Annotated in this window: 53 protein-coding genes, 1 tRNA gene and 2 pseudogenes (2 of these 56 cut by a window edge); 37 read left to right on the top strand and 19 right to left on the bottom strand. The window is 45.1% G+C overall.

Annotated elements, in window-relative coordinates; all coding sequences use genetic code 11:
• The 4 genes in view from NE536_RS08225 to murA are tightly spaced (at most 19 nt apart) and all read left to right on the top strand, a layout consistent with a single transcriptional unit that may run on beyond the window.
• Positions 1-29: the final stretch of an MlaC/ttg2D family ABC transporter substrate-binding protein gene (locus NE536_RS08225; protein ID WP_106649421.1), read on the top strand. 634 nt of this gene lie to the left of the window's left edge; the window shows 29 of its 663 coding nt (coding positions 635-663); its start codon lies off the left edge, out of view; its stop codon occupies positions 27-29.
• Positions 26-310 (top strand): STAS domain-containing protein, encoded by a 285-nt coding sequence (locus tag NE536_RS08230; protein WP_106649422.1) that lies wholly within the window; start codon positions 26-28, stop codon positions 308-310. The genes NE536_RS08225 and NE536_RS08230 overlap by 4 nt, the downstream gene beginning before the upstream one ends.
• Before the next feature lie 19 nt (positions 311-329).
• On the top strand, positions 330-587 hold the full coding sequence (locus NE536_RS08235) for a BolA family protein (protein WP_006086065.1): 258 nt from the start codon (positions 330-332) through the stop codon (positions 585-587).
• A gap of 9 nt (positions 588-596) precedes the next feature.
• On the top strand, positions 597-1,856 hold the full coding sequence (gene murA, locus NE536_RS08240; protein ID WP_261272393.1) for a UDP-N-acetylglucosamine 1-carboxyvinyltransferase: 1,260 nt from the start codon (positions 597-599) through the stop codon (positions 1,854-1,856).
• A 103-nt stretch (positions 1,857-1,959) separates the two neighbouring features.
• Here murA and degS read toward each other — a convergent pair whose 3' ends face one another.
• Positions 1,960-3,042: an outer membrane-stress sensor serine endopeptidase DegS gene (gene degS / locus NE536_RS08245; protein WP_106649425.1), complete on the bottom strand. Its 1,083-nt coding sequence runs from the start codon at positions 3,040-3,042 to the stop codon at positions 1,960-1,962.
• A gap of 115 nt (positions 3,043-3,157) precedes the next feature.
• A complete protein-coding gene (degQ, locus tag NE536_RS08250) occupies positions 3,158-4,510 on the bottom strand; it encodes a Do family serine endopeptidase DegQ (protein WP_261272394.1) in 1,353 nt (450 codons plus the stop codon).
• Positions 4,511-4,923: 413 nt separating this feature from the next.
• On the opposite strand from degQ, the gene zapE reads away from it, so the two are divergent.
• The 8 genes from zapE (at position 4,924) to rlmB (ending at position 12,854) form a co-directional block, all read left to right on the top strand.
• Positions 4,924-6,036 (top strand): cell division protein ZapE, encoded by a 1,113-nt coding sequence (gene zapE / locus NE536_RS08255; RefSeq protein WP_220591975.1) that lies wholly within the window; start codon positions 4,924-4,926, stop codon positions 6,034-6,036.
• A 290-nt stretch (positions 6,037-6,326) separates the two neighbouring features.
• A complete protein-coding gene (rplM, locus tag NE536_RS08260) occupies positions 6,327-6,755 on the top strand; it encodes a 50S ribosomal protein L13 (RefSeq protein WP_012088240.1) in 429 nt (142 codons plus the stop codon).
• A 14-nt stretch (positions 6,756-6,769) separates the two neighbouring features.
• Positions 6,770-7,162, top strand: a complete 393-nt coding sequence (gene rpsI, locus NE536_RS08265) for a 30S ribosomal protein S9 (protein WP_006083052.1) — start codon at positions 6,770-6,772, stop codon at positions 7,160-7,162.
• A gap of 153 nt (positions 7,163-7,315) precedes the next feature.
• Entirely contained in the window at positions 7,316-7,504 is a 189-nt protein-coding gene (locus tag NE536_RS08270; protein ID WP_261272395.1) for a DUF2065 domain-containing protein, read from the top strand.
• A 72-nt stretch (positions 7,505-7,576) separates the two neighbouring features.
• Positions 7,577-8,872 carry an adenylosuccinate synthase gene (locus tag NE536_RS08275; RefSeq protein WP_106649428.1) on the top strand — a complete coding sequence of 432 codons (1,296 nt, stop codon included), beginning with the start codon at positions 7,577-7,579 and terminating at the stop codon, positions 8,870-8,872.
• 124 nt (positions 8,873-8,996) lie between these two features.
• The gene (gene motX / locus NE536_RS08280; RefSeq protein WP_261272396.1) at positions 8,997-9,653 is read left to right on the top strand and encodes a flagellar protein MotX; all 657 of its coding nucleotides are present in this window, start codon (positions 8,997-8,999) and stop codon (positions 9,651-9,653) included.
• A gap of 36 nt (positions 9,654-9,689) precedes the next feature.
• Positions 9,690-12,113 (top strand): ribonuclease R, encoded by a 2,424-nt coding sequence (gene rnr, locus NE536_RS08285; protein WP_261272397.1) that lies wholly within the window; start codon positions 9,690-9,692, stop codon positions 12,111-12,113.
• The gene (gene rlmB / locus NE536_RS08290; RefSeq protein ID WP_106649431.1) at positions 12,114-12,854 is read left to right on the top strand and encodes a 23S rRNA (guanosine(2251)-2'-O)-methyltransferase RlmB; all 741 of its coding nucleotides are present in this window, start codon (positions 12,114-12,116) and stop codon (positions 12,852-12,854) included. It begins immediately after the preceding gene.
• 148 nt (positions 12,855-13,002) lie between these two features.
• Here the strand turns inward: rlmB and NE536_RS08295 are convergent, their stop codons facing one another.
• Together NE536_RS08295 and NE536_RS08300 are read right to left on the bottom strand one after the other, a co-directional pair.
• Positions 13,003-14,445, bottom strand: coding sequence for an MFS transporter (locus NE536_RS08295; protein WP_261272398.1), 1,443 nt, complete (start codon positions 14,443-14,445; stop codon positions 13,003-13,005).
• A gap of 237 nt (positions 14,446-14,682) precedes the next feature.
• Entirely contained in the window at positions 14,683-15,426 is a 744-nt protein-coding gene (locus NE536_RS08300; RefSeq protein WP_107402640.1) for a DUF481 domain-containing protein, read from the bottom strand.
• A gap of 213 nt (positions 15,427-15,639) precedes the next feature.
• Here NE536_RS08300 and rpsF point away from each other — a divergent pair, with 213 nt between their 5' ends.
• Genes rpsF through rplI form a run of 4 tightly spaced genes read left to right on the top strand, consistent with a single transcriptional unit; the run spans position 15,640 to position 17,078 of the window.
• Entirely contained in the window at positions 15,640-16,035 is a 396-nt protein-coding gene (gene rpsF / locus NE536_RS08305) for a 30S ribosomal protein S6 (RefSeq protein ID WP_006083044.1), read from the top strand.
• An 8-nt stretch (positions 16,036-16,043) separates the two neighbouring features.
• The gene (gene priB / locus NE536_RS08310) at positions 16,044-16,349 is read left to right on the top strand and encodes a primosomal replication protein N (protein ID WP_261272399.1); all 306 of its coding nucleotides are present in this window, start codon (positions 16,044-16,046) and stop codon (positions 16,347-16,349) included.
• Between the two features lie 12 nt (positions 16,350-16,361).
• On the top strand, positions 16,362-16,589 hold the full coding sequence (rpsR, locus tag NE536_RS08315; RefSeq protein ID WP_006083042.1) for a 30S ribosomal protein S18: 228 nt from the start codon (positions 16,362-16,364) through the stop codon (positions 16,587-16,589).
• A gap of 36 nt (positions 16,590-16,625) precedes the next feature.
• Entirely contained in the window at positions 16,626-17,078 is a 453-nt protein-coding gene (gene rplI / locus NE536_RS08320) for a 50S ribosomal protein L9 (RefSeq protein WP_106649434.1), read from the top strand.
• Between the two features lie 61 nt (positions 17,079-17,139).
• Here the strand turns inward: rplI and NE536_RS08325 are convergent.
• The 3 genes and pseudogenes from NE536_RS08325 to NE536_RS08335 all read right to left on the bottom strand — a co-directional run bounded on the left by NE536_RS08325 (position 17,140) and on the right by NE536_RS08335 (position 23,582).
• Positions 17,140-17,325, bottom strand: a pseudogene (locus tag NE536_RS08325) (hypothetical protein).
• Between the two features lie 481 nt (positions 17,326-17,806).
• A complete protein-coding gene (locus NE536_RS08330; RefSeq protein WP_261272400.1) occupies positions 17,807-20,806 on the bottom strand; it encodes a TonB-dependent receptor in 3,000 nt (999 codons plus the stop codon).
• Positions 20,807-21,383: 577 nt separating this feature from the next.
• Complete coding sequence (locus NE536_RS08335; protein ID WP_261272401.1) at positions 21,384-23,582, bottom strand: S46 family peptidase; 2,199 nt, start codon at positions 23,580-23,582, stop codon at positions 21,384-21,386.
• Positions 23,583-23,707: 125 nt separating this feature from the next.
• On the opposite strand from NE536_RS08335, the gene dnaB reads away from it, so the two are divergent.
• Positions 23,708-25,114, top strand: coding sequence for a replicative DNA helicase (gene dnaB, locus NE536_RS08340; RefSeq protein WP_106649436.1), 1,407 nt, complete (start codon positions 23,708-23,710; stop codon positions 25,112-25,114).
• A 102-nt stretch (positions 25,115-25,216) separates the two neighbouring features.
• Positions 25,217-26,293, top strand: coding sequence for an alanine racemase (gene alr, locus NE536_RS08345; protein WP_261272402.1), 1,077 nt, complete (start codon positions 25,217-25,219; stop codon positions 26,291-26,293).
• A 564-nt stretch (positions 26,294-26,857) separates the two neighbouring features.
• On the opposite strand, the gene NE536_RS08350 is transcribed toward alr, so the two are convergent.
• Positions 26,858-27,322: a chemotaxis protein CheX gene (locus NE536_RS08350; protein WP_006083037.1), complete on the bottom strand. Its 465-nt coding sequence runs from the start codon at positions 27,320-27,322 to the stop codon at positions 26,858-26,860.
• Positions 27,323-27,877: 555 nt separating this feature from the next.
• Here NE536_RS08350 and NE536_RS08355 point away from each other — a divergent pair.
• The 5 genes from NE536_RS08355 to NE536_RS08375 all read left to right on the top strand — a co-directional run bounded on the left by NE536_RS08355 (position 27,878) and on the right by NE536_RS08375 (position 32,923).
• Positions 27,878-30,070 (top strand): TonB-dependent receptor, encoded by a 2,193-nt coding sequence (locus NE536_RS08355; RefSeq protein ID WP_261272403.1) that lies wholly within the window; start codon positions 27,878-27,880, stop codon positions 30,068-30,070.
• Positions 30,071-30,169: 99 nt separating this feature from the next.
• Complete coding sequence (locus tag NE536_RS08360; protein WP_220591984.1) at positions 30,170-30,844, top strand: Fe2+-dependent dioxygenase; 675 nt, start codon at positions 30,170-30,172, stop codon at positions 30,842-30,844.
• A gap of 229 nt (positions 30,845-31,073) precedes the next feature.
• Positions 31,074-32,078, top strand: coding sequence for a tRNA dihydrouridine(20/20a) synthase DusA (gene dusA, locus NE536_RS08365; protein ID WP_261272404.1), 1,005 nt, complete (start codon positions 31,074-31,076; stop codon positions 32,076-32,078).
• A 209-nt stretch (positions 32,079-32,287) separates the two neighbouring features.
• Positions 32,288-32,578 carry a hypothetical protein gene (locus NE536_RS08370; protein ID WP_006086053.1) on the top strand — a complete coding sequence of 97 codons (291 nt, stop codon included), beginning with the start codon at positions 32,288-32,290 and terminating at the stop codon, positions 32,576-32,578.
• A 144-nt stretch (positions 32,579-32,722) separates the two neighbouring features.
• Positions 32,723-32,923, top strand: coding sequence for a PspC domain-containing protein (locus NE536_RS08375; protein ID WP_261272405.1), 201 nt, complete (start codon positions 32,723-32,725; stop codon positions 32,921-32,923).
• 137 nt (positions 32,924-33,060) lie between these two features.
• On the opposite strand, the gene NE536_RS08380 is transcribed toward NE536_RS08375, so the two are convergent.
• Complete coding sequence (locus NE536_RS08380) at positions 33,061-33,798, bottom strand: enoyl-CoA hydratase (protein WP_006083031.1); 738 nt, start codon at positions 33,796-33,798, stop codon at positions 33,061-33,063.
• A 33-nt stretch (positions 33,799-33,831) separates the two neighbouring features.
• Here NE536_RS08380 and NE536_RS08385 point away from each other — a divergent pair, with 33 nt between their 5' ends.
• From NE536_RS08385 to NE536_RS08395, 3 genes are read left to right on the top strand one after another with little or no spacing between them, the layout of a single operon-like run.
• Positions 33,832-34,314 carry a copper chaperone PCu(A)C gene (locus tag NE536_RS08385; protein WP_261272406.1) on the top strand — a complete coding sequence of 161 codons (483 nt, stop codon included), beginning with the start codon at positions 33,832-33,834 and terminating at the stop codon, positions 34,312-34,314.
• An 11-nt stretch (positions 34,315-34,325) separates the two neighbouring features.
• Positions 34,326-35,294 (top strand): DUF2333 family protein, encoded by a 969-nt coding sequence (locus NE536_RS08390; RefSeq protein WP_006083029.1) that lies wholly within the window; start codon positions 34,326-34,328, stop codon positions 35,292-35,294.
• Positions 35,295-35,296: 2 nt separating this feature from the next.
• Positions 35,297-36,034, top strand: a complete 738-nt coding sequence (locus NE536_RS08395; RefSeq protein WP_006083028.1) for a TIGR04219 family outer membrane beta-barrel protein — start codon at positions 35,297-35,299, stop codon at positions 36,032-36,034.
• Between the two features lie 89 nt (positions 36,035-36,123).
• On the opposite strand, the gene tolC is transcribed toward NE536_RS08395, so the two are convergent.
• The gene (gene tolC, locus NE536_RS08400) at positions 36,124-37,431 is read right to left on the bottom strand and encodes an outer membrane channel protein TolC (protein ID WP_063882267.1); all 1,308 of its coding nucleotides are present in this window, start codon (positions 37,429-37,431) and stop codon (positions 36,124-36,126) included.
• A 244-nt stretch (positions 37,432-37,675) separates the two neighbouring features.
• Here tolC and nudF point away from each other — a divergent pair, with 244 nt between their 5' ends.
• From nudF to parC, 7 genes are read left to right on the top strand one after another with little or no spacing between them, the layout of a single operon-like run.
• Complete coding sequence (gene nudF, locus NE536_RS08405) at positions 37,676-38,278, top strand: ADP-ribose diphosphatase (RefSeq protein ID WP_063882264.1); 603 nt, start codon at positions 37,676-37,678, stop codon at positions 38,276-38,278.
• A 6-nt stretch (positions 38,279-38,284) separates the two neighbouring features.
• The gene (locus NE536_RS08410; protein WP_063882262.1) at positions 38,285-38,725 is read left to right on the top strand and encodes a DUF1249 domain-containing protein; all 441 of its coding nucleotides are present in this window, start codon (positions 38,285-38,287) and stop codon (positions 38,723-38,725) included.
• 15 nt (positions 38,726-38,740) lie between these two features.
• Positions 38,741-39,580, top strand: coding sequence for a 3',5'-cyclic-AMP phosphodiesterase (gene cpdA, locus NE536_RS08415; protein ID WP_106649492.1), 840 nt, complete (start codon positions 38,741-38,743; stop codon positions 39,578-39,580).
• A 26-nt stretch (positions 39,581-39,606) separates the two neighbouring features.
• Complete coding sequence (locus NE536_RS08420) at positions 39,607-40,182, top strand: YqiA/YcfP family alpha/beta fold hydrolase (RefSeq protein WP_220592036.1); 576 nt, start codon at positions 39,607-39,609, stop codon at positions 40,180-40,182.
• Between the two features lie 56 nt (positions 40,183-40,238).
• Positions 40,239-42,125: a DNA topoisomerase IV subunit B gene (gene parE, locus NE536_RS08425; protein ID WP_106649494.1), complete on the top strand. Its 1,887-nt coding sequence runs from the start codon at positions 40,239-40,241 to the stop codon at positions 42,123-42,125.
• 52 nt (positions 42,126-42,177) lie between these two features.
• Positions 42,178-43,350, top strand: a complete 1,173-nt coding sequence (locus tag NE536_RS08430) for a PQQ-dependent sugar dehydrogenase (protein ID WP_261272407.1) — start codon at positions 42,178-42,180, stop codon at positions 43,348-43,350.
• On the top strand, positions 43,343-45,619 hold the full coding sequence (gene parC / locus NE536_RS08435; protein ID WP_261272408.1) for a DNA topoisomerase IV subunit A: 2,277 nt from the start codon (positions 43,343-43,345) through the stop codon (positions 45,617-45,619). Before NE536_RS08430 ends, parC begins: the two co-directional genes overlap by 8 nt.
• Positions 45,620-45,793: 174 nt before the next feature.
• Here the strand turns inward: parC and NE536_RS08440 are convergent, their stop codons facing one another.
• Together NE536_RS08440 and NE536_RS08445 are read right to left on the bottom strand one after the other, a co-directional pair.
• On the bottom strand, positions 45,794-46,858 hold the full coding sequence (locus tag NE536_RS08440) for a porin (RefSeq protein ID WP_220592039.1): 1,065 nt from the start codon (positions 46,856-46,858) through the stop codon (positions 45,794-45,796).
• 435 nt (positions 46,859-47,293) lie between these two features.
• Positions 47,294-48,358 carry a porin gene (locus NE536_RS08445; RefSeq protein ID WP_261272409.1) on the bottom strand — a complete coding sequence of 355 codons (1,065 nt, stop codon included), beginning with the start codon at positions 48,356-48,358 and terminating at the stop codon, positions 47,294-47,296.
• A gap of 427 nt (positions 48,359-48,785) precedes the next feature.
• Here NE536_RS08445 and tcdA point away from each other — a divergent pair, with 427 nt between their 5' ends.
• The gene (gene tcdA / locus NE536_RS08450) at positions 48,786-49,595 is read left to right on the top strand and encodes a tRNA cyclic N6-threonylcarbamoyladenosine(37) synthase TcdA (RefSeq protein ID WP_261272410.1); all 810 of its coding nucleotides are present in this window, start codon (positions 48,786-48,788) and stop codon (positions 49,593-49,595) included.
• Between the two features lie 86 nt (positions 49,596-49,681).
• Here the strand turns inward: tcdA and NE536_RS08455 are convergent, their stop codons facing one another.
• Positions 49,682-51,313: an ATP-binding protein gene (locus NE536_RS08455; protein WP_261272411.1), complete on the bottom strand. Its 1,632-nt coding sequence runs from the start codon at positions 51,311-51,313 to the stop codon at positions 49,682-49,684.
• Between the two features lie 168 nt (positions 51,314-51,481).
• Here NE536_RS08455 and NE536_RS08460 point away from each other — a divergent pair, with 168 nt between their 5' ends.
• Positions 51,482-52,093, top strand: coding sequence for a superinfection exclusion B family protein (locus NE536_RS08460; RefSeq protein WP_063882249.1), 612 nt, complete (start codon positions 51,482-51,484; stop codon positions 52,091-52,093).
• Between the two features lie 141 nt (positions 52,094-52,234).
• Here NE536_RS08460 and NE536_RS08465 read toward each other — a convergent pair whose 3' ends face one another.
• Positions 52,235-52,366: a DUF3149 domain-containing protein gene (locus NE536_RS08465; protein WP_006083014.1), complete on the bottom strand. Its 132-nt coding sequence runs from the start codon at positions 52,364-52,366 to the stop codon at positions 52,235-52,237.
• Positions 52,367-52,680: 314 nt separating this feature from the next.
• Here NE536_RS08465 and NE536_RS08470 point away from each other — a divergent pair, with 314 nt between their 5' ends.
• Positions 52,681-54,270 carry a bacteriohemerythrin gene (locus tag NE536_RS08470; protein WP_261272412.1) on the top strand — a complete coding sequence of 530 codons (1,590 nt, stop codon included), beginning with the start codon at positions 52,681-52,683 and terminating at the stop codon, positions 54,268-54,270.
• Between the two features lie 301 nt (positions 54,271-54,571).
• A tRNA-Leu gene (locus tag NE536_RS08475) sits at positions 54,572-54,658 on the top strand.
• 129 nt (positions 54,659-54,787) lie between these two features.
• Here the strand turns inward: NE536_RS08475 and NE536_RS08480 are convergent.
• The 5 genes and pseudogenes from NE536_RS08480 to NE536_RS08500 form a co-directional block, all read right to left on the bottom strand.
• Positions 54,788-55,120: a YegP family protein gene (locus NE536_RS08480; protein ID WP_011847750.1), complete on the bottom strand. Its 333-nt coding sequence runs from the start codon at positions 55,118-55,120 to the stop codon at positions 54,788-54,790.
• A gap of 119 nt (positions 55,121-55,239) precedes the next feature.
• Entirely contained in the window at positions 55,240-55,644 is a 405-nt protein-coding gene (locus NE536_RS08485; protein WP_261272413.1) for a DUF2787 domain-containing protein, read from the bottom strand.
• 18 nt (positions 55,645-55,662) lie between these two features.
• Positions 55,663-56,106, bottom strand: a complete 444-nt coding sequence (locus tag NE536_RS08490) for a JAB domain-containing protein (RefSeq protein ID WP_261272414.1) — start codon at positions 56,104-56,106, stop codon at positions 55,663-55,665.
• 69 nt (positions 56,107-56,175) lie between these two features.
• Positions 56,176-56,703: pseudogene (locus NE536_RS08495) on the bottom strand (DUF6641 family protein); the annotation flags it as partial.
• A 21-nt stretch (positions 56,704-56,724) separates the two neighbouring features.
• Positions 56,725-57,671 carry the end of an AAA family ATPase gene (locus NE536_RS08500; RefSeq protein ID WP_261272416.1) on the bottom strand. It continues 1,087 nt past the right edge of the window, so only the last 947 of its 2,034 coding nucleotides appear in the window; the start codon falls outside the window, past its right edge; the stop codon is at positions 56,725-56,727.

A 57,671-nucleotide genomic window follows, 5' to 3' on the forward strand; every position in this document is an offset into this window, starting at 1 on the left:
AGGCTAAATCAGGGAAGTCACAGTCGTGATTGAATTTGTGCAACAGGGCACAGTTTGCCATCTCAAAGGGCGCATAACCCAAGCCGATGTCATTACACTTTGGCCGCAGCGGCAACAACTGCTGAGCGAGTCAACCCAGATATTGTCTTTGTCTGGGCTCGAATACAGTGATAGCGCTGGCATGGCATTTTTGCTGGCGTTAGTGCGTGAACATGGCAGCCAACTTGAATTACGTTCTGCCTCACCACAACTTAAAAAACTCATCGATTTATATGATTTACATGCCTTCTTTACCGAAGAAGTGCATTGATAATAGGGTAATAGATTTCATGGAATGCAGCTTAATCGAACAGATTTTACGTGATGCGTTAGGGCTTGAAGAAGTTCACGCTAGCTCAGATGGTAGCCATTATAAAGTGATCGCAGTAGGCGAATGCTTCGATGGTATGAGCCGAGTCAAACAGCAACAAGCCATTTATGCACCGTTGACGGCACACATTGCCAGCGGTGAATTACATGCATTAACGATCAAAACTTTCACGCCGACTCAATGGAAACGCGAAAAAGTTTTCAACATGCCTAGCTAGTGAGGAAAAGTGGATAAACTAACAATTCAGGCAAGCCCCCCGCTTGCCGGTGATGTGATTATTTCGGGTGCGAAAAATGCGGCTCTGCCTATTCTGATGGCAGGCGTATTAGCCGAAACCGATTTTGTGGTTTCTAACGTGCCGAATCTTCGCGATGTGAGTACGAGCTGTAAATTATTACGCTGCCTTGGTGCTGAAGTGACTGAGCTTGGCGACGGACAGATCCGCATTTCAACCACGAATCTGAATGAGTTTTGCGCTCCCTACGATCTTGTGAAAACCATGCGCGCTTCTATCTTGATCTTAGGGCCGTTATTGGCGCGTTATGGTACCGCAGACGTATCATTGCCTGGCGGCTGTGCCATTGGCGCAAGACCAGTTAACTTACACTTACATGGCCTCGAAATGATGGGTGCCAAGATTGAAGTGAAAGAAGGCTATATTAAAGCCCGTGTCGATGGTCGCTTAAAGGGCGCCCATATTTTTATGGACATGGTGAGCGTGGGCGCGACTGAAAACCTATTGATGGCCGCGGCACTTGCCGATGGCGAAACCGTGATTGAAAACGCGGCGCGCGAACCAGAAGTGATTGACTTGGCTAACTGTCTGATTGCTATGGGCGCGAAGATCACTGGTGTTGGCAGTGCTACTCTGCGTATTCAAGGCGTTGAGCGTCTACAGGGCTGCGAGTACCGTGTGATGCCAGACCGTATTGAAACTGGCTCCTTCCTTGTTGCTGCAGCTGTGACACGTGGTCGTATCCGTTGCTTAAAAGCCGATCCTGCGTCATTAGAGTCTGTTATCGCGAAACTTGAAGATGCGGGTGCTAAGATCACTACAGGTGAAGATTGGATTGAGCTTGATATGCAAGGTAAACGTCCAAAGGCGGTCAATATCAAGACGGCACCTTATCCCGGTTTTCCAACGGATATGCAGGCGCAGTTTTGTGTGCTCAACGCTTTAGCGCAAGGTACGGCAACAATTACCGAGACCATCTTCGAAAACCGCTTTATGCACGTGCCAGAGCTTATTCGTATGGGCGCAACCATGGAGCTTGAAGGTAATACCTGCATCATCCAAGGGATTGAGTCCTTGAGTGGTGCTCAGGTGATGGCAACGGATTTACGTGCGTCAGCGAGTCTGGTGATTGCGGGCTTAGTGGCCGATGGTAAGACGATTGTTGATCGTATTTATCACTTAGACCGCGGTTATGAGCACATTGAGAATAAGTTCCAAGGTTTAGGCGCGCAGGTTGTGCGTACTCAGTAATGAGCTATTGAGCTAGGCCTGAGAGATTAAAATCTCGACCCATTAAAAAACCAGCTTAAAAGCTGGTTTTTTGTTGTCTGCGTACGCAATGATGGGTGCCGCTCTAGTTATCGACCACAACCTTTTCATCGATAATCACGGGCAACTCCTGTTGTTTCCCTTGGCGTATCACAGTCATCATCACTTTCTTACCCGGTGTGGTTTCAGCGATGCGGTCCATCAGCATTTCAACGCCTGGCACATCTTCACCATCGTATTTAATAATCACATCCCTTGGCATTAGCTGGGCGCGCGCTGCAGGGCCATTAGGGTCGACCCCCATAATGACCACACCTTTTAGATCGGGCAGATTGAGAATTTGTGCAATGACAGGGTTGATAGGTTCACCTGAAATACCCAAAGCACCACGGATAACGCGGCCATTCTTAATCAATTTGCCCATAATGCTGTGGGCCAATTTAATCGGGATAGCGAAGTTAATCCCATGGCCGCCCCCTTCTTCACCCACTTGGAATGCTGCGGTATTAATACCAATAAGGCTGCCGTTGGTGTCAATGAGCGCGCCGCCCGAGTTACCGGCATTAATCGCCGCGTCGGTTTGTAAGAAGTCTAAGTAACCTGAACTTAAGCCGTTACGACCCGTGGCACTGATGATGCCTTGGGTAATGGTTTGGCCCAAATTGTAGGGATTACCAATGGCGAGTACGACATCACCAACTTGAGGCGGACTGTCGAGGTTAACGGGGACAATCGGTAAGTTATCGCCTTCAATCTTGAGTACCGATAAATCAGTTTCTGGATCGAAGCCAACCACTTCTGAGGTAAATTTACGTCCATCTTGCAGGGCGACAACAATTTCGTCGGCCTTTTTAATAACATGATAATTCGTAAGAATATAGCCTTCTTTACTCATTATCACCCCAGAACCTAGACCTTGAAGTGAGCCTGAATTAAGTGGCCGATTCTGATCTATGCTGAGGCTATAAATATTCACAACGGCAGGAGCTGCACGGCGTACCGCCTTGGCAAAGGATAGCTCGACTGTGTTGTTGGCTCGGGTTTGAAGCAGGCTATTACCGAGGGATTGGTTATCGAAATAACGGGTTACCAATAAAAACATGGCCGCCATGATAAGACCGAAAAGGGTGGCTTTACCGAGATATAATAGTGTGTCTTTTATCGTCATGGCAGGATGGATCTTGAAAAAGGTGAGTTAGATTAACATGTTTAATCTATGTAAGCATAGGGAACCTAAGCTCCCTATGCTTATCTGTGGCAGAAAATATGGCCTATTTAGCCGATTAACGTAGGACTAAATACAACATGCTCTTATCACGCATAATCTTCAGTGCAACGGCACCTTCTTGATCTTTTAGCTGTGCTTTAAGAGTCTTAAGATCTTTAATTGCAGTACGGTTAATACCGACAATCACATCTCCTTTTTGTAAGCCACTCATAGCCGCAGGCGAACCTTGGGCGACATCGGTAATTTCAATGCCCTTAGATGAGTTTTCTAAGGATGCCCCTTGCAACATAGGGTGTACGGCGCCAGCAGCAGATTCACTGGTTTGGCTCGCTTCGCCTAAGGTCACTTTAACGGTTTTCTTATCACCGTCACGGATGAGTCCTAACTCAACCTTAGCACCCGCGCCCATAGTGGCGACTTTGGCACGCAGTTCTTGGAAGGACTTAATGCCACGGCCATCGACGCTGATAATGATATCACCCGCTTTAATACCGGCTTTCTCGGCGGCACTGTCTTTGGCTACTTCATTCACGAAGCCGCCGTGCTGGGTGTCTAAACCAAAGCCTTGGGCGAGTTGGCTATCAAGATCGCGTCCCGAAATCCCCAGTACCCCGCGGCGTACTTCACCGTGTTCGGCAATTTGCGCGACCAGGTTTTTCACCATATTGGCAGGGATCGCAAAGCCGATACCGACGTTACCACCTCCCGGCGCTACGATTGCGGTGTTAATCCCAATCAATTCCCCGTTTAAGTTAACGAGTGCACCACCCGAGTTACCACTATTGATAGCAGCATCGGTTTGAATAAAGTTTTCCAGCATTTCTATGCCTAAACCGCTACGGCCTAAAGCACTGACAATACCTGAAGTCACGGTTTGCCCTAAGCCGAAGGGGTTACCAATGGCAACGGCAAAGTCACCAACACGCAAGTCGTCAGAGTCTGATGACTTGATTGCGACAAGATTTTTCGCCTCAATTTGCAGTAATGCAATATCAGACTCTGAGTCAGTACCAATGAGTTTGGCTTTTACTTCACGGCCGTCATGTAGACCAACTTGAATATCATCGGCACCGTCAATCACGTGATTGTTAGTGACTATGTAGCCTTTTTCAGCATCAATAATAACGCCTGAGCCTAAGCCTCTAAAAGGACGTTCTTGCACTTGCTCTTGTGGCGCATTAGGGCCGAAAAAGTAACGGAAAACATCAGGTACTCTTTGCTTAGAAACATGAGTCCCCGTTACAGCTACTGATACGACTGCGGGCGTCGTACGCTCAAGCATAGGCGCAAGACTTGGAATGGATTGTCCCTCAACCGTCTGTGGAATGGCAGCCTGTGAGACGACAGGCACCATAGTCAGGGTCGCGGCTAACATTGCGGCTGAAAGTACAGATAATTTTGTTTTCATCTATTCATAACTCCAAATAAGGGTTGAAAGATCTGGATGTAATGCATCAGCAATTGTGCGAGTGCCAGATCAAATCTGTATCGGTACCGGCTATTTGCCTAGGTAACCATTCGGACACGCACCTAATTGAAAAAGTTCATCATATTAACAAATGTTAATTTTTTTGAGCCTATTTTATCGGCTGTTTCATGCTCGTTGCTGAGTGGAAAACTGTGGGCAAGATACGCATTTTTCAAGCCCTGAAAACAACAAGTTTTGCCGATTAAAATGACCTACAGCATAGAGGTTTATTCGTCGTTTGTATGCTGTTTAACCTTGAGGCAAAAGTCGTATTCTGCATTAATATATCCTGCGTCACATTGGCCGTGCTAATATCGTTGCAGTTTTAGTAAAGGACATAAGAGAATTAAAAAGTGCCTCAGTTAAGCCCTTGGCAGCATTATCAAAAAGATCTTACCCGTGACGGTTTTTCCCATGATCCAGCCCAAGAAATTGCCGTCAAAGCATTACAACGTGTCTATGAAGACTTAACGGCGGCGGAAGAGCCGACTTCTGTCGTGGGGAAATTGTTTAGTGCATTAGGCTTAAAGTCGGCGCCAGCTTCACCTAAGGGCCTGTATCTTTGGGGCGGTGTGGGTCGCGGTAAAACCTATCTGATGGATACTTTTTTTGATGCCTTGCCTGGCGATCAAAAGCTGCGGGCTCACTTCCATCGTTTTATGCATCAATTGCATTTAGATTTAGATGAGCTGAAAGGCGTGCGCGATCCCTTACTGGTGATTGCGAAAAAGATGGCCGCGAAATATCGCGTTATCTGTTTCGATGAATTCTTTGTCTCAGATATTACCGATGCCATGTTGTTAGGCACGCTGTTTCAAGCGCTATTTAAAGAAGGCGTCGTGCTGGTTGCTACGTCTAACATTATCCCCGATGACTTATATAAAAATGGCCTACAGCGCGCACGTTTCTTACCTGCGATAGCCTTAATTAATCAGCATTGTGAAGTGCTTAATGTGGATTCTGGCATTGACTATCGGCTGCGAACCCTTGAGCAAGCGGAGATTTATCATCATCCATTAGACGCACAAGCCGATGCCAATCTAATGCGTTATTTTAGCCAGTTAGCGCCTGAGTCTGAGGTGCATACCGCCGATATTGAAATCGAAGGCCGTAGCATCAGTATTCGTCAGCAAGCACAGGGCGTATTATTGGCCGATTTTAGAGCGCTTTGTGATGGTCCACGAAGTCAGCGTGACTACATGGAATTGGCGCGGATTTATCATACTGTGCTGGTCAGCGGCATTGAACAAATGGGGGCATTTTTGACCGGTGATGATATCGCCAGACGATTTTTAGCTATGGTCGATGAGTTTTACGAGCGCAATGTAAAGCTTATCGTATCGGCTCAAGTGCCACTCGAAGATATCTACGCCGATGGCTTGCTTAACTTCGAATTTAGACGTTGTCGCTCGCGTCTTATTGAGATGCAATCCCACGATTATTTGAAAACAGAGCACCTGCCTTAACCCAGCGGCGCAAGAGTTTTGCTTTAACTCCCGTGTTAAATCGCCAGTGGCTTGTTAATCCTTAGGATGACAAGCCAGATTGGTCGATATTTTATAATTTTTATCAAAATATCAGGTGATTTTTAACTCAGCTTTGTCTATACTCCGCCACCTGCCCACGTTACTCCGCCAATTGGGCGGAAGTTGTAAGCCGAAGTCAGTGCTCGAAGGGGTACTAAAAGGCAATTTTGTGTTGTTTGCAAATGCAGGCAGCATGTGAGACAGAAAATTAACTTTGGGTTTTTGTAATAATGAAGACTTTTACTGCTACACCAGAAACCGTAACTCGTGACTGGTTCGTCGTTGATGCAGACGGCAAAACTTTAGGTCGTATCGCTACTGAAATCGCTATCCGTTTACGCGGTAAGCATAAGCCAGAATACACTCCACACGTTGATACCGGTGATTACATCATCGTTGTTAATGCTGAAAAAGTGACTGTTACTGGTAACAAAGCGAAAGGCAAAACGTACTACTCGCATTCAGGCTTCCCTGGTGGCATTAAGCAAATCAGCTTTGAAAAGCTGCAAGCGCAAAAGCCAGAAATGATCATCGAGAAAGCAGTTAAGGGTATGTTACCAAAAGGTCCTCTGGGCCGTGCCATGTTCCGTAAACTGAAAGTTTACGCTGGCGCAGAACATAACCACACTGCACAACAACCTCAAGTTCTTGATATCTAAACGGGATTAAGCAAATGGCTGCAACTCAGTACTACGGCACTGGCCGTCGCAAAACCTCTACAGCTCGCGTTTTCGCTAAAGCAGGTAGTGGCAACATCGTTGTAAATCAACGTCCTTTGGATCAGTATTTTGGTCGTGAAACTGCTCGTATGGTTGTTCGTCAACCTTTAGAGTTAGTTGAAATGACTGACAAGCTGGACATCTATGTAACTGTTAAAGGCGGTGGTATCACTGGCCAAGCAGGCGCAATCCGTCACGGTATTACCCGTGCTCTGATGCAATTAGATGAAGCACTGCGTCCATCACTACGTTCTGCTGGTTTCGTTACCCGTGACGCTCGTAAAGTTGAGCGTAAGAAAGTGGGTCTACGTAAAGCACGTCGTAAGCCACAATTCTCTAAGCGTTAATTCGTTTTTGGAATATCAAAAAACCCAGCCTATGCTGGGTTTTTTATTGGCTAAAATTTACGATACTGACGAATTCATTTTAATAAGAGACTCTGTTGTTGAAGTGAGCTGATATACACTAAATTGCATAGAGTGATTGAGTTTGAGGTGCGCATGACTTTTCAAATTTTTATGCTGGCAGTGGCACTTGTATTACTTTTAGAGGGAGTCGGCCCCTTACTCTTTCCGAATAAATGGCGTCGTTATTTAAATGAACTCTCCCATCAAAATCAGCAGGTTATCCAGCGACTCGGTGGCGCATTAGTCACAGCAGGAGTGGTGATTTTGGTAATTTTTGCGTAAAAAATGCCCAGCTTGCCCTTGCTGACTAAGATCTGTTAAAATTCTTTTTTAACCGCAACCTTGCAGCAAATAATGGGCAAAAACGTAGTTGTTCTCGGCACCCAATGGGGTGACGAAGGAAAAGGTAAGATTGTCGACCTTCTAACAGAACAGGCAAAATATGTAGTTCGCTATCAAGGCGGCCACAATGCTGGTCATACCTTGGTTATCGACGGTGAAAAAACCGTTCTTCATCTGATCCCATCAGGTATCTTGCGCGATAATGTGAAATGCATTATTGGCAATGGTGTGGTGCTTGCACCTGACGCCCTGATGAAAGAGATCAACATGCTGAAAGATCGTGGGGTTCCTGTTGAGGAACGTCTGTTGATCTCTGAAGCGTGTCCGCTGATCCTACCCTTCCATTGCGCCTTAGATATCGCCCGTGAAAAAGCACGTGGCAATAAAGCTATTGGTACAACTGGCCGTGGTATCGGACCTGCGTATGAAGACAAGATCTCCCGTCGCGGTCTGCGAGTAGGCGATCTGTTCAATGCGCAGCTGTTTGCTGAAAAGCTGAAAGAAGTTATGAAATACCATAACTTTATGCTGACAGAGTACTATCAAGTCGAAGCGGTTGATTACGAGCAAACGCTAGCAGATGCTTTGGCTATGGCCGACTATCTGAAGAGCATGTGTGTTGACGTGACTGAACTGTTGGATACTGCGCGTAAAGCAGGTGAACCAATTCTGTTCGAAGGCGCTCAAGGTACATTACTCGACATCGACCACGGAACATACCCATTTGTAACCTCTTCAAATACCACTGCCGGTGGTGTTGCGACGGGCAGCGGTTTTGGTCCACGTCACTTAGACTATGTCTTAGGTATCATGAAGGCTTACACCACCCGTGTGGGTGCAGGTCCATTCCCTACTGAACTGTTATGTGAAGTTGGTGATCATTTAGGTACTAAAGGTCATGAGTTTGGTGCGACAACGGGTCGTAAGCGTCGTCCAGGTTGGTTGGATGCTGTGGCAATGCGCCGCGCTGTTCAAATCAACAGTGTTAGCGGCTTCTGCTTGACTAAGTTAGATGTACTTGATGGTCTGAAAGAAGTGAAAATTTGTGTGGGTTATCAGAATCCTGATGGCACTATCTCTAAAGTGACCCCGCTTGCGGCTGAAGGTTATGAACTGGTTACGCCTGTTTATGAAACTATGCCAGGTTGGAGCGAGTCGACTTTTGGCGCGACATCAATTGAGCAACTGCCACCGGCAGCGATCAATTATATCAAGCGTCTTGAAGAGTTATTAGAAACACCAATCGACATTATCTCTACGGGTCCTGACCGTAACGAAACCATGATTTTGGTTAATCCGTTCAATTAAGACCTGTTAAGGCCGTGTTTCACGGCCTTTTCCCTGCTTCTTTATGCCTTTCTCTATTTCCTTCTGCGGTTAGATGTTTAGCTCAAGAATTCAGCTCAAGCTCAAGAAATAGGTTATACTGCCGATGCAAGTATTCACCCTATTGTCATTGAGAGTCGTTATGCTACGTACAGCACTAGTTGCGCTACTGCCCTTAGTATCTTCAATGTGCTTTGCCCAAACGCAGGCGGTGGATATTTATAGCCAAGACCAATTGCTTGATTTGATCCGTAGCGATCAATATTTAGCGAAAGTGAAACGTGATGATTGCCAGTTAGTTCAAGACATTGAGGCGCGAGCCCAAGTCTTAAAACAGCCTTTATATCAATTCCTTTGGGGCGAAATGCTCAATCATGGAACCTGTGTAAAGGCTAACCCTGTGAAGGGGATTGCTTTGTTACGTGACTCGGCCGAACAAGGTAGCTCAGAAGCGATGTTAAAGCTTGCCGAGTATTATCAGAGTGGGAAATTTGTCATCCGTAATAAAGACAGAGCAGTGCATTATTTATTGCCTGCGGCTGCAAGTGGTGATTTACCCGCTCGTATGATGTTAGTGCGTTTATTCGGTGAAGGTTATGGTAGTCCTAGGGATTACGAGATGGCCTATCACTGGTTATATAACGATGTATTTGCGGACGAGGCGACGAAGAAAAAAGCCTTGTCTTTACTGCAGGTGTTAGCAGCTAAAATGCCCCCCAGTGCAGTGGCGCGGGCCCAGCAAGAACAGTTGCGAACCCGTTAAGTAGTCTCTTCTAGAGACACATTATTTGGATATTGAATGATCAAAGACCCTCATTTTGAGCGTGAACAGGATAAGTACGAAAACCCTATCCCAAGCCGTGAGTATATTATCGATTACTTACGTTCTCAGAAATCACCTATCACTCGTGACAGTATTGCTGCGGCGTTAAACATCCAAGAGGAAGAACAACTTGAGGCCCTGCGCCGTCGCCTACGTGCGATGGAACGCGATGGCGAACTCGTGTTCACCCGTGGGCAGAGCTATGGCTTGCCCGAGAAAATGGATCTTATCCCCGGCACTGTACTCGGACACAGAGAAGGCTTCGGCTTTTTCAAACCCGATGAAGGCGGTGATGACTTATTTATTTCGAACCGCGATATGCTGATGTATTTCCACGGTGATAAAGTGCTGGCGCAAAAAGCGGGCACAGATCGTCGTGGCCGTCGCGAAGCGCGTTTGGTGCGTCTGATCCAGCCGCGCAGTGCCGCGATTGTCGGCCGTTATCATGTTGATAGCGGTATGGCATTTGTCATTGCCGATGATAAGCGTATAACCCAAGAAATCTTAGTCGCGAATGAAGATCGCAACGGCGCCCGTCAAGGCGATGTGGTTGTGGTTGAATTAACGCGTCGCCCAGGTCGTTTTGTTAAGGCTGCGGGTAAAGTGACTGAAGTGCTTGGTAAGCAAATGGCGCCGGGGATGGAAATCGAAATCGCCCTGCGTAACTATGACTTGCCCCATACTTGGTCACCTGTGATCGAGAAGAAACTGCGCCGAATTCCCGATGAAGTGACCGACGCCGATAAAGTTGGCCGTGTGGATTTACGTCATCTGCCATTAGTGACTATCGACGGCGAAGACGCCCGTGATTTTGACGATGCCGTGTATGCGGAGAAAAAAGCCGGTGGCGGCTGGCGTTTATGGGTTGCGATTGCTGACGTTAGTTATTATGTTCGCACCGATTCAGCCTTAGATACTGAAGCGCGTGCCCGTGGTAACTCAGTGTATTTCCCATCGCAAGTGATCCCTATGCTGCCGGAGAAAATCTCCAACGGCCTATGTTCGCTTAATCCTCACGTCGACCGTTTATGTATGGTCGCCGAGATGACAGTGTCTGCCAAAGGCAAGTTGTCGGGTTATAAGTTTTATCCGGCTGTGATGTATTCCCATGCCCGTTTTACTTATACCCAAGTGGCGGAGATGTTAGAAGGCGGCCCAATTGCGCCTGAGCATGAAGCCTTGTTCCCGCATCTACAGTGTTTACAGTCATTGTATTTAGCGCTAGATGAGCAAAGAGCCGAGCGTGGTGCGATTGCGTTTGAAACCATGGAAACGCAGTTCATTTTCAATGAGCAGCGCAAGATTGATAAAATCGTACCGCGTGGCCGTAATCAAGCCCATAAAATCATTGAAGAATGCATGATTTTAGCTAACGTTTCTGCAGCTAAGTTTGTGAAGAAACACAAAGGCGAAGTCTTGTATCGTGTGCATGAAGCGCCATCCGAGCAAAAATTGGCGAACTTTAAAGAGTTCCTTGCTGAGCGTGGCTTGACTATGACTGGTGGTCTTGAGCCAACGCCGTCTGATTACCAGAACGTTATGCTGCAAATTGCTGACCGTCCCGATGCTGAACTTATCCAAGTGATGTTGCTGCGCTCTATGCGTCAGGCAATTTACACCCCAGATAATGAAGGTCACTTCGGTCTAGCCTTAGAAGAATATGCGCATTTTACCTCGCCCATTCGCCGTTATCCGGATTTAGTCTTACATAGAGTTATCCGTTATTTACTGGCGAAGGAAAGAGGCGAAGCCACAGAAAAGTGGACGCAGGATGGTGGCTACCACTATCAACTCGATGAACTCGACCAATTGGGCGAAGAGTGTTCGACTACAGAGCGTCGTGCCGATGAAGCGACTCGTGATGTTAGCGATTGGCTCAAGTGCGAGTTTATGCAAGATCACGTCGGTGATACCTTTGAAGCTGTGATTGCCTCAGTGACGAGCTTTGGTTTGTTCGTGCGCTTAAATGAGCTGTTTATCGATGGCTTAGTGCATATCTCAAGTCTAGGTAGCGATTACTACCAATTCGACCCTATGCGTCAACGCCTTATCGGTGAGCATACAGGCCAAGTCTATCAAGTGGGCGATCCTGTGACGGTTAAGGTCGCTGCAGTTAACTTAGATGACAGACAGATTGATTTAGTCATGCTGGGTGATGACGGCAAAGGTGGTAAGCGTAAAGCATCTGCCAGCCGTGATAAGCCGATGACTGCCCGTGAGCGTGTTAATCGCGAAGGTGCTAAGCAAGGCAAAGCGGGTAAAACCGCAACCCCTAGCGCTAAGGCTGAAGCTGGCAAAGCCAAACCTAAGGCTAAAGCGGGCAATAAAGCGAAAAAAACAGCAGTAAAAGATCCGGCTAAAAAGCCAAAAGCCGCTAAGCGGAGTACGAGAAAGAAATAAATGAAAAAACAAGATATTATTTTTGGGATCCACGCAGTTGAAGCCCTGTTAAAACACAGCCCTGAGCGCATTATCGAGTTATGGCTGTTACAAGGCCGTGACGATGAGCGCTTAACTGTGCTGGCCAATCAGGCCAAAGCTTTTGGCACGACGATTCAGGTCGCTTCTCGTAAAGCCTTGGATGACAAAGCGGAAAGCAGCCAACATCAAGGTATAGTCGCGCGCGTTAAAGCGGCGAAAGTGTTGAATGAGCAAGATTTAGATGTGCTGCTTGCTAACACTGAGCAAGCATTCCTGCTGATTTTGGATGGCGTGACGGATCCCCATAACTTAGGCGCTTGCCTACGTAATGCCGATGCGGCAGGCGTGCAAGGTATTATCGTGCCTAAAGACAACTCAGTCGGCTTAACTGCGACAGTGAGTAAAGTGGCATGTGGCGCGGCGGAAACTGTGCCTTTATTCCAAGTGACTAATCTTGCGCGCACTATGCGTCACCTGCAGGATAAAGGTGTATGGATTGTGGGTACGGCGGGCGAGGCAGATTGCGAGCTTTATCAAGCCGATCTTAAAGGGCCACTGGCGATTGCCATGGGTGCGGAAGATAAAGGTTTACGCCGTTTAAGCCGTGAGTCTTGTGATTCACTGATCTCTATCCCTATGGCGGGTAGTGTGTCGAGCTTGAATGTATCGGTTGCGACCGGTATTTGCTTATTTGAAGCTGTGCGTCAGCGCCGCAGCTAATTACGCTCACGTTTGCCTGATTTCGCACATGCGGTATCAGGCTTGCAGTAACGACTTGTTGCGGTAACTATCTGTTTTAGTTATAGATTGCAGAAATAAAAAGACCGATTAACTTTAAACAGTTAATCGGTCTTTTTTGTTGGTCTTTTTATGTCTGCGCTTTGTCTAGGTTAACCGGATGGCTATCGGCTTCATCCGTTTGAACGGCTTCAGGCTCTGCTTGCTCGATATCGAAACTGAAGGCGAGTTGTTCCTCATCACTGTCATTTGCGTCGATAATATCGTCATCGACACCATCAGCCCCTAAATCATATTCCGCTTCATCTAGGTTAGCACTGGGTGTCATATGTTCTTGAATCGATTCGACATCAACTCGTGGATCCAGCGCTGCCGCCAGTGGTGAAGAGACTAAGTCGCCCGTCGCCATTATGTAGTCTTGGGTGACATTGGTTTCGGCTTTTTGTTGTGCATGTACATAACGTAGCCGCACAAACAAGATTAAGGTACAGGCAGACATAAAGCCATATAACATGCTGTTGCCAAGCCATTGCATCAACGTTGAGGCGATCAATGGACCGATACTAGCCCCTAAGCCGAAGGTTAATAAGATGGTGGCAGATAAACCGACCCGCTCATTCTGTTCGACTCGTGAGTTAGCCAGTGCCGTAGCAAGTGGATAGAAGGTGAAACCTAAAATACCAAACAGGAAGGTCATCACTAGCGAAATCACTGGATGATAGGGCGTTAAGGCGATGGCTAAGGCTAAGATGCCGAGCAATATGCAGTTGATACGAATAAGGCGACTGCGGGACATAATGTCGGACAGTTTCCCCATCGGCCATTGTGCCAGTAATCCTGCTAAAATCGTTGCAGTCATATAAGTGGCGACTTTTTCAGGCGGCAAACCTAAGTTACTAGCATAGGCGGGCGCGAGACCATAAAACGAACCCACTATCATGCTACCAATCGCGATGGTTGTGAGTGCCTGCGGCGCTTTTTTCCAGTAATGGGCAATTTTGAGTGGAGCTGGGACCAAAGGCGCAGGGTGAAGACGACGCGTGAGTGAAATCGGTACGATACAGAGTGAGAAACAAATCGCGATCAGCAGTAACGGCTCAAGGCCTAATTCGGGGAAGATGCTGATCGCGCCTTGGCCTAAGATCAAGCCGAAGTAAGATACGATCATATAACTCGCGAACACTGTGCCCCTTTGGTTACTTTCGGCTTGTTCGTTAAGCCAACTTTCGAGCACCATGTATTGGCACATCATGCCCATGCCGACAACGAGCCTGAGGAGCAGCCAAACTGCTAGCTCATCCACGAGTGCATGACCCAATGCAGATGCCGCGACTATGCCTGCACTGGCAACGAAGGCGCGGATATGGCCCACTTGGGCGATAAGTCTATGACCAATCTTAGAGCCCGCCACAAGGCCAACATAATAGGCTGACATCATGCCACCTATCCATATCTGTGGCACATTCATCACCGAGAGCCTGAGCCCAAGGTAAGTTGTGAGCAAACCGCCAGCCAGTACCATTAACAAGGTGGTGCTATATAAAGAGGCGAAAGTGCGCAGCGGATTAGTCATATACAACTCCGAAAACACAAACAAGATTGATAATAAACCGTGAGTATATCAGGGGTTGGTGTTTATGTTGTGTTGCGAATTGTTGGTAAATCTTGATTAATTGCGCATTTCTGCTCAAAAAATCCTTAGATTATGTCGAAGTGACTTGAAAGGGGGCGGAGGAACTTTAACATTGACGCCAGCCAAAGATGACATTGGCGTCGTGTTCTTGTATTGCTTCGGATTATCTAAAAGCGGTTATCTAAAGGTATAAAGCAGGTTAAAGGTGGTGATGGTATCTGTCTGCTGGCTACCTTCTGGAACTACTTCAGTGTATTTGATGTTCATGCCGATTTTAAAAGCCCAATCTTGGAACACCAGATTCTTGTAGTTCATGTCTAAGGTAAGGGTATTGTTGTTCTCGCCCATTTCCGCAGTTAAATCGGCATTGAGACTGCTGTATTCCTGCAGTTTTTGAGAAAACTTTGCAGCGGTACGCAAAATGATATCTTTCTCAGCATCAGGATTGGGAATATCGACAGATTCGGCCGGTAAGTTATATCGATAACCGGGGCCGACTTCGAGACTGAGTTTGGTCTTGTAGCTACTGATGGCATTAAAACCGTAACCACTCGAAATAGTTGATATTTGCGTGTAACTACCGAATTGATCCCAAGTGAAATCACCGCGTCCGAAGATATAACCCTTAGTGAGTTTATAGTTCGACTGGAGTTGGAGTTCGTATTTTTCGGAAGTCGTCTTGCTTTTTTCTGAGGCAAAGTAGGCTTTGAGCGTGGCTTCTTGCTTGGTTTGCTTAGTGTCGTAAATCAGTTGGGTTCGACCGTTAAAACTGCTGGATTCGGTATTGCCTGTATTCAGTTGCAAACCCGCTTCGATTTCTGCGGTAAAATCGCTGGGCGGTTCCTGATAATCTGGTGGAACAAGCGCAAGTGCAGGAAATGAAAGGGAAAATAAAAAGATTGGCGCAATAACTTTTAGCATTATGTTTTATTCTTGGTTAGCTGATGTCAGACGTCCGAATATAGATGAAGCGCCATCATACCTGTATTGATTGGCGAGGCAAAGTTATTGCTTGAGTTTCTGGCTTGCTTTCTGTACTATCTCGCGCTCAAATCAGTCACTATTTTTCGTTCCTTGCCTCCATTTGGTTTGACTGAGCCAATACCGAGGCTACATAACCGTAAGGAGCAATAAATGCGTCATTACGAAATCGTATTTATGGTTCACCCAGATCAAAGTGAACAAGTACCAGGTATGATTGAGCGTTACACAGGTGTTATCACCGAAGCTAACGGCACAATCCACCGTTTAGAAGATTGGGGCCGTCGTCAACTGGCTTACCCAATCCTTGATCTGCATAAAGCTCACTACGTTCTGATGAACGTTGAAGCTAAAGCAGAGACGATTGAAGAGCTAGAAACAGCTTTCCGTTTCAACGACGCAGTTCTGCGTAACATGGTAATGCGTACTAAAGTTGCCGTTACTGAAGCATCTCCAATGGCTAAAGCTAGAGATGAGCGCGATTCACGTCGTGGCCCAGCTGGCGAACGCTCATACGATGAAGCTCACGCTGAAGAAATCGCTGAGTAAGGTAATCTGTGACCACCAATAACTTGGTGTTGTCAGGAACGATAACTCGTTCAAGACGCTTTAAAAGCCCAGCAGGTATTGCACACAGTGTGATAATGTTGGAACACAAATCGCAGCGTTATGAAGCGGATATGCTCCGCAACGTCTACGTACAAATTCAAGTGATATTGAGTGGCCCACGCTTTGAAAGCGTCGCAGAAGATCTGAAAGCAGGTGTGGAACTACAAGTGCAAGGCTTTATGACCCTTCAACAGGGGCGCAATGGTCAAAACCGCTTAGTTATCCATGCCGAAAATGTCGAATTGAAAACTTAGGAGACTGTCAACATGGCACGTTATTTCCGTCGTCGCAAGTTCTGCCGTTTCACCGCTGAAGGTGTTGCAGAAATTGATTACAAAGATATCGTTACTTTAAAGAACTACATCACTGAAAGCGGCAAGATTGTTCCTAGCCGTATCACTGGTACTAGTGCTAAATATCAGCGCCAACTAGCTCGCGCTATCAAGCGTGCTCGTTATCTTTCTCTACTGCCATATACTGATTTACATCAGTAATTGCAGTATTCCTAATCGAATATAGAGGATTTGATAATGAACGTTATTCTGCTTGATAAAATCGCTAACCTAGGCAACTTGGGTGACCAAGTAACAGTTAAGGCTGGTTACGCACGTAACTTCCTTTTGCCACAAGGTAAAGCTGTTGTTGCTAACGAAAGCAACGTTAAAGTATTTGAAGCTCGTCGCGCTGAATTAGAAGCTAAATTAGCTGCTGAATTAGCTGCTGCTAACCTACGTGCTGAGAAAATCACTGCACTGGAAGCGGTTGTAATCGCTTCTAAAGCGGGTGATGAAGGCAAACTGTTTGGTTCAGTTGGCAACCGTGACATCGCTGATGCAGTGACTGCTGCTGGTGTTGAGCTGGCTAAATCAGAAGTTCGTTTACCATTAGGCGCTCTGCGTACTACTGGCGACTTCGAAGTTGAAGTTCAGTTACACACTGAAGTTAAAGCTGTTGTTAAAGTATCTGTGGTTGCAGAAGCTTAATTACGACTCGCTTTAAATATAAAAAGACACCGCCTAGGCGGTGTTTTTTTATGGCTGAAATTTAGTATGTTGGAAAATAGTATATTTCAAAGATGCCTCCAATGACGGTACTTATGAGAGTAATACCAATCGTATTAAATATCTGTTTATTCAACGGGAGTTCAACACGCTTTAGGCAAGGCTAAGGTTTGAAGGCATAGTAGTGTTTTGTCGAAAGCCCTAAACGCAGTATAAAGCGCGTTACCATGCCGTTAACATCAGCCGCCCTTCGGGAGCCTCACAGGCATCCCACTCCCGTGCCGCTTTGACTTAAAAGGGAATACGCATTTCTGCTTCAATGTGCCTTAGATTAAGATGCCTGTGAGGCTCTGAACTGGTTTGATATTTCATGTGATTGGTATAATTCAAAGGTGCATAGTTGCTACTAATATTTGTATTTTGCATAGTAATTCAATTTTGGGACCGTAAAACGCATCTAACTGTTGGATATACTTTAATATTATCTAATCTTAAAGTAACTGCCAGTAGGGTTATTAATTGAAAATGATATTTCCCGTGTGGATTCATGAAGCATCTTTAGCTGCTTGGAGATCGTATATGATGAGTAATGAAGAAAGTGTCCCTATCTTTATGCTGAACATTTATAGTTAACATTGTGACCAAGTCATAAATAAAAAAACCGCCAAGAGAATCTTGACGGTTTTTACGGTGTGATTTAGTTAACTAGTTTAGAAACGTCCAGAAATGCCAAATTCAACATAACGAGGTTCTTGCCAATCATATGCTGCGCCATAGTATTGGTTTTTAGTACCTTCGGAGCTTCTAGCTTCGTAGTGCTCATTTTGTGAGACTATTTCTTGAACATCTAGAACGTTATAAACATTGACCGTTGCTCTCATGTCAATATCACTAATCTTGAAATCATAGTTTAGCGATAAGTCTAGGTTGAAGGTCCATGGTGTACGTCCGACTGTTCCACGTTCAACGCGATTGTATATCTTCTCTGATTGATCACACTGTGCATTGCCATTGGTATCTGGGCATTGGTTAGTATAGAGATAGAAGGTATCACCATAACTTCCATAAACAGATGGGTCATTGCTTGGGTAGCCTTGCCCAAATGCACTTAGAGGGCGACCACTAGAGAGTGTGCTGTTAAAACCAACACTTAGATCATCAGTTAAGTTATAAGTACCAAATAACTTAAAGACGTGGCGACGATCATTAGCTTGATAACCTTCAGCACCATCCATCAGCGCTGGGAAATCGAAGTCCTGCGTTACACCAGGATCTGCTTGACCTATGTCTGACTTAACCGCGCCTTCAAAGTTACCGTAGCTCTTACTCCAAGTGTATATAAAGTTAAGGCGTAAATTATCTGCAGTGTAATTGACTTCAGCTTGAATTGCTTTGTATGTGTTTTCAGCTTTAGGTAAACCTATCTCTTCAGCTGAATAGGTTTGGCGACTACCGGGATCCGCAATGGCATCACCATCATTATCTAGTGACCAAGTACCAGAACTTCCTGGGTTAACTAAAGTACAAGTAGCTTGTGATGCTAATGGACCACAATAATCATCTAGAGCGGTTCCAACTTCACGATAAATTCCTCGCACAGACATTACCATTTCTTCGGTTACTTGCTTTTGGTAACCTAAGATATATTCATCTTTACTGAATGGTTCTGCTTCTTCGCTCTGGAATGTTTCTTGAATTGCTGGAGTTGGAACAGAGTTTACTACAGTTGAATTAGCCCCAGCGATAGGGTTTAAACCTGTAGGAGCACCAGTGTCATCATGTCCAGTGAACGTATAATACGTAGTACTATCACTAATACCAGATGCTGCACGATAGTTTGTGTTATTTGGGACTGGTAAATAGTAACGGCCAGCAGTACCGTATATTTTTGACTCGCCATCTCCGACTGGATCCCACGTAAAGCCTAATCTAGGAGCCAAGTCTGTTTTAAATGAAGAGAACGTCAGTCCTGTAACACCTTGGTTATCAAATTTATCTTGTCTAACCCCTGCAGTTAACATTACATTTTCAGTGACTTGCCATGAATCTTCAAGATACCAAGCTGATAAATCAGAGTTGAAACCGCCGCCACCTGCAAATATACGATCTTGAACATAGTCGAGCTGTTGACCTGTTGTATTCGTATATAAATTACCATCATTACCTTGTATGCCTGCATTGGGTGCTAAGCTCGAGTAAGTCCAGCTGTGTCCCGTAATTGGTGCGGACGTATGAGATGTAAATCGTTCTTGCTTGTCATAGCCTGCTTTAAGCAGGTGGTCACCTAACACATATTGTAGGTCAACGCGCGTTTGAGTATTTTCATCAACGTTCACACCGACAGAGCCACCAGGGCCACAGCTAGTAATTTTTTGATCAGCAGGGATTTGGCGAGAGTCAGATACTGTAGGACACTCGAGGTTACTCGGAGTGTTCGTATATTCGGTCTCTAATTTGCCATACATGACAGATAATGAAAGATCGTCTGTAATATTACCATTATAGGTAACACTCTTTGCCGTACCGCCACGCTTTCTTAGACTTGACCCAAGATATTTACCAATTTGACCTTCTTCAGCATCATATGCGTATGTATCTGAGTTTGTATCACTGCGGTTTGAATAGCCGAAAAAGCTTAAGCTATGATCATCTGTGATGTTCCAGTCAACTTTAGCACCCCAGAATAGATTGTCAGCACCGCTAGAATCTCGCTTAATAAATTGGTCGTCAGGTGCGTACTGTGATCTTGTGCCTGATTGAGTCGCAAAGTCATTTGAAACATTACGCGGGTTTACAATTGCATAGAAAAATAACTTGTCTTCGATAATCGGGCCTGCAGCTGAAACACTGTATTCCCATAAGTTGTATTCATCATTAGTAGTGTCTCTGAATATGGCACCGACACCGCCATTACCACGGGATATTTGACCTTCAGAAGCTAAAGATTTAGGGATATAACGGCCTGTTGCTGCAAAATCCCACTCGTTGGTACCACTTTTTGTGACTGCGTTGATCACACCACCAGTCGTACGACCAAACTGGGCTGAATAACCACCCGTTTTAACTTGAAATTCACGATAGAATTCAAATGGTACTTCACCACAACCTAACCCTTGGCTTGTATTCGTAACTTCAAGGCCGTTGATATAACATGAGTTTTCAGCGGCTGAAGAACCACCAAAAGAGGCCGTTTGGCCGAATTTACTATCGCCAGCAACAGTACCTGGAGCAAGTAGCGCAATTGAAGTAAAGTTTCTTGCAACTGGCAGTAAATCTATTTCACCTTTATCAATAACTAGACCAGAGTCTGAGTTTGTTAAATCGACGTTATTAATTCGTGCGCCGACTATAGAGATCACTTCGGGGCCACTTGTTGCCTGAATATCAAACGTAGCATTAGCATTTGAACCCAAAGACACTGACACCGTATCTTTAGCTACCACAATTCCAGCTTTACTGATTGCAACTTCATACGTTCCAACGGGTAATTTAGAGAAACGGAAAGTTCCATCAGTTCCAATTTCAATATTTCTTGTTAATCCAGTTTTAGGATCTTTGGCCGTTGCGGTGTACTCGCTAGCACTTGCACCAGAAACAGTTAAAGAGCCCGTAATGCTTGCTGTCGTATTGTCTGCATAGGCGATACTTGGGATTCCCATCCCTAAAGCAGATGTTATCGCAACCGCAATAATCTTCTTCCTAATGTTCATTATGCATTTTCCTCTATCTATTTGTGTATGTAGTTTTTATTTTTCATCTTATTACTGATGAATTGATTTGTAACAATGTCGACGATAACCTTACATATATGTTTGTTTTGTGTAAACATAATGTTAATCGTAAGTATTTAATTTGTTAGTTAGTGATTGTGAAGGTCTTTATAGGGAAGGAAGAGCAGGATTATCATTACCCAAGTAAGTCTAAGGTTTTATTTTTTGGAGTTGGGAAAGGGTATTTATTCCACTGTAAATTAAGGTTTACAATTCGTTATGGAGGTTTCTACTTCTCTCGTCAAAGTTATTGCTGTTTCGCTAAGCAAATTATTTGACATGGAAAAAGTAAAGTTATCCTTTTGACAAGGAAGTTGTAGTGCTTAAGAATGCTCAATAGAATGTTTTATATGAGAAATATTGTGCTGCAGCTCAATAAATGCACCGCTTGATCTGTGGTTGGAAGGTTGTTTGTGATACTGGCTAAGTTAAATTTTCTTAGTTGTTATCTAGTGTATATCTCACTTTGGGTGGGAAAATGTATCAGGTATAAATACCTGATACATTAATGTGACTATTAATTTCTCACTAAATCCAGTTCTTTAATCAGATTATCGGCATGGTCGACTTCGTCCATCATCCACAGGATATAGCGGATATCCACGTGTACAGCGCGGGTGATGGTTGGGTTGAAGAACCAATCTTTAGTGATCGCCTCGTAGGTGGAGTCGAAGTTAAGACCTACTAACTCACCTTTACCGTTGAAGACTGGTGAGCCGGAGTTGCCGCCTGTGGTGTCAACGCTCGATAAGAAGTTAACCGGTACAGAGTTAAATTCTTCGGGTTTGTCTAAGCAAGAGAAGAGTCTGCAAATCCAGCCGCGAGGATCTTGATAAACCGACTTCACTAAATGATTGCCAAAACGTTGTTCGCTAATCGCATCGAGGAGCTTTTTCGGTGCATTGTAGGGCTCTACGCCTGTGTGTTTTGCGACTATGCCATCAAGACGAGTAAACGGCTGTTTGTAGAGCGCATCACGGGATTGATAACCATCGACCATACCGTAGCTGATACGTAGCGTACCGTTGGCGTCAGGGTAGACCGGCCAGTTGTTGGCTTTATAGTAGTCAATCACGGCGGCCATGTAGTCTGGGCGAGCTGTGGATAACTTACCGTCTAAGATTTTTTCCGTTTTTTCCTGTGCCATATTGGTGTCGTAAAGGGCAACGGCTAAACGAATAAAGGGATCGGCACTGGTTTCGAAGGCATTGACATCGGCATTCATCCACGCCAGACGTTGGACTTGATCTGTGAGCGTCGTGAGTGAATACAAACCATCGAGTTTAGCCGCGAGATCTACGTCTTTACTATTAACACTTAACATTTTATCGAGCGCTGCCACGCGATTCGATTGGCCTAGGTAAGCATTTAAATCCTGTAACCACAATGCCTTATCGACTTTGACATCGAAACTTGAATCGATACGTTTAAGGCGCGAGCTCAGCATCGCTAAATCACGATCTTGATAGCCTTGTTCACGTTCGGCATCGGGCTTTTGTTTTTCTTTCGCAAGACGATACAAGCTGTTTGCTGCGGTTAACAGGGTGCTCGATTGGGCATTAGTAAAGTAGTAATTACCTTGGAACGCCTGTTGTTGCTCGGCAAGTAGCACTTCTAACTCAGCGATGAGGTTTTGATTTAGCTTAGGATTTTGTTTAAGCCAAGCTAAAAAGTTATCCTCACGGCTTTGTTTAATACCCACGATATCCGTGGCTTTAAAACCCGCTAACAGGCCGTTGAGTTTTTTCATTCGGTTGGCCATTGAAGCCATATTACCAGCGTATTTAATGGCGATGTCTGCATCTTTTTGCCCCATAGCTTCGATAGTATCAATCTGTAATTGATAGCGTTTAGCTTGGGTGGGATACAGCCAGTCACTGGCAAACTTAAGCTCACTAGTGAGGTTATAGCGACTGGTTGAGCCTGGATAACCTGCGACAAACACGCCGTCACCGGCTTTCACGCCATCGGCGTTGATTTTAAGGTAACTCTTTGGCTTGTAAGGGATGTTATCGTCGCTATATACAGCGGGTTGGCCATCCTTTCCGACGTAAGCTCGTAAGAAGGCAAAATCACCCGAGTGGCGTGGATATTCATAGTTATCGATGTCGCCGCCGTAGGCACCGACACTTTCTGGTGGTGCATAGACTAAGCGTACATCGCGGATCATCAATTGCTTGATTAGGTAGTATTCTAGACCGTTATGGAAACTGCGGACATTACAGCGATAGTTAGCATCGGCTTCACAGCTTTTGATCAATTCTTTGCTGTGATTTTGAATGTCTTCGTAACGGCTCAGCGGATCTTGGCTTAGGCCTTGATTGATTTGGGCGGTGACATCGGTTACTGCCTCTGTGATGTATAAACGTTCGTTAGGACCGGCAGAGGGTTCCTTGCCCATTGATGTCGCTAAAAAGCCTTGTTCGAGATAGTTATGTTCTTTCTTGGTGTTATATTGTATCGCCTTGAAGGCACAATGGTGGTTTGTCACAACTAGCCCTTGGGGGGAGACAAAACTGGCGGTACAATAGCCCAGCCCTACCACGGCGTTCATGGGATAACTTGTCAGATCGGCCAGTTTTTCGGCAGGAATATCGATTCCGCGTTCACTGAGTTTGTCTGCAATAGAAGGCATTTGATAAGGTTGCCATTGTCCTTCGTCGGCAGTTGCTATGCCGGATGTCATTACTAAGGCCGCAACCAATGCAATACGCATGTTCTTTCCTTATTGATTATTAGAGTGTCCGTTGGAATGAGATAACAGGCGAGTGTAAACATCCTGTTTGCTTGACGCGGGTTTTATATCATATTTTGTTAAGTTGTTGGAAATCGGGAGCGTTAATGTCACAACAAGGTGCTTTTAAGCCTAAAAGTAAGCCAAGAGATTTGCAGCTTGATGGACTCAAGCTGCCACCGCATTCCATTGAGGCTGAACAATCGGTATTAGGCGGCTTGATGTTAGATGCCGAAGCGTGGGACAGGGTAGCTGAGGCCGTCGTAAAAGATGACTTTTACTCCCGTTCACACAAGATGATCTTCTCTGCCATGCACAGATTGGTCGATTTGGGGCAGCCGATCGATTTGATCACGGTTTCTGAACAGCTCGAAGTTGAAAATCAATTAGAAGATGCCGGTGGTTTTGCCTATTTAGGTGAAATTGCCAAAAATACCCCAAGTGCGGGCAACATTTTATCCTACGCTGAAATCGTCCGTGAACGTGCTGTCGTTCGTGACATGATCCGCGTCGCGCACGAAATTGCCGATGCGGGTTACAACCCAGAAGGCCGCGACTCGGGTGAATTACTCGACCTTGCTGAGAGTAAAGTCTTTAAGATCGCTGAGATGCGAACCAATGCCAACGAAGGTCCCGAAGGCATTAAAACCATTCTAGAAAAAACCGTCGATAAGATTGAGCAGCTTTACAATAACCCCCACAACGGTGTGACTGGGGTGTCGAGCGGCTTTAACGATCTGGATAAGATGACCGCTGGCTTCCAGTCCGGCGACTTGATTATCGTTGCGGCGCGTCCTTCTATGGGTAAAACCACCTTCGCGATGAACTTGTGCGAACAAGCCGCAATGAATGAAGACAAACCTGTGCTTATCTTCAGTCTCGAGATGCCGTCAGAACAGATTATGATGCGTATGTTGGCCTCCTTGGGCCGCGTCGATCAAACCAAAATCCGTACCGGTCAGCTCGATGATGAGGATTGGGCGCGGGTTTCATCGACCATGGGTATCATGCTCGAGCAAGGCAAAATGTATATCGATGATGGTTCGGGCTTAACGCCAACTGAAGTTCGTAGCCGCGCGCGTCGTATCGCCCGTGAATACGGCGGCCTGTCGATGATCATGATAGATTACCTGCAGTTAATGCAGGTGCCCGCCTTGAAAGATAACCGTACCTTAGAGATTTCTGAGATTTCACGCTCGCTCAAGGCATTAGCTAAAGAGTTGGAAATTCCGATTATTGCTCTGTCACAGCTTAACCGCTCGCTCGAGCAAAGGGCTGATAAACGCCCGGTAAACTCGGATTTACGTGAATCGGGCGCTATCGAGCAAGATGCGGATCTCATCATGTTTATTTATCGCGATGAAGTGTATAACAACGATTCTCAAGATAAAGGTACGGCTGAAATCATTATCGGTAAGCAACGTAACGGCCCGATTGGTCGAGTGCGACTCACCTTCCAAGGGCAATTTTCGCGCTTCGATAATTATGCCGGACCTCAGTTTGAAGAAGACTAAATTGACGTTTGAAATAGTCAGTTTGTGTTTGCGGAAGATGAGCTGTGTTGATGTATTTTTTATCTCCGTGACTTTTTATTTCCTGAGTAAGCAAGGTAAATTTTGAACCCTTTTCCCCGTGCAGAAATTAGCAGTAGTGCACTGCAAACCAATCTCGCTGCGTTGCGTCAACAGGCCCCAGCGAGTCGCGTGATGGCCGTCGTTAAAGCCAACGGCTATGGCCATGGATTATTGAATGTCGCCCATTGTTTAGTCAGTGCCGATGGCTTTGGCTTAGCCCGATTAGATGAAGCCTTAGAATTACGAGCGGGCGGCGTGACAGCGCGTTTGTTATTGCTGGAAGGTTTTTTCCGCGCCACCGATTTACCTTTGCTCGTCGGGCATGATATCGACACTGTGGTGCACCATAGTTCTCAGCTGGAGATGTTGGAGCAAACTGTGTTGTCTAAGCCTGTGACTGTTTGGCTGAAAGTGGATTCAGGCATGCACCGCTTAGGCTTTACACCCGAGCAATTTTCAACGGTTTACGCAAAGTTAATGGCCTGTCCCAATGTGGCAAAACCGATTCATTTAATGACGCATTTTGCCTGTGCAGATGAGCCTGATAATAGTTATACCTCAGTGCAGATGGCGGCTTTTAAGAGCTTAACGGCTGGCTTGCCCGGATTTAGAACCTTAGCCAACTCCGCGGGTGCCTTGTATTGGCCGCAAAGCCAAGGCGATTGGATCCGTCCGGGAATCGCCCTCTATGGTGTCTCACCCGTCACGGGGGATTGCGGTGCGAATCACGGACTCGTACCTGCGATGGAACTGGTATCACAGTTGATTGCGGTGCGGGATCATAAAGCCAATCAGCCAGTGGGTTATGGTTGTTTTTGGACCGCGAAGCAAGATACTCGTTTAGGTGTCGTCGCAATTGGTTATGGTGATGGTTATCCCCGTAATGCACCGGAAGGTACACCTGTGTGGGTCAATGGTCGTCGCGTACCCATAGTTGGTCGCGTCTCTATGGACATGTTGACGGTCGATTTAGGCCAAGATGCGCAGGACAAGGTTGGCGATAGCGCTTTGTTGTGGGGTAAAGCATTACCTGTAGAAGAAGTCGCTGAGCATATTGGTACTATCGCTTATGAATTAGTCACTAAGCTCACTCCAAGAGTCGCGGTTTGTTTGGCTTAGTTGAGCTTTGATAACTTTATCTCGTGATGTTACCTCCATGAGTTAGACTCACGGGTTTAGTCTTCTCCTAGGCATGGTTTCGTCGACCTAGTCTCGTGAAATAAACCGCCTTGGCTTAAGCGAGTTAAGCTCAAAATGCAGCATTATAAAAACGGTGTCTTAAACACCGTTTTTTTTATTTGTGGTAATCCTAGAATAAAGTTCCGTGATGAATCACTAGCATTATCCTTGCATTGGCTGACAGCAGTGAATAAAACCCTGTTACCTGCTAGTCCCTAGTTTGTTATTTGTTGAACGAGTAGGGCTTAGATAAGCGAATTTCACTTAAGTATTCATGTGTTGGCAGGGTGACTCGATATGTTTACGGATAGAGCCGTGCGAGTTGAACAGGTCTTAGACACAAATGAGAAAGTAGATGAACAGTAGCGGTATATTCAGATGATGTTAAACCAGCCGTTCTGATCTTTGTTATCTGGCTTTAAATAAGCGAATGAAACATAAGAACCAGAGCGACAGGAGCGTTAATGTCATTTGAGCCATCTTGGCTTAGTACATTATAAGTTATTAGTTTTCAAAACATATTTCGATATAAGCAGTCCCATGTGGGCTGGTAAATGGCATAATAATCTTAGTGCCATTGGCTTTATGGGAAATGGTGTGGCCTTTTCCTGACACGACCATAGGGGTGGCCATTTCAAATTCATAGCCTTTTTGACCCAATAGATTTTTTGCGCCACCAGTCACCATATTGGTAATTTCACCCACTAAGTCAGTCACTTCCTCGTTAATTTTACCCGGGTTTTCGCCCAGCATATTCTGCATTATCTGCAAAACTAGCTTTTGTTCGAAGGTAATCGATAGTGATCCTTTTGTTTGAGGGCCAACGAGTCCAATAAGGCCTGACACATCCCCCTTTGCTAAGTTATCTGATTTGATTTGAGGTTTGCCCGGCGTCAAATCCATGCTCGCCATAGTTGAGATGACATTGAGCAGAGATTGGAGGAAAGGATTAATAAAATTAACGTTCATGCCTAAGTTTGTCCTCTTTTGAGCCTAAACCATGGAGTAATGGCATGGCTTAAGGCTATTAGAAAAGTTGCTTATTGACAGCAATCTTGATCACACTCTTCAGCTTAGATGACACAAATGGAAATGTGAGGTTAATTTCACTATTTTCTTGTTATTTAGCGTAAAGAGCTTTCCATGAAAATGCTTAAAACGATACTGCAACAGCACATTTTTACATGATATCCACTCAGGTTAGAAGATGGATTTCAATCTAAAGGTTGATAGTGCTGGTTATTATACTGCAAATTGAGGATCACGGTCATTTCAGTAGACGTTTAAAGTTTTAATGTTAAATTTCTTTATTTACAAATAATTATGAAATCTTAACCATAAATTTAGCTCAAATGATGCCTGTAGCATTTAACGATGATAAAAGCTGAAACTGTGATTTACATTAAACTTGAATGTAAATGATAATAATTATTGATCACATAAATGATTTTACATATATTAGCGGGCGATTAACAGGTGGGGGACATCTGTTACAGGGTTTAGTCCGCAACAGGAATGCTTTTAATGAAATTTGCAAAACGCCGCAATGGTCGAGTCGCACTCGGCGCCCACGTTTTAGGTTCGTTAACTATAGGTATGGCTGTATCAGCTACCCCTGCAATAGCAGCGGAGCAGGCACAAGTCGCTGGTAAGAAAGTCGAACATATTGAGGTTAACGGCGAATATTTGGGTTACAACACGCGCAAAGTACAGTCTGGTAAATTTACTGATGATCTGCTCAATAGCGCTAAAACTGTCACTGTGATTAACCAAGATTTGATCAAAGACATGGGGGCACAAAGTTTTACCGATGCTCTGCGGGCAACCCCTGGTATTACGCTTGGTACGGGTGAAGGTGGTAATCCCTACGGTGACAGACCGTTTATTCGTGGTTATGACGCTCAATCTTCGACGTTTATTAATGGTATGCGAGATGTGGGTTCCCAGAGCCGTGAGACTTTTAACATCGAACAGATCGAGGTGCTGAAGGGGCCGAGTTCTGTTTATAACGGCCGCGGTGCTGTTGGCGGCAGCATCAATATTGTGACGAAAAAAGCTCAAGCAGAAGATTTTATTAATGCGGATGTGGCGATTGGTACTGATTCCTTAAAACGCACGAGTCTTGACGTTAACCATGTAATTGCTGATGAAGCTGCGGTGCGGGTGAATCTAATGGCGCACGATGCCAATACACCGGGTCGTGATGAAGTCTCTGGTAATCGCTGGGGCATTGCACCCTCAGTGACCTTTGGTTTGACGACACCCACTAAGGTGACGTTGGAATACTATCATTTTGAAAATCATGACATACCTGATTATGGGATCCCCTATGATCAAGCAACTGGTGAGCCTGCCGATGTCGATCCTAATAATTTTTATGGCTTATTGTCGCGGGATTTTCGCGATAATAATGACGACACAGCTTCAGTGCTGATAAGCCATGACTTCAACAATGACATGCAATTTACCTCGACCTCAGTGTATAGCCGTAATACCAATTATTACATTGTGACCAACCCCGATGACACGACAGGCAATGTCGCCAATGGTTATGTCTGGCGTAATACTAAATCGCGCCACTCAGTGACTAAAACGCTCGCAACCCAATTACAACTGGCGGGTGAGGCTAAACTGGCTGGATTCACCAACCGTTTTGCGATTGGTACTGAGTTTAGCAACGAGCGCACCAGCAACTTAAGTTATACGGTCGATACGGGGAATGGTCGTAATGCGGGTTGTAATGATGCACTGCTGGCTAATTACAATTGTACTTTGCTATCTAACCCTAACCCTCACGATCCTTGGGTCGGCAGCGTAACACTAGGGACTGATGCTACTGTAACCGAAACAGACACTCGCTCAGTTTATGCTTTCAATACCATAGAGTTGAATGAATCTTGGATGATTAACGGTGGCGTACGCTGGGATGATTACAGCACTGCTGCACAGAACTCGACCTCATCACTATCCAATGACGATGATTTTTTAAACTACCAGCTATCAGTGCTGTATAAACCTGCGGTTAATGGCAGTATCTATGCGGCGTGGGGCACATCTTCGAATCCGCCAGGAACATCTAATGGTGATGGTTCAGATCGTCTTGGTAGTAACAATGAAGATTTAAAACCTGAAGATACTGAAAGTTACGAGCTAGGTACTAAGTGGGATCTCTTTAGTGGCCGTTTATCGCTAAATGGTTCAGTATTCCAAATCGAGAAAAACAACGCTCGCGTTGCGACTTCTGCTGATCGCAATTCACCGCAAGAAAACGTCGGTGAGCAGAAAGTGAAGGGCTTCGAAATTGGTTTTTCAGGTGATATCACTGAGCATTGGCATGGATTTGGTGGATACACCTATCTTGATGCTAGTCTAGAAAGTAATGGATTTAATGCCGCTTTCGATGGCAATCGTTTCCCTAATACGGCCAAAAATAGCATCAGTTTATTTACGACTTATGACATTACTGAGCAGTTAAATGTCGGAACTGGCGCCTACTATATGGGTCAGGTTTATGGTAATACCGCCAATACCTTATCGATTCCTTCATACTGGCGTTTTGATGTGGTTTCATCTTACAAGATGAATGACTTTCTGACCCTGCGCTTGAATGTGCAAAACCTAACGGACGAGCGTTATTACGATAAAGCCTACACTGCGCATTTTGCTAACATGGCGCCCGGACGTTTGGTCATGCTCAGTGCCGATATGCATTTTTAATGTCAGTCATTAGCTAATGGTACGGCAGCCCTCGGGCTGCCTTTTATGTTTTATAAACGCTATAAGTCATACTGTATTTTTGCCCTATGGAACCCTGAGATGCTGATTGAAATTCCTAATGTTTTCTCAAAACAAGAAGTGAGTCACTTACGCGAACAGTTAGATGCCCGCCGCTGGATAGACGGTAATCAAACCTCTGGCGCAATGGCGACAACCCGTAAACGGAATCAACAGTTAGACAAAGACGATCCCGTGGCTATTCGCATCGGTGAGCTGATTATGGAACGCTTACTGGCCCATCCATTATTTGTATCGGCGGCCTTGCCATTACAGTTTTATCCTCCCTTATTTAACCGTTATCAAGGCGGAGAAACTTTTGGTTATCATATTGATAATGCAATTCGCTCGACAAACGAGGGTATGGTGCGTACCGATCTTTCTGCGACCTTGTTTCTCAGTGAACCAGAAAGCTATCAGGGCGGCGAATTAGTAATCCAAGATACCTATGGTCAGCAAAGTATTAAGCTTGCTGCCGGCTCATTAGTTTTGTATCCCTCGACGAGTTTGCATCAGGTAACTCCTGTAACCTCGGGAGAGCGTACCGCTGCCTTTATGTGGTTGCAGAGTATGGTGCGTGATGAAGGTCAGCGCCGTTTGCTATTTCAACTTGATCAATCGATTCAATCTTTGACAGCACAAACCACGGCAGAACAAGAGTTGTTTAATTTGACGGGGATTTACCATAACTTACTCAGGCGTTGGAGCGAGCTATAGTTTTGGCTCAGAGACAGGCTTCAATTCCAGCTTAAACTCCCCAAAGTGGTCAGTTTAGGATATAATCCGCTAGCTCTGAGGGGCAATAAAACAGTAAACGTTAACTCGTTTACTGTTTTTCCATTTTTAAGCTTAAGGTTTATTGGTAATCTGCGGCTTAAATTAAGGTTCTTTACCCTTCTAAGCGATAACTTACTGGCAAATTTTAATTACTTGAGTCGATAGTAACGTGTTGAAAAATAATCTTAATGATGGCCTACTGCTCGACCGCACCTTTTCCATTGCGCCCATGCTGGATTGGACTGATCGCCATTACCGTTATTTTGCGCGTTTGATGTCGGCTAATGCATTGTTGTATACGGAAATGGTGACGACTGGGGCGATATTGCATGGTCGTGGTGACTACTTGGCATATAACCAAGAAGAACATCCTTTGGCGTTGCAGTTAGGTGGCTCTAATCCTGTCGATTTAGCGCGTTGCGCTAAACTCGCGGCTGAGCGTGGCTACGATGAAGTGAACCTCAATGTGGGTTGTCCTTCCGATCGAGTGCAGAATGGTCGCTTTGGCGCGTGTTTGATGGCTGAACCTGAATTAGTGGCTGAGTGCGTTGATGCCATGAAGCAAGTGGTTGATATTCCTGTGACTGTTAAGACACGTATCGGGATTGATGAACAAGACAGTTATGCGTTTTTAACCCAGTTTATCGATGTGGTCAGTGCAAAAGGGTGTACGGATTTTACTATTCATGCCCGTAAGGCTTGGCTTCAAGGCTTGAGTCCGAAAGAGAATCGCGAGATCCCGCCGCTCGATTATGAGCGTGTATATCAACTCAAGCGTGATTATCCCGCGCTCAATATTGGTATTAATGGCGGGATCACCACACTTGAGCAAGCGCAACTCCATTTAGCGCAGCTCGATGGCGTGATGATGGGGCGTGAGGCCTATCAGAATCCTTATATTCTGGCGCAGGTAGATCAAATTCTATGTGGCAGCCAAAAGGCGGTGATCAGCCGTGAGGATGTGATTGAGGCTATGTTGCCTTATATCGAAGCACATTTGCTGTCGGGTGGGCGACTCAATCATATTACTCGCCATATGATAGGGTTATTCCAAGGCTTACCGGGTGCCCGTGCGTGGCGTCGTTATTTGAGCGAAAATGCCCATAAAAACGGCTCTGGGATAGAAGTGGTAAAGCAGGCCTTTCAGAATATTCAGGCTGAAGTTACAGAGTAATTCCACTCGACTTAAAAGATGGTGAAATTTACTAATTTGAGTAGTATTTTTCACCACTTGTTATTTTCCAATCCATCCCTATATCTCATCTTGTCCACATAAAATTTTTTAAAATGATTAAAATCATAATCTTAAAAATATTTTTATAAGTTGGCACGCAGTTTGTAATACTCCTTTCGTCAAGTTAATTAATCGAAAGGGATGCCATCATGTTTACGTTAACCATTAAAAAATCAGTACAAATGAGTGTGTTATTAGGTGCGTTAGTCGGTAGCGTTGCAGTACACGCAGAAGCCGCGCCAATATCGGATGTTGTCGGAACCATTGAGCAAACGCTAACTACCCAAACACAAGAAATGTTAGTCAGTGCTAAGCGTGAGTTTGTGATGTCATTGCAAACACAGCTCGCTGAAAGTATTTATGACTTCAACAGTCAACTTGGCTTAAGCGCTGAGAATGAAGGTGAGTCGGCAAGTGCCGATGAATATAGCGCTAAGTAGGGGATCTGCTTATGTGGTTTGTAGCACCTTTAATGACTTTGCTACTGTTACCTGTAATTAGTCTTGCGTTGTTTTCAGGCATTATTTGCTGGTTTCAGTGGCATAGTGATAAATAAATTACAATCAATTGAGTCGAGGTTTGAGATGAAACGAGTAAAAGCACGTATGGAGAGCCCAGAGCGATTAGTGTGTGGTGTTGCCGCTGGTATGGCATGGAAATTTGGTTGGACTTGCTTTTGGACTCGATTGGTGTGGGCTGGCGCGACGGTATTTATGCCTGGCGTGAGTTTGTTGATTTACTTTGTTTTAGCACTGTTAGTTGATCAATGGAAAAGACCCGTTTAAGCCTGCAGTGATGCTTATATTTGAGGCTTGTCTTGATTGAGAAATTGAAAGAATATTTTAAAAAATAGGGTGTTAAACCTATCAACAAGAGGGCACTTTGACCCTCATGCGACATGTATGTGCATACTGCTTGCAGACTACTTCTTCAAAAAAGCCTGAAATCTGCTCTTGGCTTCATCACTTTTTAGCCTAGCGCTAAATTGTTCTAATTCTTGATGCATTTGGTGTTGTACACGATTTTTATGCGGACGCATTAATTGACGTGTGATTTGTAGTGCTTGTGGCGGTTGATTTGCCAACTTTTTAGCCTGAGACAATGCATAACTGAGTAGATCTTCATGGGCCACAATTTCGTTGATCATATTGAGTCTGTGGGCCGTCTCGGCATTAAAACTTTCGCCGAGTAGCAATAGCTCTGCCGCTTTTTGATAACCCACTAGTTCTGGTAACAGTAGGCTAGCGCCCGCTTCTGGCACCAGTGCCAAGTTGACGAAGGGCAGTTGAAACTTCGCCGTGTTATCGGCGTATACCAGATCGCAGTGCAGTAGTACGGTAGTGCCAATGCCGACGGCGGCGCCAGAAACGGCGGCAACCAGCGGTTTTTTGAGTTCCAGCAGGCAAAATAAGAAACGAACAGCGGGGTGATTTGGCCCTAAGTCACTATTTTTCAAAAAGTCTGCAACATCATTGCCTGAGGTGAAGCAATTATCTTGGCCATGGAGCATAAAGGCACGAATGTCGTTGTCTGCTTCACCTTCGATCAGGTATTCTGTCAGTTGTTTATACATATTAAGATCAAGTGCATTGCGTTTATCGGGGCGATTAAAGCTGATAATACGTACGCCCTGATCATCCTGAACCTGTATATGACTCATGGGTTGTTTCCTTTACGACGACATTGGGTAGACATGGAGTTTAAGACATTGAAACCAATATTCAAACAGCTGTTTAATTGTCTAGTTTTATCTTGTGCATCATTTTCAGCGTTGGCGAGCGTGATAGTGACCGAAGGTCATGTACGCGCCATGCCTGAGACAGTACCAAATACTGCCGCCTACTTTACGCTTGAAAACCACACAGATAAAGCGGTTCGTCTTATCGGCGTCAGTACTACTGTGGCAAAGGATGCCCAATTACACACGATTATCGAAGATCAAGGCATGGTGAAGATGCGCCATGTTGAAGGTTTTGATATCCCATCCCATGGCACATTAACGTTAACGCCGTCAGGGGATCACGTCATGTTGCTAGGCTTAAAAGCGCCATTGATGTTAGAGCAGCAAGTTGAACTGCAATTAGAGTTTGACGATGGCGAGAAAATGGCGATTACACTGCCTGTTAGTAAAGAAGCAGAAAACGCCGCAGAGCAAGAGCATCATCACCATCATTAAGGAGTCGCTTGATGCAAATTACATGGAAAAAAGTTACCGGTGTCGGTTTATTTTTAGTATTAATCGGTTATGGCCTGAGTGTGTGGTGGAGTATCGAGCCCGATCCTATCAATCCTCAACAATTGACGGCTACCGATAAAAATGTGGTCGGATACGCAACCACCACTTCGCTGATCCTCACGGTCGAAACATTACTGGATAAACAAGGCGGTTGGTTATCAAACGATGTGATGCCACCTTCTATCTTTATGGATAACATGCCCGCATTTGAATACGGCGCATTAGAACAAGCCCGCGATTTAGCCTTGATTATGCGTAAAGAGTTTAGTCGCTCGCAGTCACAATCGGCAGCGGATAAAGATTTAGGCGAAGCCCAATCTAAGCTCAATATCGATCACACTAGCTGGTTAGTGCCAAGTGCCGAAAGCGAATACCGCGATGCCATTAAATTGCTGAAGCTGTACCGTGCTCGCATGATGGACCCTAATAATCAAGATGCACAGTTTTATGCCCGCGCCGACAACCTCAATGAATGGTTGAAAGAAGTGCAAAAGCGCCTGGGCAGCATGTCACAACGTTTATCGGCCAGTGTTGGCCAAGAGCGTTTAAATACCGATTTAGCCGGCGATAATGCGGCGCGTCAATCCACACCTAACTTGGCAAGCCATCAGGTGAAAACCAGCTGGTGGAAAATTGATGATGTTTTCTATGAGAGTCGTGGTGCTTCATGGGCCTTGCTGAACTTTATGCGCGCCGTTGAAGTTGATTTTGCCGACGTCTTAAAGAAGAAAAATGCTGAAGTGAGCCTAAGACAGATCATTCGTGAACTGGAGGCGACTCAGCAAACTGTCTGGAGCCCTGTTGTGCTTAATGGCAGCGGTTTTGGCTTAGTCGCTAATCATTCATTGGTTATGGCTAACTATGTATCCCGTGCGAATGCCGCGGTGATTGATTTAACGAACTTGCTATCTCAAGGTTAATTATGAAAAAAACTCTCCTCGCCAGTGCGGTATTAGGATTATGCATGGCCACATCAGCCCAAGCGGCAACTGTGGTCGGTTTCACAATTGGCGGTGACTACTGGCGCGCCGATACTAGCGGTACTTTTGCCGATAAAGGTCAACCACAGCAAACATTTGATTACAGTTCATCGGCTCAAGGTAGCTACTGGATTGCGGTTGAGCATCCATTGCCATTTGTCCCTAATATTAAAATCCGTGAAAATAGCTTAGATCAGAAAGGCAGCATGTCAGGTGCTGATTTCAACTTCAATGGTCATGATTTTAAAGGTAATGTGACTGCTTATACCGATCTAAGCAACACAGATTTCGTGCTGTATTACGAAATATTGGATAACGACATAGTGTCATTGGATCTCGGTGCTGCTTACAAGTTAATGAATGGCTCCCTGCGCGTGCAAGACCCTGGTCACCCTGAAGAGAAAGATGTCGATAGCGGCATTGTGATGGGTTATGCCAGTACGCATGTGGGGATGCCTGGCTTAGGCTTGTACGGTTTTGCTGATTTGATGCAGGGCGTAAATGAATCAAGCGTTCACGACTATGCGATTGGTTTAGGCTGGCAGTTCGATGGTTTGGCTGTCGATACCCGTGTACGTGTAGGCTACCGTGAGTTTTTATTCGACGTGAGTAACTTCTCGGGTGTGAGTGCCGATACTAAATTTAAAGGTTACTTCGCAGGTGTTGAAATCAACTTCTAATCTGTTGATTTAGCGTTTGAGTATAAAAAAACCGCCTATCGGCGGTTTTTTTATCTGACAACTTTTATAGCTGAGAACCGAGAGTGAGATTACTCTGCAATTAAGCCATTGTTGATGGCAATCACGTCATCTTCATTCAATGTACCCGCAGCTTGCTTCAAGGCAATGACCGAGTTGATGTAGCTATAACGTGCATCTGATAGCTTACGTTTTGAGTCGTACAAGTCACGAGTACGGTTCAATACGTCAACGATAGTACGCGTACCGACTTCGAAACCCGCTTGAGTGGCTTTCAGTGCACTTTCTGATGAAATAACCGATTGCTCATAGGCTTTGATTGAACTGATAGAAGCGCCTACGTTGTTGTAGTTATTACGGACGTTTTTCACTACACCGCGGTAAACTTGTTCAAGTTTTTCACTCGCTTCAACATATTGAAATTGCGCTTGATTAACTTGTGAACTCACTTTAAAGCCTTCGAAAATCGGAATACTTAAGTTGACACCGACACTGACGTTATCAAAGTCAGGCTCATTGATATTTCCGGTTTTTTGCTCAAGACCTTTGTTGTAACCTGCATTCAAACTTAAAGAAGGCATGTGGCCTGCTTGATAAAGCTTAATGGTTTCTTGAGCGATATCTTTACCGATACGTTGAGTCATCAAATCGACGCTATTGGTTTCAGCAATCTTTAACCATTCGTTTGAAGATGTTGGCGCTGGCGTAACGGCAGAGAAACGGTTGGTATCTAACACGTTAATTGTCTTGTGATCGATGCCAGTGATTTCACGTAAGGCTTCATAGCTATTAGCGAGTGTGTTTTCAGCTAAAATTTCAGTGGCTGAGGCTAAGTCATATTGAGCTTGGGCTTCATGCACATCGGTAATTGCGGTTAAACCCACAGCAAAACGTTGTTTAGTTTGTTCAAGTTGACGTTCGATCGCGCGTTTTTCTGCACCTTGGAACTCGTAGTTGTCTTTCGCCGTTAATACGTTGAAATAGGCTGTAGTGATACGAGTAATCAGGTTTTGTAATGCTGAAGCATAGGCAGAATCAGCTTGAGAAGCGGCTTTCTCAGCAAGGCTTAAACCGACCCAAGCACTATGATCATAGATAACTTGATTTAATTTCAGGCTACCTACTAGACCGCTTGAATCATCCTTAGGATCATTCCAAGCTTTGTCATAACCGACGTTTGCACTAATGGTTGGCAATAGCGGAGCACGGTTTTGTTCGATTTTCTCAAATAAACCATTACGCTGGGCTTGGGCTTGTAATACGAGCGGGTCGCTGGTCAGTGCTTGTTGATAAATTTGCAACAAATCATCTGCTTGTACCGCTGAAGCGGAAGCCGCAAGTGTTAATGCTGCGCATAAATTATGGATCTTAAATTTCATTTGCTGTCCTTATTAGACAAAATCCCCCCACGGAGGAATATTTTAACTTCGTTTAGACTAAGTAATGCCTTTACCAAGGCGGTTTGCGCTTCCCGACGCTTCCCGATACAGCTAAAACTTAATGACCTAGAGTCTAAGAACTCTGACACTTTCAAGTCAAATTCGAAGTGTAACAGATTTTATTTTAAAAATGTGCTCAAATTGCCTTGATTATAGGCGCAAATTCAACTTTTAAGGATAGAGTATGAAACCCCCTGTTTTTTCGCAAACGGATATTGAGATCTTAGAAAAAAAATCCCTGTATCAAGGGTTTTTCTCAATGGACGAATACACTTTTAAACATAAATTGTTTGCAGGCGGCTGGAGCAAACCTGTCACCCGCGAAGTGTTTGAGCGGGGTCATGCCGTCGTCGTTCTACCCTATGATGCCAGACAAGATAAAGTGGTGCTTATCGAACAGGTACGTTTCCCTGCATTAGCAACCACTAAATCTCCTTGGCTTCTCGAGTTGGTCGCGGGTATGATTGCAGCCGAAGAAACGCCTCTGGACGTTGCGCACCGCGAATTAATGGAAGAAACCGGTTTGGTCGCTAAGCAAATGCACGGTGTGAATAGTTATCTCGCCAGCCCAGGTGGCAGCACAGAACGTTTTTATTTCTATTGGGCCGATGTTGATTCGAACGACGCTCAAGGATTGCATGGATTAGCTGAAGAGCATGAAGATATTCGATTGCATGTCCTAAGCCGCGAGCAAGCTTATCATAGTGTGGTTGCGGGCGAGATCGATAATGCGTCGACCGTCATTGGATTACAATGGTTACAATTAAACTATCAACAACTGGTTTAAGTTGGGATGAATTTGGCTACTTCGAGTCTAAAACGACGCTATAAACCCAATGTCAGTGACTTTCTCGCACTGTGCGGGCGAAATTATGGCTACATGTTGAAATGGTTACCGTTAGAGATAGCTATCGGTGAGTCATGGCGACTCGAAGGTGAGTTTGGTATATTAGTAGTGCGAATTTTAGAAAATACCAAATATACTCAATTAGTTGAGATATCACGCCCCATTGCAATCAAGGAGTTTATCAATACTCCCAAGGTGTTAGTGAGAATTTATCACGATGCTAAATTAGCAGAAGTGTTAACTGGTCAACAGATTTACCAATTACGCCCAGTGTATGATTATCCCAATGTACGTATGTATCAAAGTGATGAAAAGCACCAGGTGAATGCATTCCTGGAAGAGTTATTAAAGATTGGTTACCACCATAGTGTCGTGTGCCAGTCTTAGAATTGGGTATTCAATGTGCTGAAAGAGGCTGTCTCTTACTCCATAGCTGAAGGGGAAAGCGTGCGTATCGTGCAAGTCACTGATCCGCATCTTTTTGCCGATCCTGAAGCTCAGCTATTAGGGGTCAATACTAGCAAGAGTTTTGCTGCCGTATTAAATACAATTAGAGCTGTGGACTATCCCGCTCATTTGATGCTTGCCACGGGTGACTTAAGTCAAGATTACTCGGCTGAGTCCTATCAGCAATTTGTGAAAGCCGTCACTCCTATTGGTTTACCTTGCCATTATCTTCCCGGAAACCATGATGATCCGCGGATTATGTATCTGCACATGCAAGGTGAACAGATTTTTGGACAGCAGCGTATTCTGGCCGGAAACTGGCAAATTCTCATGTTGGATTCAACCGTGCGGGGAAAGCCCGGTGGCAATATGGCCGAGACTCAGTTCGAATTAATTGATAAAGCCATTGCCGCACATCCCGAATGTCACACTTTATTGGTGATGCACCACAATCCCATTGTCGTGAATTGCACTTGGCTGGATCAGCACTGCATGGACAATGGCGCCGAATTTATTGCGCGAGTAGCAAAGTATCCGCAGGTCAAAGGATTACTCTGGGGTCATGTACACCAATGTATTGATACCCATCATAATGGCCCTCATGGCAGCATGCAGCTAATGGCGACGCCTTCCACTTGTATTCAATTTAAGCCGTTATCGCCTTATTTTGCTTTGGATAGCGTCCAACCGGGTTATCGTTTGCTGGAGTTGAGAGCCGATGGTAGCATCAACACTAAAGTGTATCGCGTACCGGGTAACCATTTTTCCCCCGACAACAACTCTAGCGGTTATTAACGCGAATAACCGCAGCCTGAGGAAATATGCTGCTTTATATTCACGGATTTAATAGCTCACCCTTTTCAGATAAAGCTGTGATGACGGCTGAGTACATGGCGCAGTATCACCCGAGTGTGACCTTTTATCAGCCGCAATTACCCAATACGCCCAAGGCTGCCATGGCACTGTTAACCACTTATGTTGAGGCGGCTGTCGATGCCAATGAGCCATTAACTTACATAGGCTCATCCTTAGGCGGATATTTTGCCAGCTATTTAGCCGAAACCTATGGCGGCAAGGCTGTGTTAGTCAATCCAGCGGTAAAACCCTTTGAATTGTTTGATGAGTTTATGGGGCCGCAATTTAATCCCTATACCGAACAGCATTATCTTGTCGTGCCCGAGCATAAGCGGGAAGTTGCTGAATTTAATACGGCTGTTATCCGCAATCCGGATCGTTTTTTGGTATTATTGCAGACGGGTGATGAAGTGCTGGATTATCGCGAAGCGCTCAATAAGTACCATCACTGCCAATTGCGAATTGAAGCGGGAGGCGATCATAGTTTTGTTGGCTACGAATCGCATCTGCAAACTGTAAGCCAATTTTTACACTTACCTTGACAAACTGACATGCCGAGCCGCAACATGGCCGGATACAATAACTTATAGCGTGCCCTATGACGAATCAATACACCTCTGACGCCATTGAAGTTCTCAACGGACTCGATCCTGTTAAACGCCGTCCAGGTATGTATACCGACACCTCCAGACCAAATCATTTGGGCCAAGAGGTCATAGATAACAGTGTCGATGAAGCATTGGCGGGTCACGCGACTAAAATTGAAGTTGTTCTACATACAGATAACTCCCTCGAAGTCACCGATGATGGCCGTGGTATGCCGGTGGATATCCACCCAGAAGAAGGCATTCCTGGGGTCGAGTTAATCCTAACCAAATTGCATGCTGGCGGTAAATTTTCGAATAAAAACTACCAGTTCTCTGGTGGTTTGCATGGTGTGGGGATTTCGGTCGTTAACGCGCTGTCACGCCGTGTCGAAGTGACAGTTCGCCGTGATGGTCAAGTGTATGATATCGCATTTGAAAATGGCTTTAAGGTTGAAGAGTTACGCCCAACGGGGACCTGTGGTCGTCGCAATACTGGGACTCGAGTGCATTTTTGGCCCGACGCCAGCTATTTTGATTCGGCTAACTTTTCTAATTCAAAACTGATTTATCTGCTGCGGGCTAAAGCGGTATTGTGCCCAGGTTTACGGATCAAATTCACCAACAAACAAACAAATGAAGTCCATGAATGGTTCTATGAAAGCGGCCTAACTGATTATTTGAAGGCGGCGATTGGCGACAATTTAAGGTTGCCAGATGAGCCGTTTGTCGGTTGTTTTAAGGGCCAGCTAGAAGCCGCTGATTGGGCCATTACTTGGCTGCCAGAAGGCGGTGAATCCATTGGCGAGAGTTATGTTAACTTAATTCCGACTCCGCTCGGTGGTACTCATGTAAATGGTTTCCGCCAAGGCTTATTGGAGTCAATGCGCGAATTTTGTGAGTTCAGAAACTTAATTCCCCGCGGTATTAAACTTTCACCCGAAGACATTTGGGATCGCGCCGCATTTATTTTGTCGGTGAAGATGCAAGAACCGCAATTTGCTGGCCAAACCAAAGAAAAGCTTTCGAGCCGCCAATGCGCTGCATTTGTGTCTGGCGTAGTGCGTGATGCCTTTTCACTTTGGTTGAACTCCAATACTGAACTCGCTGAATCGTTAGCCGAAATGTGCATTAATAACGCCCAGAGTCGGTTAAAGGCCGCTAAAAAAGTCGCCCGTAAAAAGGTGACTTCAGGGCCTGCTCTACCGGGTAAGCTAACGGACTGTAGTGGCCAAGATCCGATGCGCGGAGAGTTATTCCTCGTGGAAGGTGATTCTGCGGGCGGTAGTGCGAAACAGGCCCGCGATCGCGAGTTTCAAGCCATTATGCCGCTGCGTGGCAAAATCTTAAACACCTGGGAAGTCGATGCTTCACAAGTGTTAGCCTCACAGGAAGTCCATGATATTTCGGTCGCAATTGGTTGCGATCCCGATAGCAGTGATATCTCTGAACTGCGTTATGGCAAGATTTGTATCCTTGCGGATGCTGACTCCGACGGATTGCACATTGCTACCTTGTTATGCGCGCTATTTTTGAAGCATTACCGTATCTTGGTTGAACAGGGGCATGTGTATATTGCCATGCCGCCACTGTTCCGTATCGATATCGGCAAAGAGGTGTATTACGCCTTAGATGAAGCCGAAAGAGTGGGAATTTTAGATCGCATTGCCGCTGAGAATAAAAAGGGCAAGGTACAAGTCACCCGCTTTAAAGGCTTGGGTGAGATGAATCCTTTACAACTTCGTGAAACAACGATGGATCCGAACACCCGTCGTTTAGTACAGTTGACCATAGATGATATCGAAGAGACAGATGCTTTGATGGATATGTTGCTCGCTAAGAAGCGTTCGCCGGACCGTAAAAACTGGCTCGAAGATAAGGGTGACATGGCTTTACTTTAATGTTGTGCACTATTGCCGATAACAATAAAACATAGGCATAAAGAAAATTACAATGTTGTGTATTAAAACTAATAATTATAATTACTTAAAGGTGTTGTCTGCCGGTTTTACGCTCCTAGCGAGTGTAACGTTATTGCTCTGCAATAGCGCCTTTGCGGGTTCCCAATCGATCATGATTACCGTCGCTAAGGGGTTTGGTTTATCGCTTTATGCCTCGGATATTGGTGATGCAAAGCAAATGGCGATGGGGGCGAATGGCACTTTATTTGTCGGTTCCAATAAGAGCGGCACTATTCATGCGTTAGTCGATAGCAATCAAGATGGTCGTGTCGATAAGCGCTACGTGATTGCTAAAGGGCTTGAATCACCCGATGCGATTGCATTCCACAATGGCGACTTGTTTGTTGCCACTGAAAATCAAATCGTACGCTTTGTTGATATCGAGCAAAGATTACGCCGCCCGAGTCGACCCAAAGAAGTTTACAGTGATTTGCCTTACTCAGAGAAGAAAAGTTCTCGGGCAATTAATTTTGGCCCAGATGGCCGTTTATATGTGTCTATTGGTGCGCCCTGTAACGTTTGTGAAGCGCCAGTACCTTACAGCAGTATCATAGCGATCAATGTTGATACAGGTGCGAGTGAACAGATTGCGACCGGTGTGCGTGATGCGAGTGGATTTGATTGGTCACCAATAGACGGAAAATTATGGTTTGCCGATCAAGGCCGAGATTGGATGGGGGATAACCTGCCACCCGATGAGATTAACCGCGTCGATGTGATTGGGAGTCATTATGGCTTCCCTTACTTACATGCCAGTGCTGTGGTTGAACCTGCCTATGAAAAGCCAAAAAATCTAAAAATTTCGCTACCAGTATATGAACTGCCTGCCCATGTTGCACCCACAGGGCTTGCGTTTTATAGCGGCAATCAATTTCCAAATATGTACCATAATCAGTTGTTTGTAGCCGAAAATGGCTCGTGGAATCGTTCGAGCAAAGTCGGTTACCAAGTGGTTATGCTCAAGATTGAAAACCAAAAAGTGGTGAGTCGTGAAACGGTTGTTAGTTTCCTTGACGGTGAGTTTCCCGTCGCTCGCCCCTTTGCGCTGTTATCGGCTGCCGACGGTGCTATGTACATCTCAGATGATTTAAAAGGTAATGTGTATCGTTTGTTCTATAAGGGCGATAGTACTGAAGAACCACAGGAACTAGAAGAAAATGAGTGACGCTATCAAGTTAAGTCTCGATGGAGTAGAGCAAATGCCGTTGCGGCGCTTTACCGAAGAGGCTTATCTGAACTATTCCATGTACGTCATTATGGACCGAGCCCTGCCACACATTGGCGATGGGCTTAAACCTGTACAGCGTCGAATTATCTATGCCATGAGTGAGTTAGGTTTGTCGGCTCAGTCTAAGCATAAAAAATCGGCACGTACGGTCGGTGACGTATTAGGTAAATACCATCCCCACGGCGATAGCGCCTGTTATGAGGCTATGGTATTGATGGCGCAGCCATTCTCCTATCGCTATCCGTTAGTCGATGGTCAAGGTAACTGGGGTGCACCCGATGATCCTAAGTCATTTGCGGCTATGCGTTACACCGAAGCGCGTTTATCCAAATTCTCTGAAGTGCTGCTCAGCGAGCTGGGGCAAGGCACGGTCGAGTGGGGCGCTAACTTTGATGGCACGTTAAAAGAGCCAAAAGTACTGCCAGCACGTTTACCGCATATTTTACTTAATGGGATTACCGGTATTGCCGTGGGTATGGCGACGGATATTCCGCCGCACAACGTCAGGGAATTAGTCTCAGCCTGCGTGGCATTGCTCGATGATCCTAAGCTTGAACTCGAGCAATTGATGGCCTTTGTGCCTGGGCCTGATTATCCAACGGAAGCCGAGATCATTACCCCGTCTGCTGATATTGCAAAGATTTATGAGTCGGGCCGTGGGTCATTAAGAGCGCGCGCGGTTTACACAGTCGATGGCGGTGAAATCATCATTACTGCGCTGCCGCACCAAGCCAGTAGTGGTAAAATTTTAGAGCAAATCGCCAGTCAAATGCAGGCGAAGAAATTACCTATGGTGGCCGATTTGCGCGATGAGTCGGATCATGAGAGCCCTGTGCGGCTGGTGGTGGTTCCTCGCTCAAACCGTGTCGATTGCGATCAACTGATGGCACATTTATTTGCCACCACGGATTTAGAAAAGAGCTTTAGAGTTAACTTAAACGTGCTGGGTCTCGATGGACGCCCACGGGTGAAGGGACTAAAAACCTTATTAACTGAGTGGTTAGAGTTCCGCGTTGACACAGTTAAACGTCGTTTGGAATACCGTTTAGATAAAGTCGTATCGCGGTTACACATACTCGAAGCTTTGATGATCGCTTTCCTCAATATTGATGAAGTGATTGAGATTATTCGTTTTCACGATGATCCTAAAACTGAGTTGATGGCCCGTTTTTCACTCAGTGATAAACAAGCTGAATCGATCCTCGAGTTAAAGTTACGTCATTTAGCTAAGTTAGAAGAATTTAAGATCACGGCCGAGCAGAATGAGCTTGAAGCCGAGCGCGAGAAACTTGAGCAGTTATTGGGCTCAGAGCGTCGCTTGAAGACCTTGATCAAGAAAGAATTAATTCAAGATGCCGAAACTTACGGTGATGATCGTCGCTCTCCAATAGTGCTGCGCAACGAGTCTCGCGCCTTAACGGAACAAGAGTTAACGCCGACTGAGGCTGTGACAGTGGTCTTGTCTGAAAAAGGCTGGGTGCGTTGTGCTAAGGGCCACGATATCGATCCGTTATCGCTCTCCTATAAGTCTGGCGACCAATACTTGTGCAGCGCCATCGGGCGCAGTAATCAGGCGGCGGTGTTTATTGATTCGTCCGGGCGGGCATTTGCGACCGATAGCCATACTTTGCCTTCGGCACGTAGCCAAGGTGAACCTATTACGACTCGCTTCAATATGGCGCCTGGCGAAACCATGCAGCATGTATTGATGGGTGAGGAAGAGCAATGTTATCTGTTGGCAACTGACGCGGGTTACGGTTTTATTTGCTCGTACAATGATATGGTGTCGCGCAATAAGGCGGGTAAGGCATTACTGAGTTTGCCGACAAACGCTAAGTCATTAACGCCTAAGTTGATTGATCGCACGAAGGAAATGTCGCTCTTAGCGATCACGAACGAAGGTCGAATGTTGTTGTTCTCCCTTGAAGCCTTACCGCAATTATCTAAGGGGAAAGGCAACAAAATTATCGGTATCCCTACGGAAAGAGCCAAGAATCGTGAAGAGCTGATGACGCACTTACAATTAGTGCCGAGTGACACGCCAGTCACCTTGTGGGCGGGTAAACGCAAACTCACACTTAAGCCTAGCGATCTTGAGCATTATCGTGGTGAACGTGGTCGTCGTGGGGCTAAATTGCCAAGGGGCTTACAACGTGTCGATAGCGTTGAATTAGGTGACGGCGGCGAGCCATTACCGAGCATTTAATCCTTGATGGACTCAAGGTTTTGAAGCATTAAAGACATAAATGAAAGCCATCTAAGTTGACTTGGGTGGCTTTTTTGTTTTTATCGCCTGAGTCTTGACCGTTTGTTCTATTCGAGACATAAAAAACCTACTGTATCGCTACAGTAGGTTTTTAATTATCTCTGGGTTAAGAGATTAGAAGTCGTAACGTACGCCTACAGAGAATACGTTGTCATCTTGTAGATCAACTTTGTTACCGGCAACAACATGGTCACCGCGGTACATAGCGTATTGGCCGTATACCATAGTTGATTTAGCTAGACGGTAGTCAGCACCTACGTTGAAGTTTTGTACGTTGATATCAGTGCCAGTTGCGCCACCTTTATTAACGTTTTTGTAGAAGTTACCGAAGCCAGCATCATCAGCACCGTATTCAGCTTTCAGGTTTACGCCATTCAGATCGTAAGAAACGTTCACGAAGTAAGTATTGCCATCGATATCGCTATTCACAACGTTTTCTGATTGTTGGAATAAACCACCGACTTTGAATTGCCCTAATTTAACTTGAGCCACACCACGGTACGCATCAATACCTGAAATACCTTTGTTATAGGCTACAGCAACATAGTAGTTCTGTTCTTTAAACTTGCTATCGCCTAAAGTCGCGCTTAATGCATATAAGCTTTCAGAAGTTTTTGCAGTCGTGTCGTTATCATCAAACAAATAAGTTGCGTTCAGTGTTACTAAGCCAGCGATTTTTGGCGAGTAGTACCACATACCATCAGCGCTACGAGTTTGGCCACTGATTAAACGGTCGATATCGGCGTTAGTGTTACCGAAAATATCCACACCGCCTTCGGCTTGTTTGAATACTGTGTCGTTACGACCGACTAACACAGTACCTGCGTTAGTTTTTAAACCTAAATAAGTATTACGCGCTTTAAATACATCACCCGTTGTTGATGTATTTTCAACTTGGAATTCCATTTGATAGATAGCTTCAAAGCCATCAGCAATCTTTTCTGAACCCTTTACACCTAACAGAGAAAAGTTGTTTTCTAAATATGTGCCAGCGTTATTTTCATCGGCATAGTTAGTGGTATCGATACCGTTAGTGCCGCCTTGTAGGGTAGCAGCAGTGTCAGTATGGGTTAAAGCAAGCTCTAAACGACCATAGAAGCTTGGGCCTTCGGCTAGCGCACCGAATGAAGCCAATGCCAATACTGATGCAACTGATGCAGAGATGAATGTCTTTTTCATGTTTTGTGCTCCCTCGAACCTAAGTTCTTTTCCATTTTTCATGGTTTTTGTGTGGTTTAACGCATTTGTTACCTGAGTCGGTAACAAAGTTGCAGCCGATTTTTACAGTTTTACGACTCGCAGGCTGTGGTGCAGATCATGTTTTTGGCTCTCCTTGTCCATATTCGGGCTATTTCTAGGATATTTCCTTATACCTTGACTGCAAATTTGCCTGAAAGGTGCAAAACTGTATTTTTCACTTACTACTTAAGTGGTAGGTAAGGCGGATTGCCTTAGACAGTGGGTCGGCGAGGGTAACTGTAGCATATACTAATACTGTAGCAAGTCTGTCATATCGGCTATGGATATGTGTTTGGGGACGATATCTAAGCAGAAAAAGCGGCCGAAGCCGCTTTTTTATCAAGAAATAACCTTGTGGTTAGTTTATTAATCTATTTAAAAATCAACGCGTAAACCAACAGTAAAGATGTTGTCATTAAGGTCTTGCTTCACATCGGCTAACATAAGATCACCATCGAAGCGCGTGTAGTGACCATAGACCATAGTCTTAGTGCTCAGACGGTAATCCGCACCCACACTGAACTGTTGCAGGTCGACATCGCGAACCTGTTCCAAACCGCTGTTGTCTTGGTCACCGACATAGCGGCTCACGTATTTACCTAAACCTGAGTCATCTTTGCCGTACATCATCTTCAATTTCAAGTCGCCAATTAAGTAAGCCGCGTTGACGAAGTAGGTATCACCTGAGAGATTGGCAAACTTATCATCCACATGTTCACTGTGTTGATATAAGGCACCTAAGATAACATCGCCGAATTTAGCTTGGGCCACACCACGGTAGGCTTCAACGTTATCAATACCATCACTATAGGCGGCAGCGACATAGTAGTTCTGTGCTTTAAAGGTTTTATCCCCTAAGGTGGCGCTCAGAGCATACATGTGATCTTTGCTATACACCTCGTTGCCATTGCTATCCACTTGGTCATAGTTATCGCTCATCAGATAGGTGGCATTAAGCGTCACCAGATCGGCAATTTTAGGTGAATAGTAAGAAATGCCATCGGCGGAGCGTGTTTGGCCTGCAACCAGTAAGTCGATATCGGCGTTGGTGTTGCCAAAGAGATCGAAGCTACCTTCAGCGGCTTTAAATACGGTATCGTTACGGCCCACCAAGGCAGTACCAGCCGCACTTCTGATACCAAGGAATGTATTACGGGCGTTGAATGTCTTGTTTGAGTTATCAAAGTTTTCGACGCCAAATTCCATTTGATAAATGATGTCAAAATACGGGCTTACAGCTTCAGAACCTTTTACGCCTAACCATGAGAAGTTGTTTTCAAGGACAGTGCCGTCCTTTTGGTTTTGAGTTGCATAACCTGTGTCTGAGTTGGTAATCGCAAGATCAGCATGACCATAGAATTCAGGGCCATCGGCGAGTGCTGTGAATGAATAGAGTGTGAGGCTAGAAATAATAGCCGTCGTCAGCAGATTCTTTTTCATCTTCATTTTCCTGTGCTTATCGCTGTTATATGCATGGATAACTTTGAGTATCTATGCATGCTGTTGAGCTTTTATGTGGCAAAGTCTGCACAGACTGTCAGTAATAAAGTGTGATATAGATCAAGTTTTGTATAAAGGGTGATTTATTTAACGTATTGTTTTACAGGTTAAATACAGGTTTTTACTATATTGATTACCGAGTTGTTCGGCCATGCATTATGAGTCTTTGCATTTGTTACGCTTACTTGGCAATCGTATCCTTTTGCATCTGGCGTTATGTGTCTGCGGATCTGATTTCGATTTATGTCCAGATCGTTTAGAATCCACCGCACATTTTTAGTGCTGCTATTAAGCTGTCCCTGCTGGCATCACTTCGATGCTAGGGCAAGCGCTCCTGCTGTTATTGAGTAATATAAGGTAAGTATTTATGACTGAGGCCTATCTAAATCGATTTGGCGGAATTGGCCGTTTGTATGGACAAAAGGCTCTGGCTAAATTTGCTACATCCCACGTGGTGGTGATTGGTATTGGTGGCGTAGGTACTTGGGCGGCAGAAGCCTTAGCGCGAAGCGGCATTGGGCAGATAAGCTTGATGGATTTAGACGATATCTGTGTCACTAACACTAACCGTCAAATTCACGCGCTCAGTTCCACTATTGGCAGTTCTAAAGTCGCTGTGATGGCGCAGCGGATCCGTGAAATTAATCCCGATTGCCAAGTGAATGAAATAGAAGATTTTATTACATTGGATAATCTAGGCGAGTATTTGCTCGGGGCTAAAGAGGGCGGCAATATTGATTATGTTATTGACTGTATTGATGCCGTTAAGCAAAAGGCTGCGTTAATTGCCTGGTGTAAGCGTCAAAAAATCAAAATTGTTACTGTCGGTGGTGCGGGTGGCCAGACAGATCCGACTCAAATTCAGTTAACTGATCTCGCTAAAACTTACCAAGATCCTTTGTTAGCCAAAGTGCGCAATATTTTGCGCCGTGAATATAATTTCTCTAAAAACGTGCAACGCCGCTTTGCTATCGATGCGGTTTTTTCCAGTGAGCAGTTAGTGTATCCGCAAGCCGATGGCTCTGTTTGTGGTACTAAAGCCGCGGCCGATGGCAGCATGAGAATGGATTGTGCGTCGGGTTTTGGCGCTGTCACTATGGTCACTGGGACATTTGGTTTTGTGGCGGCAAGTCGAGTATTAGCGCGTTTGGCACTACAGGATCAAGAAACGCTTTAAAGGGTTAAGGTTTTCTACCCATGATTTCACCGCTCGTATGAGCGGTGAGTATCACTTCTGTATTGTGCTAGTCCATTGCGTTATATCTAGATATAAAAATCGTGTTGGACACTGGGGACCGTAAGCTCACATTGAGTGTACGGAAATTTGATATCAAATTGCGGGCCACCAAGTGTTGAGTCTGCGCGATAACTCATAGTGCCTTTTAACAGCGTCGCGGCATTAAAGGCTGCTGATAATCCTAAGCCCGTGCCGCCTTTATTACGATTTGTAGTGAAAAATGGCTCGAACATGTGTTCAGCGACATCGGCTGGAATTTCTAAACCATTATTTTGGATGCTAATTATAATCGACTCTTCATCCACTGTGGCGCTGATGTGGATAAGATTATCTTCGCGTCCATGGAAAGCATGGGTAAAGGCGTTCGACAGAATATTGCTAACAATCTGATTCAATAAGCTGATATTGGTTTGAATATTGAGTGTGGGTTCTACGCTGATTTCAGTAACGGCGTTGACATGCGGATGCATAATTAATGTCGACTCTAAAATCTCGTGGAGTTGCTGACTTAAGTTACAAGGTTGGTGTTCTTCATGACTGCGATCGATGGCGATCGTTTTGAACTTTTGGATCAAACTACTGGCTTTGGTGATATTGCGGACTATGAGTTCACAGCTTTCTTGATACTCATTAAGGATCTCATTGATTTCGTCTAAGGTGGCTTGATCGCTGTGGATCAGATCGATCAGTTCTTCAATATGGCTCAGCTGTGCACTCGCCGCCGTCAAACAAATGCCAATCGGCGTGTTGATCTCGTGGGCAACCCCTGACACGAGTCCTCCCAAGGCCGCCATTTTTTCTTGCTCAACTAACACTTGTTGCGCCCGTTTTAGTGCGCTAAGGGATTGTTCTAACTCTATGGTTCTTTCTTTAACTTGCCTGGCGAGTTCTTCTTTATAGCTACGTTCGAGTTTGAGTAGCCGCTCTCTGTCTTCTAGGGCCGTTTGCAGTTCAGCCTTAGATTTCTTTAAGGCGCCAAAGGAGCTTCTCAGTTGTACTTGCATGCTGTTGATGGAGTCGGCGACTTGTTTAAACTCATCAATTTTTTCTTGACGGGCAAATTGCAGCGGCTCGTATTCTTGATCGAGGTCGATATCTTTGCAGTATTGACTGAGTTTATCTAAGTGCTTGGTGATATTGAACCATACTAAAAACAGAATAAATCCAGCAACTAAGAAGGTCTTTATTCCATTAGAGAGCAAAATGATAATAGCTTTATCATACAAGCGCTGATAGATGGCATCGACATCGACTTGTATTTCAAGTGTGCCGACATTAATGCTCTCGGTCGGGGATTTATAAACTAGCGGGAAGGTTTTATCTAAGGAGTGTTCTTGCTTTTGCTCGCCTGCATTCCATGCTTGGCCGCTGTCATCTTTAATCGAAATGTAGTTAATATCGGGCAGCTGAATTAAGCCATTGAGCTGAGTGTTAATGAGCCGCTCGTCAATCACCCAAATACTGGCGGCGAGCACATCTAAATTCACTTTTTCCATATTGGAAAACACTCTGTCGATACGCACAACGTCATTGCGATAATCACTGATCAATTGATACGCAGTGGTGATTAAGGTGATAACAGAGCTAAAAAGTACAATAGACAAGGTCAGGTGCCTGCCTATGGGACTTTTGATAAGTTGGCTAAAGAATGTCAGCATCTTAAATTTTCTTTATGCAATAGCGGCTTGAGATGCTTATAAGCATAGACCTACAGATCCAGAAAGTGCATTTTCTCGCAGATAAAATCAATGAAATATGTCTTCATTTGTGGCATTAAATTTGCTTTGTAGCCAATAAGTTCAATTTTTTGTCACTGGGATAGCACTATGTTTAAACTCAAGCTGGATTCAGTTAAGTTTTTTAGCCCGAAGAAAATGATGTTTAGAGTCATGCTGTGGCTAATGGTGAGTTGTACTGTCTTACTCCTTATTCCTCCTAATGCGTTGGCAGTGCTGGCGCTCGATAAATTTGTGCCCGAACATGCTCATTTTGTTGGATTAGGTCTAATCATCTCTATCGCCTATTTTTTGAGTCAGCTGATTAACTTAGGCTTAGATGAATCAATTCGTCATTTAAGTGATAAGCGCGTTATTGAGACGATTGAAGCTAAAGTGAACTTGCTTGATCCCGCTGAGCGAGCATTAGTCAGAGAGTTTTTTCTTCAGGGCGCCACGATTTTGACTCTGCCGCAAAATGAGCCTGCCGTAAAAAGTTTATTGAATGCCTGTATCTTAGAAAAGCTAGGTAACGAGCGCCATTATGCGATTCAGGGACCGACAGCCGATTATAAGATTGCTATGAAGGCTCGCATGTACCTCAACCGCGATGTGCTGCGTTTACCTGCGGGTGAGCCGAGCCAAGAGGAAATGCAGTCGTTGATTAAGGCACGTCCGCAGTTTTTAAATGGTCTAGTACAAAACAGAAAACACGCCGCATAGGCGTGTTTTGCCTCGCTTGCATGAGTGCTGGCTTAGGTAAGTTGCAGTAATCGGAAAAGTGAGATAACAAAAAATGGGGGTGATAAAAACCCCCTAGATTTTGCATTTATACAAGAACATGAAGAACAACTGGAGCAAAAACTATTGTTTCGGTGCCGACTTCACAATGAACATCCAAGTGATATAGGACACTATCCCTATTGTGCTAAAGATAACGATCATTGAAAGTAAGCCTATGGGGTTACCAAACATTAGATCTAACCAAAATGCCATGACTGAAATCCTCTTTCCTGTGAAGTCCTCTCTAAATTAGCGATATTCGATAGCCAAAATACTGATCTCGATCAATAAAAAATCGACATAGGAATACAAAGTCATAACTCTTAGTTAACTCTGTGATCTTGGTCAAGTTTAAGGCTATACTTAACAGTGATGAGTTCAAATAATTTGGCTTTGTTTCTTCTTCCGTTAGCGTCTAGGATTAACCTACTCAATGAGTTCGTTATTTATTTAGTTAACGCGCATTCCATCTATTCGCCCTTGTTTAATATGAATGCGGCAATATCAGTTTTTTAAAGGAGTAAAAAATGGATTCTAATAAAAGTCGTAAGGATTCAATGGGATATAATTCTATCTTTGCGCCACTGCTGTTGCTGATTTATCCACTCTATTGTTTAGTTGCCACAGGGCACTTTGTCGCCATCCTGTGTTTAAGCGCGCTCGCCGGCATTTTAATTTTCAACATCAATAAATTAATTCGCAATTTAAGGCAGCTTGAGCGCGCCGCCCATCATTTAGGCGAAGGGGATTTAAGTTATCAATTAGAAGAGAAAGATGCGGGCATCTTCATTAAGGTTGTGCATAGCATTAATCGCATGGGCGAGGATGTTAGCCGCACCATTTTATCTTTGTCTGATACCTGCGAAGGCATGAAAAAAGTCGCCTCAGATATTAAGGTCATCAGTGAGCAGGCCAAACAAGGTGTGTTAGAGCAAGAGCATCAAACTGAACTGGCTGCCAGTGCGATGACGCAAATGGTTTCAAGCGTGCAAGCAGTGTCGCAAAATGCAGTCAGTGCGGCGAAAGCTGCCGACATTGCCCAAAGTTCTGCTAAGCATGGCGACCAAATCATGAATGGCATAGTCACTAAAATTGGCGCTATGTCAGAGCAGATCCATAGCACTCGAACCGTAATTGAGCACTTGGCCGCCGACAGCAACAATATCAGTAGCATTATCGAAACCATTTCGCAGGTGGCTGAGCAGACTAATTTACTCGCCTTAAACGCTGCCATTGAAAGTGCGAGAGCTGGCGAGCATGGTCGCGGCTTTGCCGTTGTCGCCGATGAAGTGCGTAATCTCGCTAAGCGGACATCTGAAGCCACGGTTGAAATCCAACAACAAATCGCCGCCTTACAAAAAGGTGCACAACATGGTGTTGAAGTCATGTTGAAAAACGTGGCTATTGCCGATGAAACGGCTGATATGGTTGATCAAGCCCACAGTGCACTCGGGCAGATTGTCGCTCAGGTGGAGACCATTACCGATATGTCCCATCAAATCGCCACGGCATCGGGGCAACAACACACAGTTGCTGAAGAGATTAATAAAAATATCACTGTGATGGCAGAACTCGCGCTGAGTAATGCATCTCACACCAACAACACTAACTTATCGAGCTTGAAAGTGTATAACATGTCGCAGGAAATCGGCTCCTTGCTGCACCGATTCCATGTGAATGCGGCTTTCTTTAATTCGACTCAGGCACAAAATAAACTGTTTGTGAAATGGGGGCCTGAATTAGACATAGGGATGCCAGAGATCAATCGTCAACATCAGCGCTTAGTCTCATTGATCAATGAATTACACCGTACATTAAATGAAGAGTATGGACTCGAAGCCATCAAACGTATCGTGCAAGGGCTGGTGGATTACACCGCCAATCACTTTGCCTATGAAGAAGAGCTCTTTGCCCGTTTTGGTTACCCACAAACCGACAGTCATAAGGAAAAGCACGGCAAGTTAGTCGGGCAAGTACTTGATTTTCAAAAGCGGGTTGTAAAAGGGGATGATGTTGCCGACGAATTAATGACTTTCTTGAAGGCTTGGTTGGTTAATCATATTCAAAAAAGTGATAAAGAATATACCGCCTTTTTGTTATCCCATGGCGCAGAATAACCCCAAGAGCATGATTTTTGAGCGGTTAAATGCAATTTGTATTAAAGTCGCGGCAAAAGACTTGCCATTGTCATGGGCAAAGGTATAATTCCCAGCACTTAGAGACAGCCAGTTGTTTTGATTGCTTCTAAGTGCATATTTGATATGCCAGTGTGGTGAAATCGGTAGACACAGGGGATTCAAAAGTCACAGTGTTTACAGCTTAAATTTCACTAAGCTGTTGATGTAAAAAGTTAATTCAAAAGAATTAACGCGCAAAATCCTTGCAAAGATTTGCAAAGTTTTTGAGATTGAAGATTATGCCAGTGTGGTGAAATCGGTAGACACAGTGGATTCAAAATCCACCGCCCTTAAAAGCGTGCCAGTTCGAGTCTGGCCACTGGTACCACTTCAAAGCCGACCTTAGCGTCGGTTTTTTTGTATCTAAAATTCAGTGATGTTAGATACTTACCAACTCGCTGCTTTGCTAGAGTTCATCACTTTCCTTCCAGCAAAGCACCACACTGGGCATGTTTGCCTAGGTCAAATCTTTGATGGTGGTTGTTTTTCCATTCTCCATCACCGACTTAATCCCGTTATCTCTCGCAGCCGTGCTCGAATACATTTGGCTAGTGCCAATGATTTGATGGTTGGCTGCTTTGAGGTTGAAATACGGCTTCTCGTTTTTAGCCACTTCTTTGGCATATCGGGCTTCGATTGGGGAGTTGGTTTGCACGGATTCAATACCGTTCAACGCGCCACTCTTACCTGTGTAAAGCTCGCTGGTGAGAATGACCTCTCCATTTCCCGCCTTTAATACAAACTTAAATTGCTCATTACTGCTTTTACTTAATTCATACCATCCTGACATGGGTTTACTCCTTATTCTTTAGCGCAAGCAAGGAAGACATTTCCTGCTTGAGCATCAGTGTAGTCGATTTCATTTTATTTGAGATGTGACTTTTGCGGTGGTTTTGAGTGTTTTGAGGGTTAATCTGCCGACACACTGACATTAAAAACGGCTAACTCCTGCCAATAGCACAGGAAGTTTTGCTCCCATATCGGGTAAAACGCTACTGCCGCCTCAATGACGAGTAGGCCGCTAATGCTTTGAAATACGCCGCAACTAAAGTCAAAGTCCAGTTCTTTAACCAACTCCCATTGCCCCATTTGGCCGACATAGCAAAAGTCGGTGATGTAGCATAACTGCCATTGCTCGGCGTGTTTCTCTAGCCTTATCTCCACGGGATGAAAGCCACCCCGTTGTGGGCTGTAATCTGGATCACGAAAGTTAATCGTCACGGCATTGTGTGCTTGGTTACTGATAAACGGGGTTAATGCCAATAGCAGTCTGTCAGAGACAGGCAATGCCAACTCTTTGTTGATGGTATTCATTGTGTGTCCTTAGTGGTGTTAGAACAAATCGCTGTGGGTTTCACGAAGGCTAGTAAAGCGGTTAAGGCCAATAATCACATGGTCGAGGACATTGATATCCAGCACTTTGGCGCACTCAATGACTTTACGGGTGAATTGAATATCGCTAGTGCTTGGTGTTGGATCGCCTGAAGGGTGGTTATGAACAAGGATAACGCTGGGCATATTCAGAATTACTGCCGTGCGTAACACTTCGACGGGTCGCATACTGATACCGTTCACTGAACCTGTCGCCACCACCTCAACGCAATTAATAGTGTGCTGGTTGGTCAGGTTTGCCACGATAAACATTTCTTTGGTTTCATGCTTTAGGTAGTCAAATACCTGCGCGGTATCTTCAGGCCGTGTGATGGCTTGCTCGGCTAAGGCGCACTGGGTTTCTTTGAACTGATATTTGACATTGATTTCACGGATAATCGCCATGGTCTATCCCTATAGATGGTAAAGACTCAGGAGCGAAAGGGCTTCTTTCTGCTCCTGATAGTGTGTGCATTACTTGGTGGTTTTGGCTGAGGTATCGCTCTTCACCTCACTCTTTGCGCCTGTGCTGGCCTCAGCACTAGCCTTAGCTTTCTTGGTCGGGAACTTAGACGCCTTGAGGATGAACTCATCTAGCTCGCCTTTCTCCACGGCATCGATAATCAGCTTGATGGTGTCAGGTAGCTTGGCTTTATCACCGACATCAATGGCGGGTTTATCCTTTACCAGTTCGATAGGCTTAATCCCGATACGGACTTCGAAGTAATAGTGACCTTCACTGTCGTAGTACCATGGGCGCACTGTGATACGGCGGCGCACCTTCTTACGCTCTCCCGTCTCTGGGTCTTTGACACTTTTCTCGCGGTAGGCTTCAAACTCTGTGCCTTGAATAAAGCATTCGGCCATATCCAATTGCTGCTTCAGCTTGTCAACCAAGCGGGTTCTTTTGCCGATGATAGGCGGCTTAACGGCGATTTCAGGGCGAGCGATAACCTTGAGCGAACTCAATAATGTTGTCATGGGGTGTTCCTTTTCGTGGTTTAGTGGGTTGTGTTGCTGGGGTTAGTTGATAAAGCCAATGCGGCGCGTGGCTTGTTTACGGTTGTTTTCTTGGGTTAACAGAGCAATAGCGGTGGCTCTGTGGTTGTGGTTAGGTTGAAATAACATGCGCCTTGCTACGATAGCGAAGTCACCGGGCGTTAATTGTTGTAGTGCGTGAAGTTGGTCAGCTTCGGTTTGGGTTAACTTAGTGATACCCAATACTTGCTTATACAAGGTCTGTCGCTGTGGCTCCGTCAGATAGTTACAGGTCAGTTTAAAGTCAAAGCGGCGCATCACTGCGCTATCGATTGCGCTGAGTGCGTTAGTTGCTGCAAACACGGGCATGGTGTTGCATTCAAGCTGTGACAGCAGTTCATTGATGAGCTGCACTTCATACTGCGCTTGAGCGCTCTCACGCTGACTGAGCAAGCTATCGACTTCATCAAAGAGCATCAGCTTCTTTGTTCTGTGCGCTTCTCTAAACAGCGCTGCAATGTTCTGCTCGCTCTCACCGACATACTTACTGAGTACATCAGAGCACTTGATGTGCATGATATCCATACCGTGGGTTTCAGCTAAGTGATGTACCCAGCCTGTTTTGCCTGTACCTGGGGGACCATTGAGTAACACTCTGACAGGGAGGCTGTTGGCTATCGCGGTGTCGATATCATTGATAATGGACTGTGTATCTTGCCCGTCGATGGCGTTAAGGTTTAAGCAACTCGGGTCAAAGCTTAGCTGGCCTTGATATTTAGCCGCTGGTGGGGCTTCCCCGCAGGCTTCAAGGGTGGCATCAATAACGTCCAATACCACGATTTCAGCCTCATCCCCTGTTAAGGCTAAGGTACTCGCCACATGGGCGGCGTTCGCAATATAAGCAGGGGCGGCATTAGATTTGCTGGCTAACACCAAGCGAAATGCATCCGATACCTTAAGTGATTTGAGCATGGTTTTACTCATGGCAAAGC

It is taken from the genome of Shewanella septentrionalis (genome assembly GCF_025370265.1).
Classification (GTDB): Bacteria; Pseudomonadota; Gammaproteobacteria; order Enterobacterales; family Shewanellaceae; genus Shewanella; species Shewanella hafniensis.

What these genes read in the sequence shown, in the direction of transcription:
- rpsR (WP_006083042.1), top strand. Translation starts at nt 16,362, where the DNA reads ATGGCACGTTATTTCCGTCGTCGCAAGTTCTGCCGTTTCACCGCTGAA.
- NE536_RS08420 (WP_220592036.1), top strand. Translation starts at nt 39,607, where the DNA reads ATGCTGCTTTATATTCACGGATTTAATAGCTCACCCTTTTCAGATAAA.
- NE536_RS08455 (WP_261272411.1), bottom strand. Translation starts at nt 51,313, where the DNA reads ATGCTGACATTCTTTAGCCAACTTATCAAAAGTCCCATAGGCAGGCAC.
- NE536_RS08330 (WP_261272400.1), bottom strand. Translation starts at nt 20,806, where the DNA reads ATGAACATTAGGAAGAAGATTATTGCGGTTGCGATAACATCTGCTTTA.
- NE536_RS08410 (WP_063882262.1), top strand. Translation starts at nt 38,285, where the DNA reads ATGAATTTGGCTACTTCGAGTCTAAAACGACGCTATAAACCCAATGTC.
- NE536_RS08300 (WP_107402640.1), bottom strand. Translation starts at nt 15,426, where the DNA reads ATGCTAAAAGTTATTGCGCCAATCTTTTTATTTTCCCTTTCATTTCCT.
- rpsF (WP_006083044.1), top strand. Translation starts at nt 15,640, where the DNA reads ATGCGTCATTACGAAATCGTATTTATGGTTCACCCAGATCAAAGTGAA.
- rlmB (WP_106649431.1), top strand. Translation starts at nt 12,114, where the DNA reads ATGAAAAAACAAGATATTATTTTTGGGATCCACGCAGTTGAAGCCCTG.
- NE536_RS08355 (WP_261272403.1), top strand. Translation starts at nt 27,878, where the DNA reads ATGAAATTTGCAAAACGCCGCAATGGTCGAGTCGCACTCGGCGCCCAC.
- motX (WP_261272396.1), top strand. Translation starts at nt 8,997, where the DNA reads ATGCAAGTATTCACCCTATTGTCATTGAGAGTCGTTATGCTACGTACA.
- NE536_RS08440 (WP_220592039.1), bottom strand. Translation starts at nt 46,858, where the DNA reads ATGAAAAAGACATTCATCTCTGCATCAGTTGCATCAGTATTGGCATTG.
- rplI (WP_106649434.1), top strand. Translation starts at nt 16,626, where the DNA reads ATGAACGTTATTCTGCTTGATAAAATCGCTAACCTAGGCAACTTGGGT.
- NE536_RS08350 (WP_006083037.1), bottom strand. Translation starts at nt 27,322, where the DNA reads ATGAACGTTAATTTTATTAATCCTTTCCTCCAATCTCTGCTCAATGTC.
- NE536_RS08430 (WP_261272407.1), top strand. Translation starts at nt 42,178, where the DNA reads ATGTTGTGTATTAAAACTAATAATTATAATTACTTAAAGGTGTTGTCT.
- tcdA (WP_261272410.1), top strand. Translation starts at nt 48,786, where the DNA reads ATGACTGAGGCCTATCTAAATCGATTTGGCGGAATTGGCCGTTTGTAT.
- NE536_RS08490 (WP_261272414.1), bottom strand. Translation starts at nt 56,106, where the DNA reads ATGGCGATTATCCGTGAAATCAATGTCAAATATCAGTTCAAAGAAACC.
- nudF (WP_063882264.1), top strand. Translation starts at nt 37,676, where the DNA reads ATGAAACCCCCTGTTTTTTCGCAAACGGATATTGAGATCTTAGAAAAA.
- NE536_RS08380 (WP_006083031.1), bottom strand. Translation starts at nt 33,798, where the DNA reads ATGAGTCATATACAGGTTCAGGATGATCAGGGCGTACGTATTATCAGC.
- NE536_RS08335 (WP_261272401.1), bottom strand. Translation starts at nt 23,582, where the DNA reads ATGCGTATTGCATTGGTTGCGGCCTTAGTAATGACATCCGGCATAGCA.
- NE536_RS08395 (WP_006083028.1), top strand. Translation starts at nt 35,297, where the DNA reads ATGAAAAAAACTCTCCTCGCCAGTGCGGTATTAGGATTATGCATGGCC.
- dnaB (WP_106649436.1), top strand. Translation starts at nt 23,708, where the DNA reads ATGTCACAACAAGGTGCTTTTAAGCCTAAAAGTAAGCCAAGAGATTTG.
- parC (WP_261272408.1), top strand. Translation starts at nt 43,343, where the DNA reads ATGAGTGACGCTATCAAGTTAAGTCTCGATGGAGTAGAGCAAATGCCG.
- rpsI (WP_006083052.1), top strand. Translation starts at nt 6,770, where the DNA reads ATGGCTGCAACTCAGTACTACGGCACTGGCCGTCGCAAAACCTCTACA.
- tolC (WP_063882267.1), bottom strand. Translation starts at nt 37,431, where the DNA reads ATGAAATTTAAGATCCATAATTTATGCGCAGCATTAACACTTGCGGCT.
- NE536_RS08235 (WP_006086065.1), top strand. Translation starts at nt 330, where the DNA reads ATGGAATGCAGCTTAATCGAACAGATTTTACGTGATGCGTTAGGGCTT.
- degQ (WP_261272394.1), bottom strand. Translation starts at nt 4,510, where the DNA reads ATGAAAACAAAATTATCTGTACTTTCAGCCGCAATGTTAGCCGCGACC.
- NE536_RS08370 (WP_006086053.1), top strand. Translation starts at nt 32,288, where the DNA reads ATGTTTACGTTAACCATTAAAAAATCAGTACAAATGAGTGTGTTATTA.
- rplM (WP_012088240.1), top strand. Translation starts at nt 6,327, where the DNA reads ATGAAGACTTTTACTGCTACACCAGAAACCGTAACTCGTGACTGGTTC.
- NE536_RS08295 (WP_261272398.1), bottom strand. Translation starts at nt 14,445, where the DNA reads ATGACTAATCCGCTGCGCACTTTCGCCTCTTTATATAGCACCACCTTG.
- NE536_RS08470 (WP_261272412.1), top strand. Translation starts at nt 52,681, where the DNA reads ATGGATTCTAATAAAAGTCGTAAGGATTCAATGGGATATAATTCTATC.
- NE536_RS08360 (WP_220591984.1), top strand. Translation starts at nt 30,170, where the DNA reads ATGCTGATTGAAATTCCTAATGTTTTCTCAAAACAAGAAGTGAGTCAC.
- degS (WP_106649425.1), bottom strand. Translation starts at nt 3,042, where the DNA reads ATGACGATAAAAGACACACTATTATATCTCGGTAAAGCCACCCTTTTC.
- NE536_RS08390 (WP_006083029.1), top strand. Translation starts at nt 34,326, where the DNA reads ATGCAAATTACATGGAAAAAAGTTACCGGTGTCGGTTTATTTTTAGTA.
- NE536_RS08375 (WP_261272405.1), top strand. Translation starts at nt 32,723, where the DNA reads ATGAAACGAGTAAAAGCACGTATGGAGAGCCCAGAGCGATTAGTGTGT.
- NE536_RS08460 (WP_063882249.1), top strand. Translation starts at nt 51,482, where the DNA reads ATGTTTAAACTCAAGCTGGATTCAGTTAAGTTTTTTAGCCCGAAGAAA.
- NE536_RS08275 (WP_106649428.1), top strand. Translation starts at nt 7,577, where the DNA reads ATGGGCAAAAACGTAGTTGTTCTCGGCACCCAATGGGGTGACGAAGGA.
- NE536_RS08445 (WP_261272409.1), bottom strand. Translation starts at nt 48,358, where the DNA reads ATGAAAAAGAATCTGCTGACGACGGCTATTATTTCTAGCCTCACACTC.
- NE536_RS08385 (WP_261272406.1), top strand. Translation starts at nt 33,832, where the DNA reads ATGGAGTTTAAGACATTGAAACCAATATTCAAACAGCTGTTTAATTGT.
- NE536_RS08465 (WP_006083014.1), bottom strand. Translation starts at nt 52,366, where the DNA reads ATGGCATTTTGGTTAGATCTAATGTTTGGTAACCCCATAGGCTTACTT.
- rnr (WP_261272397.1), top strand. Translation starts at nt 9,690, where the DNA reads ATGATCAAAGACCCTCATTTTGAGCGTGAACAGGATAAGTACGAAAAC.
- NE536_RS08270 (WP_261272395.1), top strand. Translation starts at nt 7,316, where the DNA reads ATGACTTTTCAAATTTTTATGCTGGCAGTGGCACTTGTATTACTTTTA.
- NE536_RS08480 (WP_011847750.1), bottom strand. Translation starts at nt 55,120, where the DNA reads ATGTCAGGATGGTATGAATTAAGTAAAAGCAGTAATGAGCAATTTAAG.
- parE (WP_106649494.1), top strand. Translation starts at nt 40,239, where the DNA reads ATGACGAATCAATACACCTCTGACGCCATTGAAGTTCTCAACGGACTC.
- NE536_RS08485 (WP_261272413.1), bottom strand. Translation starts at nt 55,644, where the DNA reads ATGAATACCATCAACAAAGAGTTGGCATTGCCTGTCTCTGACAGACTG.